This window comes from Streptomyces sp. Ag109_G2-15 (assembly GCF_900215565.1).
In the GTDB taxonomy this organism is placed as follows: domain Bacteria; phylum Actinomycetota; class Actinomycetes; order Streptomycetales; family Streptomycetaceae; genus Streptomyces; species Streptomyces diastatochromogenes.
This window is the reverse complement of the sequence record NZ_OCNI01000001.1, coordinates 115,344-172,441: the sequence shown is the minus strand read 5'-3', so window position 1 is coordinate 172,441 and position 57,098 is coordinate 115,344. Positions and strand designations below refer to the sequence as shown.

50 protein-coding genes (2 of these 50 cut by a window edge) are annotated in these 57,098 nt (G+C 72.1%); 42 read left to right on the top strand and 8 right to left on the bottom strand.

Annotation, left to right across the window (positions count from 1 at the left end; genetic code table 11):
• From CRP49_RS00695 to CRP49_RS00660, 8 genes are all read left to right on the top strand, one after another.
• Positions 1-178: the final stretch of a pyridoxamine 5'-phosphate oxidase family protein gene (locus tag CRP49_RS00695; protein WP_097251657.1), read on the top strand. 497 nt of this gene lie to the left of the window's left edge; the window shows 178 of its 675 coding nt (coding positions 498-675); the start codon falls outside the window, past its left edge; its stop codon occupies positions 176-178.
• A gap of 57 nt (positions 179-235) precedes the next feature.
• On the top strand, positions 236-1,555 hold the full coding sequence (locus CRP49_RS00690) for a radical SAM protein (protein WP_094219912.1): 1,320 nt from the start codon (positions 236-238) through the stop codon (positions 1,553-1,555).
• 235 nt (positions 1,556-1,790) lie between these two features.
• On the top strand, positions 1,791-3,290 hold the full coding sequence (locus tag CRP49_RS00685) for a cellulose-binding domain-containing protein (protein ID WP_097251656.1): 1,500 nt from the start codon (positions 1,791-1,793) through the stop codon (positions 3,288-3,290).
• Between the two features lie 255 nt (positions 3,291-3,545).
• Positions 3,546-4,640, top strand: a complete 1,095-nt coding sequence (gene rsgA / locus CRP49_RS00680; RefSeq protein ID WP_097251655.1) for a ribosome small subunit-dependent GTPase A — start codon at positions 3,546-3,548, stop codon at positions 4,638-4,640.
• A gap of 132 nt (positions 4,641-4,772) precedes the next feature.
• A complete protein-coding gene (locus tag CRP49_RS00675; protein ID WP_097251654.1) occupies positions 4,773-7,475 on the top strand; it encodes a SpoIIE family protein phosphatase/ATP-binding protein in 2,703 nt (900 codons plus the stop codon).
• Positions 7,476-7,551: 76 nt separating this feature from the next.
• Entirely contained in the window at positions 7,552-8,946 is a 1,395-nt protein-coding gene (locus CRP49_RS00670) for a DNA-3-methyladenine glycosylase 2 family protein (protein ID WP_179851455.1), read from the top strand.
• Complete coding sequence (locus CRP49_RS00665) at positions 8,946-9,437, top strand: methylated-DNA--[protein]-cysteine S-methyltransferase (protein ID WP_097251652.1); 492 nt, start codon at positions 8,946-8,948, stop codon at positions 9,435-9,437. Before CRP49_RS00670 ends, CRP49_RS00665 begins: the two co-directional genes overlap by 1 nt.
• A 104-nt stretch (positions 9,438-9,541) precedes the next feature.
• Positions 9,542-10,726, top strand: a complete 1,185-nt coding sequence (locus tag CRP49_RS00660; protein ID WP_097251651.1) for a GDSL-type esterase/lipase family protein — start codon at positions 9,542-9,544, stop codon at positions 10,724-10,726.
• Positions 10,727-10,730: 4 nt separating this feature from the next.
• On the opposite strand, the gene CRP49_RS00655 is transcribed toward CRP49_RS00660, so the two are convergent.
• Both CRP49_RS00655 and CRP49_RS00650 read right to left on the bottom strand, forming a co-directional pair.
• Positions 10,731-11,213: a DUF456 domain-containing protein gene (locus CRP49_RS00655; RefSeq protein WP_097251650.1), complete on the bottom strand. Its 483-nt coding sequence runs from the start codon at positions 11,211-11,213 to the stop codon at positions 10,731-10,733.
• 36 nt (positions 11,214-11,249) lie between these two features.
• Positions 11,250-12,239: a LuxR family transcriptional regulator gene (locus CRP49_RS00650; RefSeq protein ID WP_097251649.1), complete on the bottom strand. Its 990-nt coding sequence runs from the start codon at positions 12,237-12,239 to the stop codon at positions 11,250-11,252.
• Positions 12,240-12,701: 462 nt separating this feature from the next.
• Here CRP49_RS00650 and CRP49_RS00645 point away from each other — a divergent pair, with 462 nt between their 5' ends.
• The 3 genes from CRP49_RS00645 (at position 12,702) to CRP49_RS00635 (ending at position 16,994) form a co-directional block, all read left to right on the top strand.
• Positions 12,702-14,405, top strand: a complete 1,704-nt coding sequence (locus tag CRP49_RS00645) for a protein phosphatase 2C domain-containing protein (protein ID WP_097251648.1) — start codon at positions 12,702-12,704, stop codon at positions 14,403-14,405.
• A gap of 69 nt (positions 14,406-14,474) precedes the next feature.
• On the top strand, positions 14,475-16,217 hold the full coding sequence (locus CRP49_RS00640) for a pyruvate dehydrogenase (RefSeq protein WP_094219902.1): 1,743 nt from the start codon (positions 14,475-14,477) through the stop codon (positions 16,215-16,217).
• Between the two features lie 327 nt (positions 16,218-16,544).
• Positions 16,545-16,994: an ATP-binding protein gene (locus CRP49_RS00635; protein ID WP_097251647.1), complete on the top strand. Its 450-nt coding sequence runs from the start codon at positions 16,545-16,547 to the stop codon at positions 16,992-16,994.
• An 82-nt stretch (positions 16,995-17,076) separates the two neighbouring features.
• Here CRP49_RS00635 and CRP49_RS00630 read toward each other — a convergent pair whose 3' ends face one another.
• Positions 17,077-18,120 carry a DUF2637 domain-containing protein gene (locus tag CRP49_RS00630; protein ID WP_097251646.1) on the bottom strand — a complete coding sequence of 348 codons (1,044 nt, stop codon included), beginning with the start codon at positions 18,118-18,120 and terminating at the stop codon, positions 17,077-17,079.
• Between the two features lie 430 nt (positions 18,121-18,550).
• On the opposite strand from CRP49_RS00630, the gene CRP49_RS00625 reads away from it, so the two are divergent.
• Positions 18,551-19,321: a GntR family transcriptional regulator gene (locus CRP49_RS00625; RefSeq protein WP_097251645.1), complete on the top strand. Its 771-nt coding sequence runs from the start codon at positions 18,551-18,553 to the stop codon at positions 19,319-19,321.
• Between the two features lie 173 nt (positions 19,322-19,494).
• On the opposite strand, the gene CRP49_RS00620 is transcribed toward CRP49_RS00625, so the two are convergent.
• The gene (locus CRP49_RS00620; RefSeq protein WP_179851453.1) at positions 19,495-20,262 is read right to left on the bottom strand and encodes a hypothetical protein; all 768 of its coding nucleotides are present in this window, start codon (positions 20,260-20,262) and stop codon (positions 19,495-19,497) included.
• 166 nt (positions 20,263-20,428) lie between these two features.
• Positions 20,429-22,102, bottom strand: coding sequence for a PucR family transcriptional regulator ligand-binding domain-containing protein (locus CRP49_RS00615; RefSeq protein ID WP_094219898.1), 1,674 nt, complete (start codon positions 22,100-22,102; stop codon positions 20,429-20,431).
• A gap of 345 nt (positions 22,103-22,447) precedes the next feature.
• Between CRP49_RS00615 and CRP49_RS00605 the strand changes: the two genes are divergently transcribed.
• The 6 genes from CRP49_RS00605 to CRP49_RS00580 all read left to right on the top strand — a co-directional run bounded on the left by CRP49_RS00605 (position 22,448) and on the right by CRP49_RS00580 (position 29,776).
• Complete coding sequence (locus CRP49_RS00605) at positions 22,448-23,341, top strand: xanthine dehydrogenase family protein subunit M (protein WP_097251643.1); 894 nt, start codon at positions 22,448-22,450, stop codon at positions 23,339-23,341.
• Positions 23,341-23,922, top strand: a complete 582-nt coding sequence (locus CRP49_RS00600) for a (2Fe-2S)-binding protein (protein WP_097251642.1) — start codon at positions 23,341-23,343, stop codon at positions 23,920-23,922. The genes CRP49_RS00605 and CRP49_RS00600 overlap by 1 nt, the downstream gene beginning before the upstream one ends.
• Position 23,923: 1 nt before the next feature.
• Entirely contained in the window at positions 23,924-26,308 is a 2,385-nt protein-coding gene (locus tag CRP49_RS00595; RefSeq protein WP_097251641.1) for a xanthine dehydrogenase family protein molybdopterin-binding subunit, read from the top strand.
• A gap of 208 nt (positions 26,309-26,516) precedes the next feature.
• Positions 26,517-27,974: an NCS2 family permease gene (locus CRP49_RS00590; protein ID WP_097251640.1), complete on the top strand. Its 1,458-nt coding sequence runs from the start codon at positions 26,517-26,519 to the stop codon at positions 27,972-27,974.
• A gap of 50 nt (positions 27,975-28,024) precedes the next feature.
• Complete coding sequence (locus tag CRP49_RS00585) at positions 28,025-29,176, top strand: XdhC family protein (protein ID WP_097251639.1); 1,152 nt, start codon at positions 28,025-28,027, stop codon at positions 29,174-29,176.
• Between the two features lie 42 nt (positions 29,177-29,218).
• Complete coding sequence (locus CRP49_RS00580; RefSeq protein ID WP_097251638.1) at positions 29,219-29,776, top strand: GNAT family N-acetyltransferase; 558 nt, start codon at positions 29,219-29,221, stop codon at positions 29,774-29,776.
• 30 nt (positions 29,777-29,806) lie between these two features.
• On the opposite strand, the gene CRP49_RS00575 is transcribed toward CRP49_RS00580, so the two are convergent.
• Positions 29,807-30,247, bottom strand: coding sequence for an SRPBCC family protein (locus CRP49_RS00575; RefSeq protein ID WP_097251637.1), 441 nt, complete (start codon positions 30,245-30,247; stop codon positions 29,807-29,809).
• Positions 30,248-30,440: 193 nt separating this feature from the next.
• Here CRP49_RS00575 and CRP49_RS00570 point away from each other — a divergent pair, with 193 nt between their 5' ends.
• Complete coding sequence (locus CRP49_RS00570; protein WP_097251636.1) at positions 30,441-31,454, top strand: DUF2278 family protein; 1,014 nt, start codon at positions 30,441-30,443, stop codon at positions 31,452-31,454.
• 23 nt (positions 31,455-31,477) lie between these two features.
• Here CRP49_RS00570 and CRP49_RS00565 read toward each other — a convergent pair whose 3' ends face one another.
• Entirely contained in the window at positions 31,478-32,245 is a 768-nt protein-coding gene (locus CRP49_RS00565) for a polysaccharide deacetylase family protein (RefSeq protein WP_373560384.1), read from the bottom strand.
• Positions 32,246-32,428: 183 nt separating this feature from the next.
• Here CRP49_RS00565 and CRP49_RS00560 point away from each other — a divergent pair, with 183 nt between their 5' ends.
• From CRP49_RS00560 to CRP49_RS00530, 7 genes are all read left to right on the top strand, one after another.
• Entirely contained in the window at positions 32,429-33,079 is a 651-nt protein-coding gene (locus CRP49_RS00560) for a phosphoribosyltransferase (protein WP_097251634.1), read from the top strand.
• 16 nt (positions 33,080-33,095) lie between these two features.
• Entirely contained in the window at positions 33,096-33,554 is a 459-nt protein-coding gene (locus CRP49_RS00555; RefSeq protein ID WP_097251633.1) for a TIGR03668 family PPOX class F420-dependent oxidoreductase, read from the top strand.
• Between the two features lie 163 nt (positions 33,555-33,717).
• On the top strand, positions 33,718-35,364 hold the full coding sequence (locus CRP49_RS00550; protein ID WP_257033288.1) for a serine protease: 1,647 nt from the start codon (positions 33,718-33,720) through the stop codon (positions 35,362-35,364).
• Positions 35,361-37,646, top strand: coding sequence for a serine/threonine-protein kinase (locus CRP49_RS00545; RefSeq protein ID WP_097251631.1), 2,286 nt, complete (start codon positions 35,361-35,363; stop codon positions 37,644-37,646). Before CRP49_RS00550 ends, CRP49_RS00545 begins: the two co-directional genes overlap by 4 nt.
• 47 nt (positions 37,647-37,693) lie before the next feature.
• Complete coding sequence (locus CRP49_RS00540) at positions 37,694-39,226, top strand: VWA domain-containing protein (protein ID WP_097251630.1); 1,533 nt, start codon at positions 37,694-37,696, stop codon at positions 39,224-39,226.
• Positions 39,226-40,260: a hypothetical protein gene (locus tag CRP49_RS00535; protein ID WP_143669939.1), complete on the top strand. Its 1,035-nt coding sequence runs from the start codon at positions 39,226-39,228 to the stop codon at positions 40,258-40,260. Before CRP49_RS00540 ends, CRP49_RS00535 begins: the two co-directional genes overlap by 1 nt.
• Complete coding sequence (locus CRP49_RS00530) at positions 40,257-41,543, top strand: ABC transporter substrate-binding protein (protein ID WP_097251628.1); 1,287 nt, start codon at positions 40,257-40,259, stop codon at positions 41,541-41,543. Before CRP49_RS00535 ends, CRP49_RS00530 begins: the two co-directional genes overlap by 4 nt.
• Positions 41,544-41,569: 26 nt before the next feature.
• Here CRP49_RS00530 and CRP49_RS00525 read toward each other — a convergent pair whose 3' ends face one another.
• The gene (locus CRP49_RS00525) at positions 41,570-42,439 is read right to left on the bottom strand and encodes a LysR family transcriptional regulator (protein ID WP_097251627.1); all 870 of its coding nucleotides are present in this window, start codon (positions 42,437-42,439) and stop codon (positions 41,570-41,572) included.
• A gap of 499 nt (positions 42,440-42,938) precedes the next feature.
• Between CRP49_RS00525 and CRP49_RS00520 the strand changes: the two genes are divergently transcribed.
• From CRP49_RS00520 to CRP49_RS00445, 16 genes are all read left to right on the top strand, one after another.
• Positions 42,939-44,075 (top strand): fatty acid desaturase family protein, encoded by a 1,137-nt coding sequence (locus CRP49_RS00520; RefSeq protein ID WP_218892948.1) that lies wholly within the window; start codon positions 42,939-42,941, stop codon positions 44,073-44,075.
• A gap of 37 nt (positions 44,076-44,112) precedes the next feature.
• Complete coding sequence (locus CRP49_RS00515) at positions 44,113-45,114, top strand: proline dehydrogenase family protein (RefSeq protein ID WP_097251626.1); 1,002 nt, start codon at positions 44,113-44,115, stop codon at positions 45,112-45,114.
• 99 nt (positions 45,115-45,213) lie between these two features.
• Positions 45,214-46,461 carry an ATP-grasp domain-containing protein gene (locus CRP49_RS00510; protein WP_097251625.1) on the top strand — a complete coding sequence of 416 codons (1,248 nt, stop codon included), beginning with the start codon at positions 45,214-45,216 and terminating at the stop codon, positions 46,459-46,461.
• A complete protein-coding gene (locus tag CRP49_RS00505) occupies positions 46,461-47,684 on the top strand; it encodes an MFS transporter (protein ID WP_097251624.1) in 1,224 nt (407 codons plus the stop codon). The genes CRP49_RS00510 and CRP49_RS00505 overlap by 1 nt, the downstream gene beginning before the upstream one ends.
• A gap of 17 nt (positions 47,685-47,701) precedes the next feature.
• Entirely contained in the window at positions 47,702-48,826 is a 1,125-nt protein-coding gene (locus tag CRP49_RS00500) for an aminotransferase class V-fold PLP-dependent enzyme (RefSeq protein WP_097251623.1), read from the top strand.
• Between the two features lie 124 nt (positions 48,827-48,950).
• Positions 48,951-49,220 (top strand): phosphopantetheine-binding protein, encoded by a 270-nt coding sequence (locus tag CRP49_RS00495; RefSeq protein ID WP_179851452.1) that lies wholly within the window; start codon positions 48,951-48,953, stop codon positions 49,218-49,220.
• Positions 49,217-49,477, top strand: a complete 261-nt coding sequence (locus CRP49_RS00490) for a hypothetical protein (RefSeq protein WP_097251621.1) — start codon at positions 49,217-49,219, stop codon at positions 49,475-49,477. Before CRP49_RS00495 ends, CRP49_RS00490 begins: the two co-directional genes overlap by 4 nt.
• A complete protein-coding gene (locus CRP49_RS00485) occupies positions 49,474-50,679 on the top strand; it encodes a beta-ketoacyl synthase (protein WP_097251620.1) in 1,206 nt (401 codons plus the stop codon). Before CRP49_RS00490 ends, CRP49_RS00485 begins: the two co-directional genes overlap by 4 nt.
• On the top strand, positions 50,676-51,473 hold the full coding sequence (locus CRP49_RS00480; RefSeq protein WP_097251619.1) for a ketosynthase: 798 nt from the start codon (positions 50,676-50,678) through the stop codon (positions 51,471-51,473). Before CRP49_RS00485 ends, CRP49_RS00480 begins: the two co-directional genes overlap by 4 nt.
• Complete coding sequence (locus tag CRP49_RS00475; RefSeq protein WP_097251618.1) at positions 51,470-53,044, top strand: amino acid adenylation domain-containing protein; 1,575 nt, start codon at positions 51,470-51,472, stop codon at positions 53,042-53,044. Before CRP49_RS00480 ends, CRP49_RS00475 begins: the two co-directional genes overlap by 4 nt.
• Positions 53,041-54,228 (top strand): acyl-CoA dehydrogenase family protein, encoded by a 1,188-nt coding sequence (locus CRP49_RS00470; protein ID WP_097251617.1) that lies wholly within the window; start codon positions 53,041-53,043, stop codon positions 54,226-54,228. Before CRP49_RS00475 ends, CRP49_RS00470 begins: the two co-directional genes overlap by 4 nt.
• Positions 54,229-54,250: 22 nt before the next feature.
• Positions 54,251-54,679 carry a thioesterase family protein gene (locus CRP49_RS00465; protein ID WP_097251616.1) on the top strand — a complete coding sequence of 143 codons (429 nt, stop codon included), beginning with the start codon at positions 54,251-54,253 and terminating at the stop codon, positions 54,677-54,679.
• A 25-nt stretch (positions 54,680-54,704) separates the two neighbouring features.
• The gene (gene fabG, locus CRP49_RS00460; protein WP_097251615.1) at positions 54,705-55,409 is read left to right on the top strand and encodes a 3-oxoacyl-ACP reductase FabG; all 705 of its coding nucleotides are present in this window, start codon (positions 54,705-54,707) and stop codon (positions 55,407-55,409) included.
• Positions 55,410-55,424: 15 nt separating this feature from the next.
• A complete protein-coding gene (fabI, locus tag CRP49_RS00455) occupies positions 55,425-56,201 on the top strand; it encodes an enoyl-ACP reductase FabI (RefSeq protein ID WP_094219869.1) in 777 nt (258 codons plus the stop codon).
• Between the two features lie 76 nt (positions 56,202-56,277).
• Positions 56,278-56,520, top strand: coding sequence for an acyl carrier protein (locus CRP49_RS00450; protein WP_094219868.1), 243 nt, complete (start codon positions 56,278-56,280; stop codon positions 56,518-56,520).
• Positions 56,517-57,098 carry the 5' portion of a beta-ketoacyl synthase gene (locus CRP49_RS00445; RefSeq protein ID WP_097251614.1) on the top strand. Its footprint extends 645 nt past the window's final position, so the window shows 582 of its 1,227 coding nt (coding positions 1-582); it begins with the start codon at positions 56,517-56,519; its stop codon lies beyond the right edge, outside the window. Before CRP49_RS00450 ends, CRP49_RS00445 begins: the two co-directional genes overlap by 4 nt.

Here is a 57,098-nt window from a genome sequence, read left to right as displayed (position 1 = left end):
CAAGATCCGTACCGGCGCTCCCGACGACGGCGAGAGCCCCGACGCGGAACTCGGCCTGTGGGCCGGGGTCCTGCCGCTGACCTCCGTCTGGGGCGAGCCCGTCGCGGACCCGGCGCTGCCGTCCGACACCGCCGTACCGGGGCACATCGCGCGGCGTGCGGGGACCCGGCACGGCTGACCCGGGGGCAGGGGCATACGGTGAGAGGCGAACGCCTGAGCCGGGAGGAGATTACGGATGGGCAGTCGCACCGCGCTGGTCGAGGATCTGATGGAGCGTTTCCCGCATGTGCCGCGGGAGGCCGTCTTCAAGGAGGACCTGCTTCGCGGCGGCGTCGCCTTCGACCCGTCGGCCCTCAGTGACAACGAGAGCGGCGAGGTCAAGCCGAAGTCGTACTTCATCTTCTCCTTCGACCACGGCACCCTGCCCGAGCTGGGCGAGGCCGCGCTGCGCCGGCCGCCGGAGGAGATCATCCTCACCGGCGGCCCGTACGACCTGCGGCGGACCGTGGTGTCGGTCCGCGTGAACCCCGCCTCGCCGTACCGTGTGGCGGCCGACGAGGAGGGGCTGCTCGGGCTCTACCTCGACGGGAAGCGGATCGCCGACGTGGGCGTGCCGCCGATGCCCGAGTACTACCGGCACACCCTCTCCAACGGGAAGTCCGTGATGGAGGTGGCCCCCACCATCCAGTGGGGCTACCTGATCTACCTCACCGTCTTCCGGGTCTGCCAGTACTTCGGCGCCAAGGAGGAGTGCCAGTACTGCGACATCAACCACAACTGGCGCCAGCACAAGGCGGCCGGGCGGCCGTACACCGGGGTCAAGGACGTCGAGGAGGTCCTGGAGGCCCTGGAGATCATCGACCGGTACGACACCCAGAAGGCGTCCACCGCCTACACCCTCACCGGCGGTGCGATCACCAAGACGGTCGCCGGGCGCGACGAGGCCGACTTCTACGGGCACTACGCCAAGGCCATCGAGGAGCGCTTCCCGGGGCGGTGGATCGGCAAGGTCGTCGCCCAGGCGCTGCCGCGCGACGACGTGCAGCGGTTCAAGGACTACGGCGTGCAGATCTACCACCCCAACTTCGAGGTGTGGGACCGCCGGCTGTTCGAGCTGTACTGTCCCGGCAAGGAGCGGTACGTCGGCCGCGACGAGTGGCACAAGCGGATCCTGGACTCGGCGGAGATCTTCGGCGCGCGCAACGTGATCCCCAACTTCGTGGCGGGCGTGGAGATGGCCGAGCCGTTCGGTTTCACCACCGTCGACGAGGCCATCGCCTCCACCACCGAGGGCCTGCGCTTCTTCATGTCGCAGGGCATCACGCCCCGCTTCACCACCTGGTGCCCGGAGCCCACCACCCCGCTCGGCAAGGCCAACCCGCAGGGCGCGCCGCTGGAGTACCACATCCGGCTCCTGGAGGCCTACCGGGCCACCATGGACGAGTTCGGCCTCTCCTCGCCCCCCGGCTACGGCCCGCCCGGACCCGGCCGCGCGGTGTTCTCCGTCAGCTCCTTCATGGACAGCCTGCCGGCCGCGGAGCCGGCGGAGGTGTGATCCGCACGAGTTTTCCGACGGGACGGTGAGTCGCACGGCGCCCGCATCCGTATCAGAGACCGGAATTGTGGTCCTGGGCGGATGCGGTCACGTCGCGCGACCTCGTGGTCACCGGATTTGAATACGGCGCTTGTCAGTTGTGGCGATGACGTGAAAGGCTCCTGCCGCCGCGAGGTTCCCCCCAACTCCATTTCCTCTATGGTGAGTTGACCTCGCTCGTGGATGCAGGAGTCCCATGCCCGACCTGCCGACCCCCCAGGACGCCACCGAGGCCGCGCTGTTCTCGGAGTGCTGGGACGCGGTGCTCTCGTACGCCGACCTGTGCACCTCCGGCTCGCTGACGGCACATCAGCTGGCGACCGAGGCGTTCACCCTCGGCATGCGCGAGGTGCGCGCCGCCGGGACCGTGCCCGCGCGCGGCCCCGGCCGACGCGCCGCCCGGCTGCCGATGATCCCGGAGCTGCTGACCGCCGTACGCAACACGGCCGCCGGCTGGGAGGCCGACGGCGCCGGGCACAAGCTGGATCCCGACCTGAGGCTGTGGCTCAACTCCGGCCAGGCCGCCCGCTACACCGGCCCGCCGCTGCAGCGCCCGGTCGCGCTGCGCGGCCTCAGGGACATGCAGGACGCGGACGCCTCGCTGCTGTGGCTCGCCGAGGTGGAGGCGCTGCCGCTGCCGACCGTGGCCCGTCGGCTCGGTCTCGACCCGGCCGCCATCGCCGAGGAACTCGACCAGGTCCGCGGCCTGTTCCGGGACCGCTGCCACCGCGCGCACGTCGACACCCCGATGGACGCGCAGTGCCGCAGCTACGCCCGCCTGCTGGACGCGGTCACCCGCTCGCCGGCCGCCGACACGCCGGGCGACCTCTCCCGGCACCTCGCCACCTGCGTCCAGTGCGCCGAGGCCGCCGCCTGTCTGCGGCTGCACGGGGGCGGGCTGCCCGCCGCGCTGGCCGGCGGGGTCGTCGGCTGGGGCGGCCTCGCCTATCTGGAGCGCCGGCGCCGTGCCGCCGAGGTCCGGCTCGGCGTGGGCCGACCGGGCGCGGCCGAGGCCGACGGCGGCGACCCGAAGGAGAAGGAGGGCCGCAGCCGCGTCCTGCGCAACGGCCTGCTGGCCGCCGCCGTCCTGCTGTCGGTGCTGGCCCTCGGCGTGTCGATGATGCCGTTCGGCGACTCGGGCGGCTCCGCCGACTCCGGCGACGACAAGGCGGTCGCCGCCAGCGACGACCGTCAGCCGGTCGTCGACCCCGCCGCCTCCGGCACCGCCGCCGACCCGACCCCCTCCCGCACGCCCTCCACCACCCCTTCCCCGACCGCCTCCAAGGGCAAGTCCGACCGGAAGAACCCCGACCCCGAACCCCAGGGCACCTCCGCCGCCACCACCGGCAGCGGCGGTCCGAGCCGTACGACCGGCCCCGCGCCCACCTGCCGGGTCGACTACAACCTGGACAGCCAGTGGCCCGACGGCTTCCAGGCCACCGTCACCGTCACCACCGACAAGGCCCTCAGCGGCTGGCAGGTCGCCTGGAGCTTCCGCGACGGCCAGCAGGTCGGCCAGATGTGGGACGCGACGGTCCACCAGAACGGCTCCCGCGTCACCGCCGGCGCCGCCGACTACAACAAGTCCGTGGCCGCGCACGGGACGTTGACGTTCGGCTTCCTGGCGTCCTGGCAGGACAAGAACCGGGTGCCGTACGCCTTCACGCTCAACGGGGCGGCCTGCGCGACGAGCTGACGGCGGGTGCCGAGGCGTCCGCGACCGGTGCCGTGAAAATGCGTTGACGCGAGGCGCCGGAGGCGGGCTACAGTGATCACGCACGCCGAGGTGGCGTGGGTACGTACGAGCTGAGCGAGGAGGTGTCGACCGATGGCTGTCACTGTGCTGGGCGCTGCCCTCATCCAGGAACTCCTCAAGTCCACCTCCGTGGCCGCCGGCTGACCGACCTGCGCTGTACGCGCCCGCCGGGGCCACCCTTGTGAAGGGTCTCCCTTGACTTCCAGCTCCGCTGTTTTCACCGCGCTGGCTCCCTACGGCTGGGACGACGCCTGGGCCGACGCGTTCACCTCGTACGAGTCCGAGGGGCTGCTGCCCGGACGGGTGGTCCGGGTCGACCGCGGTCAGTGCGACGTGGTCACCCCGGGCGGTGTGCTGCGTGCCGACACCGCCTTCGTCACCCCGCACGACCCCCTGCGGGTCGTGTGCACCGGCGACTGGGTCGCCGTCGAACCCGGCGGCAACCCCCGCTATGTGCGCGCGTATCTGCCGCGCCGCACCGCCTTCGTGCGCTCCACCTCCTCCAAGCGGTCCGAGGGGCAGATCCTCGCGGCCAACGTCGACCACGCCGTCGTCGCCGTGTCCCTCGCCCTCGAACTCGACCTCGGGCGCGTCGAACGGTTCCTGGCCCTGGCGTGGGAGTCCGGCGCACAGCCCGTGGTCGTGCTCACCAAGGCCGACCTCGTGCCGGACCCGGTGACGCTCGCCCACCTCGTCCAGGACGTCGAGACGACCGCGCCCGGTGTGCCCGTGCTCACCGTCAGCGCCCTGCACGGCGACGGCCTCGACGTGCTCGTCTCCCTCGTCGGGTCGGGCACCTCCGTGCTGCTCGGGCAGTCCGGCGCGGGCAAGTCCACCCTCGCCAACGCCCTCGTCGGTGAGGACGTCATGGACGTCCAGGCCGCGCGTGACGTCGACGGCAAGGGCCGGCACACCACGACCACCCGCAACCTGCTGCCCCTGCCCTCCGGGGGCGTGCTCATCGACACCCCCGGGCTGCGGGGTGTCGGCCTGTTCGACGCCGAGACCGGGGTCGGGCAGGTGTTCTCCGAGATCGAGGAACTGGCCGGGCAGTGCCGCTTCCACGACTGCGCGCACGAGACCGAGCCCGGCTGCGCGGTCCGCTCCGCCGTGGACAGCGGTACCCTCCCGGCCCGCCGCCTGGAGAGCTACCGCAAGCTCATGCGGGAGAACCAGTGGATCGTCGCCAAGACGGACGCCCGGCTCCGCTCCGAGATCCGCAAGGACTGGAAGCGCAAGGGGGCCGAGGGCAAGGCGGCGATGGAGGCCAAGCGGGGGCGGTGGATGTAGCGGCCCCGGGGTGAGGGTGAGTTCCTGGCGGGCGGCTTCGGCGCCCGCCAGGAGCCGTAGTGCTGCGCCGCGAGCGATACACCTGTTTTCTATCGTTGATGATGATTACCGTCATTGATGTAGAAATAGACCATGAAGAGGCGTTTCGGCCTGTTCGAACGCAGTGTCGCGGGACAGGTGCTCGTCCTGCAGCTCGTCATCCTGCTGCTGTTCGGCGCGGCGGCCGTGACGGCCCTGGTGCTGCAGGCCCAGCAGGCGAGCCTGGCCGAGGCGCGGGAACGCTCGCTCGCCGGTGCCGAGACCTTCGCGAACGCCCCGGGCACGCTCGACGCGATGCGCTCCGCCCACCCCAGCGCGCTGCTGCAGCCCCGGGCCGAGGCGGCCCGCAAGGGGTCCGGCGTCGACTACATCGTGGCGTTCAGCCCGGCCGGATACCGCTGGACCCATCCCGACCCGCGCCTGATCGGGAAGCACGTGACCGGCACGTACGGCGAAGCGCTCGCCGGGCATCCGCACACCTCGACGTTCGAGACACCCGTGGGCCAGGCGGTGGACTCCACCGTCCCGGTCCTCGACAGCCGCGGCAAGGTCGTCGGGCTGGTGGCCGTCGGCATCACGGTCCGCAGCGTGCACGCGCGCGTGGCGCAGCACCTGCCGCTCATGTTCGGCGCCGCCGGCGGCGCGCTGCTGCTGGCGACCGCCGGGTCCGCGCTGGTGAGCCACCGGCTGCGGCGGCAGACCCGGGGCCTGGAGCCGGCCGAGCTGCGCCGCATGTACGACCACCACGACGCCGTACTGCACGCCGCCCGCGAGGGCGTGCTCATCGTCGACGAGGACGGCTGGCTGGTGCTCGTCAACGACGAGGCGCGGCGCCTGCTCGGCCTGCCCGAGGACGTGCGCGGTCGCCGCGTCACCGACCTGGGCCTGGAACCGGGCCTCGCCGCCCTGCTGGCCGACGGGCGGCAGGCCACCGACGAGGTGCGCGAGGCCGGCGAGCGGATGCTCGCGGTGAGCGTACGGCCGACCGCACCCTACGGCGGTCCGCCCGGCAGCGTCGTGACGCTGCGGGACACCACCGAGCTGCGGGCCGTGACCGGCAAGGCCGCCGTGGCGGAGCGGCGGCTGAGACTGCTGTACGACGCCATGACCGGGATCGGCACCACCCTCGACGTGGAGCGGACCGCGGAGGAACTCACCCGGTTCACCGTCCCCCGGTTCTCCGACTACGCCAGCGTCGACCTGGTCGACTCGATCCTGCGGGGCGGCCACGAGCCGGAGGGCACGATGATGCGTCGTACGGCCCTCACCGGCATCCACGAGAACCATCCGCTGTACCCGGTCGGCAAGCTCATCGACTTCGGCTCCGCGACCCCGCAGGCGATCGGTTTCGGCACCGGTGAGCCCGTCCTGGAGGCGCACCTGCCCGACCTCACCGGATGGCAGGAACAGGATCCCGTCAACGCGCGCCTGATCCTCGAACACGGCATCCACTCGATGATGGTGATCCCGCTGCGGGCCCGCGGCATCCTCATGGGCGTGGCCAGCTTCTGGCGCTCCGAGCGGCCCGAACCCTTCGAGGAGCAGGACGTGGCGGTCGCCGAGGAACTGGTGGCCCGGGCCGCCCTCGCCATCGACAACGCCCGCCGCTACACCCGCGAGCACACCACCGCGGTCACCCTGCAGCGCAGCCTGCTGCCGCGCGGCGTCCCCGAGCAGTCCGCGCTCGACGTGGCCTACCGCTATCTGCCCGCGCAGGCCGGGGTGGGCGGCGACTGGTTCGACGTCATCCCGCTGCCGGGCGCGCGCGTGGCGCTGGTCGTCGGCGACGTGGTCGGGCACGGGCTGCACGCGGCGGCCACCATGGGCCGGCTGCGCACCGCCGTGCACAACTTCTCCGCCCTCGACCAGAGCCCGGACGAACTGCTGGCCCACCTGGACGAGCTGGTCAGCCGTATCGACAGCGACGAGACGGGCGACCAGAACGGTGGCTCGGCCATCACCGGCGCCACCTGCCTCTACGCCCTCTACGACCCCGTCGCGGGGCGGGTCACGGTCGCCCGGGCCGGCCACCCCGGGCCCGCCCTCGTGCTGCCCGACGGCACCGCCGCCTACCCCGACGTGCCCGTCTCCCCGCCCCTGGGCCTGGGCTTCGGCATGCCCGTGGAGGCGCGCGAGCTGGCCCTGCCCGAAGGATCGCGGCTGGTGCTGTACACCGACGGGCTGGTGGAGGACCGCGACCGGGACCTCGACACGGGCCTGGAGCAGCTGCGCGCCACACTGGCCGGGAGGCCGGGCCGTACCCCGGAGGAGACCTGCGCGGACATCCTCGGCGCGGTGCTGCCGGCCCGGCCGAGCGACGACGTGGCCCTGCTGGTGGCCCGCACCCGGCTGCTGGACCGCGACCGCATCGCCGACTGGGAGGTGCGCGCCGACCCGGCGGCCGTGGCCCCGGTCCGCGCCGCGTGCGCCCGCACCCTGGACGGCTGGGGGCTCACGGACATCGGATACACCACCGAGCTGATCCTCAGCGAGCTGATCACCAACGCGATCCGGTACGGCTCCCCGCCCATCCGGGTCCGGCTGCTGTACGACCGCAGCCTGGTCTGCGAGGTCTCCGACGGCAGCAGCACCGCCCCGCACCTGCGCCGGGCGGCGGTCACCGACGAGGGCGGCCGCGGCCTGTTCCTGGTCGCCCGGCTCGCCGCCCGCTGGGGCACCCGCTACACGGCCCGCGGCAAAGTGATCTGGGCGGAGCAGTCCCTGCGGGCGGACCGGCACGAGCCCACGCAGACGGCCGACGACCTCCTGGACCAGTGGGACGACTCCGCCCCCTGAGGGCGTGTCTGTGACCAGCTGCACGTCCGATTTCCGCCAGCCCGCCCCGCCGCCGCGTCCCACACTGGAACACGTGATGGACGAGGACACCAGGTACGAAGCGGTGCGCAGCCGGGACGGGCGGTTCGACGGGGCGTTCTTCTTCGCCGTCGAGACGACCGGGATCTACTGCCGGCCCAGCTGCCCGGCGGTCACCCCGAAGCGGCGCAACGTGCGGTTCTTCCCGACGGCCGCCGCCGCGCAGGGCTCCGGCTTCCGGGCCTGCCGGCGGTGCCGGCCGGACGCCGTGCCCGGGTCCGCCGAGTGGAACGTCCGCGCGGACGCGGTCGGCCGGGCCATGCGCCTGATCGCCGACGGGGTCGTCGACCGCGAGGGCGTCGCGGGCCTCGCCACCCGGCTCGGCTACAGCGCCCGGCAGGTGCAGCGGCAGCTCACCACCGAACTCGGCGCCGGACCCGTGGCGCTCGCCCGCGCCCAGCGCGCGCACACCGCCCGGGTCCTGCTGCAGACCACCGACCTGCCGATCACCGAGATCGCGTTCGCGTCCGGGTTCGCCAGCGTGCGGCAGTTCAACGACACCGTCCGCGAGGTGTACGCCTCCACGCCCACCGAGGTACGGGCCGCCGCACCCCGGGGCAGGGGCGCCCGCCGGGCCACCCCGAGCGCGGGCATCCCCCTCCGGCTCGCCTACCGCGGCCCCTACCAGGCCGCCGCCGTCTTCGACCAGCTGGCCCGGGAGGCCGTACCCGGCGTCGAGGAGGTGAGCGGCACTCCCGGCGGCCGTACCTACCGGCGCACCCTGCGGCTGCCGTACGGCACCGCGCTCGTCGCCGTCGAGGAGCGCACCCGGGGGCCGAAGGCGGGCGGCGGCACGCATCCGGGCGGCTGGCTCGACGCGCGCCTGCACCTGACCGACCCACGGGACCTGACCACCGCCGTGCAGCGGCTCCGGCGGCTGTTCGACCTCGACGCCGACCCGTACGCGGTGGACGAACGGCTCGGCGCCGACCCGCGGCTCGCCCCGCTGGTCGCCGCCCGGCCCGGATTGCGCTCACCCGGCTCCGTCGACCCGCTGGAGCCCGCCGTACGGGCGCTGGTGGGGGTGGCCGGAGCGGAGGACCTGGTCCGCCGGTACGGCAAGGCGATCGACGCCCCCTGCGGCAGCCTGACCCACCTCTTCCCGGAGCCCGCCGCCCTAGCCGAGGCCGACCTCGGCGGACCGCTGGGCGCGCTGGCCGCCGCCCTCGCCGACGGCACCCTGCGCCTGGACCCCGGCGCCGACCGCGACGACGCCCAGCAGGCCCTGCTCGCCCTGCCCGGCCTGGCCCCGTCCGTCGTCGCCACCCTGCGCGCCCGCGCCCTCGGCGACCCCGACGTGGCCCCGCCCGGGGCGGACGTACCCGACACCTGGCGGCCCTGGCGTTCCTACGCCGCCCACCATCTGCGCATCACGGGAGAGTTGAGCCACTGATGGAAGCGACCTACTGGACCGACCTCGACACCCCGCTCGGCCGGCTCCTGCTCACCGCCGACCCGGACGGCGCACTCACCTCCCTGTCCATGCCGGGCCAGAAGGGCGGACGTACCGTCCAGGACGGCTGGCGACACGACCCCGGTCCCTTCCGCGCGGCCCAGGAACAGCTCACCGCCTACCTCGCGGGCGAACTCAAGGAGTTCCACCTGCCGTTGCGCACCCACGGCACCGAGTTCCGCGAGCGGGTGTGGGCCGCGCTCGACGCCGTGCCGTACGGCGGCACCACCAGCTACGGCGAGATCGCCGCCCGCATCGGCGCCCCGCGCGCCGCCGTCCGCGCCGTCGGCGGAGCCATCGGCGCCAACCCCCTGCTCATCGTGCGCCCTTGCCACCGGGTCATCGGCGCGGACGGCTCGATGACGGGGTACGCGGGCGGACTTGAGCGCAAGGTGTGGCTGCTGACGCTGGAGGGGGCACTGCCGGCCTGACACCCCCTAGGCCGACCGGGTGGACCGGTGCGGATCTTCCGGTGCCGTGTGGCGGGTGTGTGGGACGGTCGCCTGCGACGGGCACGGGAAGGGCGGGCGCAGGCATGGGCAAGGTCGGACGGGTCGTCGTAGCGCTTCTGCTCGCGGTGCTGCCGGGTCCGACGGCGACGGCCGCCGCCCGGCCCGCGACGCCGGTGTGGACCGGCAGTTGGGAGACGGCCCCCTCCGGCACCGCCCCCGCGCTGCCCGGTGCCGCCGTCCGCAACGTCGTCCACCTCAGCGTCGGCGGCACGGCCGTGCGGGTCCGGCTCAGCAACCGGCTCGGCACCGCGCCCCTGCGGCTCGGCGCGGTCACGGTCGCGCTGCGCCGGGGCGCCGGGCCGGACGCGGTGCTCGGCACGCTGCGCACCGCCACCTTCGGCGGCGCCCCGACGGCCGTCGTCCCGGCGGGACGGGATGTGGTCACCGACCCGGTCCGGCTGCCCGTACCGGTCGCCGCCGACCTGCTGGTCACCGTCCTCACCCCGGTCGACTCCGGTCCGGCCACCTATCACCGCACCGCCCTGCAGACCAGCTACCTCGCCCGCGCCGGCGCCGGTCACACGGCCGACGTGGACGGCTCCGCCTACACCACGGCCATCAGTTACTGGTACTACGTCACCGGCGTCGACGTCCTCGGCACCGGCGCGGGCAGCGTCGTCGCCTTCGGTGACTCCCTGACCGACGGCAACGGCTCCACCGCCGACACCAACCACCGCTGGCCCGACCGGCTCGCCCACCGCCTGAGCGGCCACCGGCTCGGCGTCCTCAACGCCGGCGTCGCCGGAAACCGCCTGCTGCGCGACGGCGTCGGACCGAGCGCCCTGGCCCGCCTGGACGCCGACGCCCTGGACCGGGCCGGGGTGCGGGCCCTGATCGTGTTCGAAGGCATCAACGACATCAAGGGCAGCCCCGAGGCGAACGACCCCGCCGCCTTCGCCGCCGCCTACCGCACCCTCGTCGCCCGCGCCCACGCCCGTGGCATCCGGGTCGTCGGCGTCACCCTCACCCCCTACGGGGGCTACCCCGCCTACACCCCGGCCCGCGAGACGGTACGGCAGCGGGTCAACGCGTTCATCCGCACCGGCGGTGCCTTCGACGCGGTCGCCGACGCCGACGCCGCCGTACGCGACCCGGCCGCGCCCCAGCGCATCCTGCCCGGCTACGACCCCGGCGACCACCTGCACTTCAACGACGCGGGCATGAACAGGGTGGCCAAGATCGTGGCCCGTGCCCTGGGGCCCGGCTGACCGGTCAGCCCCACAGCACCGCCCCAAGCCACGCCCCCGCGATCAGCAGGCACGCGAACAGTTCGGCCAGGACGCTGGAGCCGCCCGACCGCATCGTCGTGCGCAGCGCGGCCATCGCCTCGCCGTGCCGGCCCAGCCGCAGGCGCTCATGCAGGTAGATCCCGGCCATGAAGCCCGGCAGCGCGCCCACCACCGGGATCAGCAGGAAGCCCAGGAACGCGCCGACCCCGGCGTACACCGCCATGCGAGGGGTGGCGCCGCTCGCCCGCAGCCGGCGCGGCGGCAGCGCCCAGCGCACCACCAGCGACAGCAGCAGCACCCCGGTGGCCCCCACCAGCACGCCCCAGGCCACCGGCTGCGGATCCTGCAGCGCCCACCACAGCACCGCGGCCCACACCAGCCACGACCCCGGCACCCCGGGCACCAGCACTCCGCACAGGCCGAGCACCAGCACCACGCCGACCAGCAGGAGTTCCCACGCTCCCATCTGCCCAGAGTGCCGGAGGACGGAAGAACCCGCAGGTCACCCGGAGCCTTCGCGGGACACCCAGCCCCGCTCGTAGGCCTGCCAGCCCAACTGCAGCCGGGTCGTCACCCCGGTCAGCTCCATCAGCCGCTTCACCCGGCGCTGTACGGTCCGCAGGCCCAGGTCGAGCTGCTTGGCCACGCTCGCGTCGGTCAGCCCCGCCAGCAGCAGCGACAGCACCTCCAGGTCGGTGGTGTCCGGCCCGTCCGGCTGCTGCTCGATCACCCCGGACGCGCCCAGCCGCAGCGGCAGCGCCTCGCGCCACACCGACTCGAACAGCCCGGCCAGCAGCTCCAGCAGACCGCTCGCGTGCACCACCAGCGCGGCCGGCTCGGCCGTCCGTGAGGACAGCGGCACCATCGCGAGGGAACGGTCGGCGATCACCAGCTTGGTCGGCACCCGGTCCACCACCCGTACCCGCTCGTCCCGGCCGAGCGCTGCCGTCAGCTCGGTGAGCCCGTTCGGCAGGTCCAGCACCGCGCGCTCCACCACCACCCGGTAGCGGACCCCGCGCCCGGCAGCCTGCTCCTCCGCGTCGTTCTCCGTCCCGGAGACCACCACCGGGTTGCCGGTGACCAGCGCGCACACCTCCTCGGCGGCGCCCAGCTGGAGCTGCAGGAAGCGCTGGGCGACCGCCGAGGCGCCGGTCACCACCTCCACCAGGTCGTGCACCTCCGGCTCGGCCGCCGCCGCCCGGTACTCCTCGGCCAGCAGCGCCGCCGCCAGCTCCGCCTTCTCCAGCTCGTGCCGCTGCTGGGTGAGCAGCGCCCCCAGTGCCACCCCGGGCGGGGCCGCCACCCAGCGGCCCGGCCGCGCCGGGGACTGGGCCGCCAGGCCCTGCCGCTCCAGCCGGCGCAGCGCACGCTCGGTGTCCGGCTCGGCCAGCGACAGGCGCCGCGCCAGATCGGCCACCTCGGCGGCGCCCACGGACACCAGTGCCCGGTACGCCGACTCGTGCGTCTCGTCCAGGCCTATCGCTGCCAGCATCGGCCCACGTCCCTCCCCTGAGAACCAGCCGTCCACGCCGTACGGCCTGGCGGAAACCGGCCACGGCACAAACCCGCCGCCGCCCATCATCGCCGTACCGCGGGTGACTCTGCCAAGGTGGGGGCATCGAAGGACGTTGGCCGTGCGCCCAATTCACAGCCGCGTCCCAGGAAACCAAGCCACAATCACGCCATTCGACCGGCGCCCTCGGCGACCCGGTCGCGTGAGACGGTGACCCGGGCCCGCACGTGCGCGAGCGCACGAGGGGATGCGGGGCCGGGTCACTCACGATGTCGCCGGGCGGCCCTCCCGTGGGGGGTGGGGTCGCCCGGCGGCCATCAACCGCCGTTCCTCGTACGACTGTTCGCTCCGTCCCTCGATGCGCCGTTCGAGTCGGCCACGTGCGCCGGATTTTCCTGATGCCCCGTTTTCATCCGGCCCGTGCGGTGGACAATTAGGGGCATGAGCCAGCAGGGGGGTAGGCCCGCCCGTCACGAGGACGACTGGTGGGGGCAGCTGTACGACGACTCCACCGAGGACACGGGCCCCACGGCCGCACCCGACTCCCTGGACGACCGCTTCGCCTCGGCGAAGAACACGGTTGCGGGGCAGGGCGGGACGGCGGGGCACACCGGGGGCACGGCGCCGGGCACACCGCGCCAGGAGCCACCTCGGGAGCCCGCGGTACCACCACAGCGCGCCGCGCCACCGCCGCCCAGTCCGAGCGCGTCGACTCCGCCCAGCCGGCGCGCCCCCTGGGAACCCCCACCTGCCGACGCCGAGGTGCCCGGGGCTTGGCCGCCTGTGTCGCGCAGGGCCGACGGGCGGGCGGAGGAGGCGTCTGCATCGGCCGCGAGCGCCGAATCCGAGGCGGCTGGGGCCTGGCCGCCTGTGCCGGGCCGAGCGGACGGGCGGGCGGAGGAGGAGGCGCCCGCACCGGCCCGGAGCGCGGAAGCCGAGGTGCCCCGGGCCTGGCCGCCCGTGTCGGGCAGCGCAGAAGGGCAGGTGGAGAAGGCACCCGCGCCCGCATCCGCGCCCGCCGACCGGTCCGCCGTACCGCCCGAGGCTGACCCGACCCCCGAGGCATCCGAGCGTCCCGAGGTCTCCCGGCCCCGGGTCGCCGGCTTCGCGAGCGCGCCTCCCGTGGCCACTCAGCTCGATCTCCCCGCCACCTCCGCTCCACCCCCACCCCCCTCCTCCCTCGACTACCTCGGCTCCGGACCCCCCACCTACGACCCCGAGCCCACCGCGCTCCCCGTCGCCGATCCCGATGAACTCGGTGATCTGGTCGCCGACACCGTGCTGGACGGTGCCCGGTACGGGTCCTGGACGTTGCGGGCCGTGTCGCTGCGCGGGGACTCGGCCCGGTACCGGGGGGAGCCGCGCCGGGACGCGCTGCTCACCGCGCGGTTCGGGACGGGGGAGCAGGCGCTGGTGCTCGTCGCGATGGCGACCGGTGCGCGGGCCACGCCGGGTGCTCACCTGGCGGCGGCCGAGGCGTGCTGGCTGATCGGGCGGGCCGTGGGCCGTAGCCATCAGCGGCTGGTGGCGGACATCCGGGCCGCCCGGCGCGGCGACCTGAAGTCGGGGCTGCACCGGCTGACCGACCGCAGTCTCGGCAAGCTGCGCGCCAGCGCCGTCGAGCAGGACCTGGACCCCGAGGACTACTCGGCGAGCCTGCGCTGTCTGCTGCTGCCCGCCGACCCCGACTGCCGTACCCGGGTCTTCTTCGGTGTCGGGGAAGGGGGCCTGTTCCGGCTGCGGGACGGCGAGTGGCAGGACATCGAGCCGCGGGTGTCACCCGCCGACACCACCGGCGAACCCGTCCTGGGCTTCGGCTCCCCGCCGGCCGAGACCCCCGAGGGCGACCGCCTCACCATGGACCTCGGCATCCCGACCCCGCCGAGCCCCTACGAACCGGCCCCCGAGCCGCCCCGCGAACCCTTCCGGTTCCGTGCCTCGGTAGCCCGCCCGGGTGATGTGCTGGTGATGGGCACCGGCGGCCTCGCCGACCCGCTGCGCGGCGAGCCCGCCCTCTGCGCCTACCTGGCCCGCCGCTGGTCCGGCCGCACCCCGCCCGGCCTCGCCGCGTTCCTCGCGGACACCCAGGTGCGGGTGAAGGGCTACTCGGACGACCGTACGGCGGCGGCCGTTTGGGAGGCGTAACCGCGGCCCTTGTGGATTGATGGAACGGGAGGGGCGGATCCCGGGACATCGAAGGGGCTGACGCGAGCCATGGCCAAGCAGAACGTCGCCGAGCAGTTCGTCGACATCCTCGTCCGCGCCGGCGTACGCCGCCTCTACGGCGTCGTCGGCGACAGCCTCAACCCGGTCGTCGACGCCGTCCGCCGCAACTCCGCCATCGACTGGATCCACGTACGCCACGAGGAGACCGCCGCCTTCGCGGCCGGCGCCGAGGCCCAGATCACCGGCAAGCTGGCCGCCTGCGCGGGCTCCTGCGGCCCGGGCAACCTGCACCTCATCAACGGTCTGTACGACGCCCACCGCTCCATGGCCCCCGTGCTCGCCCTCGCCTCGCACATCCCCTCCAGCGAGATCGGCCTCGGCTACTTCCAGGAGACCCACCCGGACCGGCTCTTCCAGGAGTGCAGCCACTACAGCGAGCTGATCTCCAGCCCGCAGCAGATGCCCCGGCTGCTGCAGACCGCCATCCAGCACGCGGTGGGACAGAGCGGCGTGAGCGTGGTCTCCCTGCCCGGCGACATCGCCGACCAACCCGCCCCGGACAAGTCCCCCGAGAGCGCCCTCGTCACGTCCCGGCCCACCGTCCGGCCCGGCGACGCCGAGATCGACAGACTCGTGGAGATGATCGACGCGGCCGGCAAGGTCACCCTCTTCTGCGGCAGCGGCACGGCCGGCGCGCACACCGAGGTCATGCGGTTCGCGGAGCGCGTCAAGTCGCCCGTGGGGCACGCCCTGCGCGGCAAGGAGTGGATCCAGTACGACAACCCGTACGACGTCGGCATGAGCGGTCTGCTCGGCTACGGCGCCGCCTACGAGGCGACCCACGAGTGCGACCTGCTGATCCTGCTCGGCACCGACTTCCCGTACAACGCCTTCCTGCCGGACGACGTGCGGATCGCACAGGTCGACGTGCGGCCCGAGGTCCTCGGCCGCCGCTCCCGGCTCGACCTCGCCGTGTGGGGCGATGTCCGCGAGACCCTGCGCTGTCTGATCCCGCGGGTGCGGGAGAAGACCGACCGGCGCTTCCTCGACAAGATGCTGAAGAAGCACGCCGACGCGCTGGAGGGTGTCGTCAAGGCGTACACCCGGAAGGTCGAGAAGCACGTCCCGATCCATCCGGAGTACGTGGCCTCCGTGCTCGACGAACTCGCCGACGACGACGCCGTGTTCACGGTCGACACCGGTATGTGCAATGTCTGGGCGGCTCGTTACATCTCTCCCAACGGCCGCCGCCGGGTCATCGGTTCCTTCTCGCACGGCTCCATGGCGAACGCGCTGCCGATGGCGATCGGGGCGCAGTTCACCGACCGCCGGCGCCAGGTCGTGTCGATGTCCGGGGACGGCGGGTTCACCATGCTGATGGGCGACTTCCTGACCCTGGTGCAGTACGACCTGCCGGTGAAGGTCGTCCTGTTCAACAACTCCTCCCTGAGCATGGTCGAGTTGGAGATGCTGGTCGCGGGACTGCCCTCGTACGGCACCACGAACACCAACCCCGACTTCGCCGCCGTGGCCCGCGCCTGCGGTGCCTTCGGCATCCGGGTCGAGAAGCCCAAGCAGCTCGCCGGCGCCCTCAAGGACGCCTTCCGGCACAAGGGCCCGGCCCTGGTGGACATCGTCACCGACCCCAACGCCCTGTCCATCCCGCCGAAGATCAGCGCCGAGATGGTCACCGGATTCGCGCTCTCCGCCTCGAAGATGGTGCTCGACGGCGGCGTCGGCCGCATGCTCCAGATGGCCCGCTCCAACCTGCGCAACGTCCCGAGGCCCTGAAAGCCCGACCGGAGCGATGGTTTCCGGCCAGTTTCGGGCCGGGTGGCAGCCCGTCGGTCTCCGGTGCCGGACGGTCGCGCGCTGTCGCGATGGGGCGCCCGTGACGTCGTACGGCGGGCTTGGCGGGCCCGGCACGGGTGCGGGGGTGCCGCGGGGCCGGGCGGGGGGCCGTACGGGTGTGGCCGAACAGACGGCCGTCGGCGGATCGCCATGCGTGCCCACAGGACCGTTGGGCATGGATCCCCGTGTACGTGTTCGATCAGGAGGGGCAGGTACGGCGACGTGCGGGCGGGGGCCATGAAGAGGCAAGCGCGAGGGGGCGGTCCCGTGGCCATAGGGGCCTCCTCGGCGAAGGCGGGGGAAGAGACCGACACCATCACGGATCGGGCGCACGGGCCTCAGGTCAGGCGCAGACTGGGGCGGGCGGACCTCAGGGCGGTGCCCGAGGCCCGCCGGGAGGTGCGCGAACTGCTGCGGCACTGGGGCAGGCCCGGCCGCTCGGAGATAGCGGAGCTGCTCACCAGCGAACTCGTCACCAACGCGCTCGTGCACACCGACGACGACGCCGTCCTGACCGCCGTCGTCTCACCGCGCGGACTGCGCGTGGAGGTACGGGACTTCGTGGCCCGCAGGCCGCACCTGCGCGCGCCGGACACCGGCGACGGCACCCACGGCAGGGGGCTGGTCCTGGTGCAGTCCCTCGCGGACGCCTGGGGCGTACGGTCGCACGGCGTGGGCAAGTCGGTGTGGTTCGAACTCGGCGCCGAGGCCGCGTGAGCGAGACCGCGTGAGAGAGACGGGAACGGGACGGGGGCGTGACCCGTGCGGTCACGCCCCCGTCCCGTGATGAGCCGAAGTCCTAGCCGAACTGCTGCTCAAGGTCCTTCAGCTTGCGCTCGAGCGAGTCCAGGCGGGGCAGAGCCATTGTGTCGTCCTCCGCCGTGAGGTCGACCGTGAGCGGCTCACCGGCCTTGCGGACCGGCTGAAGGGACGGCCGAGAGCGTACGGGCAGTTGCTCCGGCGACGATATGGCAGGCTCCGCGGTCGCCGGCGCGGGGTCGCGCTCCAGCGCCTGGATCTCGACCTGGCGGCCGCCGGTGCGGCCGACGAAGCCGCGGTGGCCCCGGCTGATCGCCTTCAGCTGGGCGCGCTCCACGCGCTGCTGGTCGCGCCGGCGCTGCCGCGCCTGCTCCTTCTGCTTGGTGTCCTCGCGGACCTCCTCGACGGCCTCGTCCAGGCTCCGCACACCCTCCAGGAGCATCAGCGACCAGGCCTTGTAGGTCTCGCGGGGGGCCCGCAGCCAGCGGACGATGCGGATCTGCGGCAGCGGACGCGGCACCAGACCCTGCTCGCGCAGCGCGGCCCGGCGGGTCTGCTTCAGCGCGCGGTCGAACAGGACGGCCGCGGACAGCGACATGCCGGAGAAGAACTGCGGCGCGCCGTCGTGCCCCGCGCCCCTCGGCGCGTGCACCCAGTTGAACCAGGCCGCGGCCGCGGCGAACAACCACACCAGTATCCGGGAGCCGAGCGCCGCGTCACCGTGGCTGGCCTCGCGCACCGCGAGGACGGAGCAGAACATCGCCGCGCCGTCCAGGCCGAACGGCACCAGGTACTGCCAGCCGCCGGTCAGCCCGAGGTTCTGCTCGCCGAAGCCGACCAGGCCGTGGAAAGAGAGTGCGGCCGCGACCGCCGCACAGCAGAACAGAAGAACATAGGAGGCCGTGCCGTAGATGGCCTCCTTGCGCCTGCGGCGCTCCTCGCTGCGCTCCCACGAGTCGTCGGCGCTCGCGTTCTCCCCGGAGGAGCGCTTGCCGCGCGCGAGCACCGCCACCGCCGCCAGCATGCCCAGGAGCAGTACGGCGCCGGGAAGCAGCCAGTTCAGCGATATGTCGGTCAGTCTCATCAGGGGTCCCTTGCATTGGGATAGGGCGTAACGCCCGCCATAGTGGCCCACACCCGACGGCCCTCAGGGGGTTTCGGGGCAAGAGGCCGCCAAGGAAGTGCAAGGGGATGCCCAGGGCGGCGTTCTGCTCGAACTGCCGCTTGAGGGGCGGGAGTTGAGTTCGAATAAGACTACCCGTACGGATGGTTCCTCGGAAAGTTCCCGGGACACGTGAGGAAGTTGTGAATTACCTGTCCGGAGGTGGGCGGTCCGATTCCGATGATCTTAGTGGACCCGAGGGGTTGCTCCGGACCAGGCTAGATAGGCAAGGCTAGCCTTATCTAGCCCTCCGGGGAGTTTGAAGTGTCGCCTTGTGCGCCTAAGGTGCTTGACGGACAAGTAACAACCCGCCGTTAATGACCCAAGTGCCGAGCAGCCGGAGGAGGACCCCGTGAAGCAGGGCTTGCAGGGCTACCCCCGGGTGCCCGCGCAGCAGCGCGCGGTGGACGTCGACGCGGCCCGGGAACGGGACGTCGCCCTGCCGGGCGCGCGCGGTGAGCACACGCACTGTGAGCGGCCGATTCCCGAGCCCCGGGCCGTCGTGCAGCGCTCCTCGGTGCGTGGGCAGATCCTGGACGCGCTGCGTACGGCGCTGGTGGCGGGTGAGCTGAAGCCCGGCGAGGTGTACTCGGCGCCGGTCCTCGGCGAACGCTTCGGGGTGTCGGCGACACCGGTGCGGGAGGCCATGCAGCAGCTCGCACTGGAGGGTGCCGTCGAGGTCGTGCCCAATCGTGGCTTCCGGGTCGTCGAACGGGGTGCGCGCGAGCTGGCCGAGCTGGCCGAGGTCCGGGCGCTGATCGAGGTGCCCGTGATGCTGCGGCTGGCCCGCGCCGTCCCGGCCGAGCGGTGGGCCGAACTCCGGCCGCTCGCGGAGGCGACGGTACGCGCGGCGTCCTCCGGCTGCGTGGCGACGTACGCGGAGTCCGACCGGGCTTTTCACCGGGCGGTGCTGTCCCTGTCGGGCAACGAGCAGCTGGTCCGGCTCGCGGATGATCTCCACCGGCGGTCGCAGTGGCCGCTGGTCGGGGGACCGGTACGGCACGGCCGGGCGGAGCTGGTGGCGGACGCGGCGGAACACACGGCGCTGCTGGACGCGTTGATCTCGCGGGATCTTGAGGTCGTACGGGCGCTGGTCGGGGAGCACTTCGCCGGCGCGAGCTGAACAGTCGCCTCGTGCCGCAGCTGGCCCGGGGGTGGGTTTCGCTCGCCCGCGCTGGCGGGGTGCCGCTGCGCCCACCCGTGCCGCCTGGGGGTCCCCCCAGGCCCTTAAGGCACTGGGGGAGGCACGACTGCCCGCAGCTAGGGCGGCTTCACGGCCGACGGGACCGCACCCCCCTACGCCGTAGCCGCCCCCGGAGCCGGCGGAGCCAACTGGCGGGCCAGCCAGGTGGGGACGCCCCCGAGCAACCGGAACAGTCGCCGAGCCTCCTCCCGTAGCCGTGAAGCCTCCGGCTCGGACTCCGCGTCGGCCAAGGAGGCCAGCGCGGGCGCTGTACCCACCAAGTAGCCCAACTCCTCGCGGATGCGGAGGGATTCGGCGAAGCCGTGCCGGGCCTCCGCCAACTCGCCGTCCCGTAGGGCGAGTCCGGCCAGGTGCCGCCAGGTGAAGGACAGGAGCAGCGGGTCGGCGTGCGCCGTCGCGCCCGCGTGGGCCCGGCGGTACGCGGCGCGAGCCGCCTGCGGGGAGCGGGCGAGGTTCTCGGCCAGCAGGCCCCGGCGGAAGTCCAGCAGGGCCCGACCCGCGGCCCCCGGGGGGATCAGCGCGGCCGCCCGCCCCAGCGCGGCCCGCGCCTCGTCGGCCCGGTCCCGCACCCCGTGCAGCGTGGCCGCGTAGGCGAGCTGGCCGCGTTCGCAGGCGGCCGCCCCCCGCTCCTCGTCGGTGTGCGCCAGCGCCTCGGCCGTGCGCAGGGCGTCCTCCGCCTCCTCCCAGCCCCGCTCGGTGTACAGACACCGCTCGACCTGCAGCGCGGCCCGCTGCAGGGTCGTGGCCGGGGTGTCCGCCGGGAGCAGCGCCGCCGCGTCGGCCCAGCAGGCCCGCGAGCGCAACCGCCATACCGCGGTCTGGAGAGGATCGTCACCGGCGGTCGTTCCGTTACCAGACATGGCGGAATGCGCCACGTTGCCCTCCCCGAGCACGCCGTCGAGCTGTTGAGTGGTGGCGGCATTCCAGCACCAATGACGGCGCCGGGCCAAGAGGGTGGGTGAAAGATTTCACAAAGTGGCGGGGCATTGGCGTGAGTTGGTTTGATCATCCCACGCCCGCCTGAGCTCAGCTCATCCGCAGCGCCAGGAAGAAGTCCAGCTTGTCCTCCAGGCGCGACAGGTCCCGTCCCGTCAACTGCTCGATGCGGCCCACCCGGTAGCGCAGCGTGTTGACGTGCAGGTGGAGGCGGGTGGCGCAGCGGGTCCAGGAGCCGTCGCACTCCAGGAACGCCTCCAGGGTCGGGATCAGTTCGGCGCGGTGGCGTTGGTCGTAGTCCTTCAGCGGGTCGAGCAGGCGGGCCGTGAAGGCGCGGCGGACGTCGTCCGGGACGAAGGGGAGCAGCAGGACGTGGGAGGCCAGTTCCTGGTGGCCGGCCGCGCAGACCCGGCCGGGGCGGGCCGCGGCGACCCGGCGGGCGTGCCGGGCCTCCTCCAGGGCGCCCCGCAGCCCCTCCGCCGAGTGCACGGCGGCGCTGACGCCGAGGGTGAGGCGCCCGTCGTCGTTCAGGCCCGCCGACAGCGGCTCGCGGACCGTCTGGAGCAGCGCGTCGGCGAGCAGGCCGGACTCCGAGCCGTCGTGCTCGGTGGAGACCGCCGGGAGGGGGACCAGCGCGATGGCCTCGTCGCCCGTGTGCGCGACGGCGATGCGGTCCGAGGGCTCCGGGCCCGTGGCCAGCGGGTCGACCAGGACCTCCTCCAGCAGCGACTGGGCGACCGGGCCGCCCTCGACCGCGCCGCCCTCCCACTCCACGCGGGCCACCACGACCTGCCAGTGCGGGGCCGCCCCGAGGCCGGGCAGCAGCACCGGCGCGGCGACCCTCAGGCGCGCGGCGATCTCGGCGGGCGCCGCGCCCGTCTGCACCAGCTCCAGCACCTCCTGTGCGAGCCGGCGCCGTACCGTGCGCGCCGCGTCCCGGCGGTCCCGTTCGACGGCGATCAGCTGGGTGACGCCCTGGAGCAGGTCGAGGCGCTCTTCGGGCCAGTCGCCCGCGTCCGCCTCGACGGCCAGCAGCCAGTCCGACAGGACCGTCTCGCGGACGTCGCGGGCGGCCTGCGGGGAGCGCCCGGAGGAGCGGATCGGGAAGAGCGAGTACCGGGAGCCGCCCAGCACCATCCGGTGCGGTCCGCGGCGGCCGGTGCGGGCGGCCGCCAGGTGCTCGGCGGCGAGCTTGGCGCAGGTCTCCGGCGGCAGCTCCGGGCCCGTCACCTTCGAGCCCGCGATCAGCCGGCCGGCCGGGGAGAGCACCCAGGCGCGCAGGTCCAGATCGGAGCCGAGCAGGTCGAGGACCACGTCCGGGCCGCCGCCGGCCGGGCCCGAGGTCATCATCCGGCGGTGCCGGTCGACCACGGCGGCCAGGTCCCCGGCCCGCTCGCCGGAGACCTGCCGTACGACGTGCTCGGTGATCGTCGCGAACGCCACCGACTCGTGCACCGCGAACAGCGGCAGCCGGTGCCGGGCGCAGGCCAGCACCAGGTCCTCGGGCACATCGCCCAGCTCGGCCTCACCGGCCGCGAGGGCCGCCACCCCGGCCTGCGCCAGGATGCGCACGAAAGGTTCGGAGTCGTCGGCGTCCCGACGCCAGGCCAGGCCCGTCAGCACCAGCTCGCCGCCGGAGAGGTAGCGGCTCGGGTCGCGCAGGTCGGTGGTCATGACCCCGCGGACCGAGCGGTCCAGCTCGTCCTCGCCGCCGAGCAGCCGCAGGCCCAGCGCATCGGTGTCCAGCAGTGCGCGCAGCCGCATCTCGTCGCCGCCGTTCTTTGTCTCGAAACCTACGATGAATCTTGATGGGTGACGGGGGAGTGACCCGACGCGGGGTGCGCAGGCCGTTCTCCGGGGTCGTCGGGCTGTTTCCAGCGTTTCCCGAGGAAAACGGAGGGGTTGCCGATGACCTCCGTTCATACGAATCTACAAGACGATCGCCGTGGCCAGCCAACTCCTTCATGGTTTCGGTGACTGACCGCGTCGGAGTACGGGGCGGTGTACTGAGTCCACGCCGCGTTAACAGGACATGAACAAGCCGGGCCCGCCGCTCACGGATTGGCTCAATACGTACGACCCACGAGACGAAGCAGAAGAGAGCCGGTCATGGACTTCATTCGCCCCGCCAGCTGGGAGGAGGCGCTCGCCGCGAAGGCCGAGCACCCCACCGCTGTGCCGATTGCGGGTGGCACCGATGTGATGGTCGAGATCAACTTCGACCACCGCCGGCCCGAGTACCTGCTCGACCTGAACCGCATCGGCGACCTCGCCGAGTGGGAGGTCGGCGAGGACACCGTACGGCTGGGTGCCTCCGTCTCGTACACCAAGATCATGGAGAATCTCCGTGCCGAGCTGCCCGGCCTGGCGCTCGCCTCGCACACGGTCGCCTCCCCGCAGATCCGCAACCGCGGCGGCGTCGGCGGCAACCTCGGCACGGCCTCGCCCGCCGGTGACGCCCACCCCGCCCTCCTCTCGGCCGGCGCCGAGGTCGAGGCGGAGTCGGCGGCCCGCGGCACCCGCCTGATCCCGATCGACGAGTTCTACACCGGCGTCAAGCGCAACGCGCTCCAGCCCGACGAACTGATCCGCGCCGTCCACATCAAGAAGGCGGACGGCCCGCAGCAGTACTCCAAGGTCGGCACCCGCAACGCCATGGTCATCGCGGTGTGCGCCTTCGGTCTCGCCCTGCACCCGGAGACCCGCACGGTCCGGACCGGCATCGGCTCCGCCGCCCCGACCCCCGTGCGTGCGAAGACCGCGGAGGACTTCCTGAACGCGGCCCTGGAAGAGGGCGGCTTCTGGGACAACGGAAAGATCATCACCCCGTCGGTCGCCAAGCAGTTCGCGGACCTGTGCTCCGCCGCCTGCAACCCGATCGACGACGTCCGGGGCACCGCGAGCTACCGGCGCCACGCGGTCGGCGTCATGGCCCGCCGGACGCTCACCTGGACCTGGGAGTCGTACCGCGACGCCCGCCTCGCCTCGGAGGGAGCTGCGTAATGCGCGTCAACTTCACCGTCAACGGACGTCCGCAGGAAGCAGACGACGTCTGGGAGGGCGAGTCCCTGCTGTACGTCCTGCGCGAGCGCCTGGGCCTGCCGGGCTCCAAGAACGCCTGCGAGCAGGGCGAGTGCGGCTCCTGCACCGTGCGCCTGGACGGCGTCCCGGTCTGTTCCTGCCTGGTCGCGGCCGGCCAGGTCGAGGGCCGCGAGGTCGTCACCGTCGAGGGCCTCGCGGACTACGCCAAGCAGCGCGCCGAGGGCGGCTGCGCGAGCGGCGCCTGCGGTACGACCCTGCAGGACGCCCAGCAGTGGGCCGCCAAGGGGCAGGACTCCCAGACCGGCGAGGGCACCGAACTCAGCCCCATCCAGCAGGCGTTCATCGACGCCGGCGCCGTCCAGTGCGGCTTCTGCACCCCGGGTCTGCTCGTCGCCGCCGACGAGATGCTGGAGAGCAACCCCGACCCGACCGACGCGGACATCCGCGAGGCGCTGTCGGGCAACCTGTGCCGCTGCACGGGCTACGAGAAGATCATGGACGCGGTCCGTCTGGCGGCCGCCCGCCAGTCCGAGGGGGGCTGACATGCCGACCAACGGCGCTCCTACGAAGATCACGCAGGGCTCCCGGACCAAGGGCGGCATCGGCGAGTCCACGCTCCGCCCGGACGGCACCCTCAAGGTCACCGGCGAGTTCGCGTACTCGTCCGACATGTGGCACGAGGACATGCTGTGGGGCCAGATCCTGCGCTCCACCGTCGCCCACGCCGAGATCGTCTCGATCGACACGGGCGAGGCCCTCGCCACGCCGGGCGTCTACGCGGTCCTGACCTACGACGACCTGCCCACCGAGGTGAAGAACTACGGCCTGGAGATCCAGGACACCCCGGTTCTCGCCCACGGCAAGGTACGTCACCACGGTGAGCCGGTCGCGCTCGTCGCCGCCGACCACCCGGAGACGGCCCGCCGCGCCGCCGCCAAGATCAAGGTGGAGTACAAGGAGCTGCCCGTCATCACCGACGAGGCCTCCGCCACCGCGCCGGACGCCATCCTCGTCCACGAGGGCCGCGACGACCACCACTCCGGCCACGTCCCGCACCCGAACATCGTGCACCGCCAGCCGATCATCCGCGGCAACGTGGAGGAGGCCCGCAAGCGGGCCGACGTGATCGTCGAGGGCGAGTACACCTTCGGCATGCAGGACCAGGCCTTCCTCGGCCCCGAGTCCGGCCTCGCCGTGCCGGAGGAGGACGGCGGCGTCCACCTCTACATCGCCACCCAGTGGCTGCACTCGGACCTGCGCCAGATCGCACCCGTCCTCGGCCTGCCCGAGGAGAAGGTGCGCATGACGCTGGCCGGCGTCGGCGGCGCGTTCGGCGGCCGCGAGGACCTGTCGATGCAGATCCACGCCTGCCTGCTGGCGCTGCGCACCGGCAAGCCCGTCAAGATCGTCTACAACCGGTTCGAGTCCTTCTTCGGGCACGTCCACCGGCACCCGGCGAAGCTCTACTACGAGCACGGCGCCACCAAGGACGGCAAGCTCACGCACATGAAGTGCAAGATCGTCCTGGACGGCGGCGCCTACGCCTCCGCCTCCCCGGCGGTCGTCGGCAACGCCTCCTCGCTGAGCGTCGGCCCGTACGTCATCGACGACGTCGACATCGAGGCCATCGCCCTCTACACCAACAACCCGCCCTGCGGCGCCATGCGCGGCTTCGGCGCGGTCCAGGCGTGCTTCGCCTACGAGGCGCAGATGGACAAGCTGGCGAAGAAGCTGGGCATGGACCCGGTGGAGTTCCGGCAGCTGAACGCGATGGAGCAGGGGACCCTCATGCCGACCGGGCAGCCGGTCGACTCCCCGGCCCCGGTCGCCGAACTGCTGCGCCGCATCAAGGCGATGCCGATGCCGCCCGAGCGCCAGTGGGAGTCCAGCGAGGGCGCCGACGTACGGCAGCTGCCCGGCGGCCTGTCCAACACCACGCACGGCGAAGGCGTCGTACGCGGGATCGGCTACGCGGTCGGCATCAAGAACGTCGGCTTCTCCGAGGGCTTCGACGACTACTCCACCGCCAAGGTGCGCATGGAGGTCGTCAACGGCGAGCCGGTCGCGACCGTGCACACCGCGATGGCGGAGGTCGGCCAGGGCGGTGTCACCGTCCACGCGCAGATCGCCCGCACCGAGCTGGGCGTCACCCAGGTGACGATCCACCCGGCCGACACCCGGGTGGGCAGCGCCGGTTCGACCTCGGCCTCCCGGCAGACGTACGTCACCGGCGGCGCGGTCAAGCACACCAGCGAACTCGTCCGCGAGAAGGTGCTGGAGCTGGGCCGCCGCAAGTTCGGCACCTACCACCCTGCGTGGGCCACCGCCGAACTCCTGCTGGAGGGCGGCAAGGTCGTCACCGAAGGCGGCGAGGTCCTCGGCGACCTGGTCGACGTCCTCGGCGACGAGGCCGTCGAGATCGAGGCGGAGTGGCGGCACCGGCCGACCGAGGCCTTCGACCTGCACACCGGCCAGGGCAACGGACACGTCCAGTACTCCTTCGCCGCGCACCGCGCGGTGGTCGAGGTCGACACCGAACTCGGCCTGGTCAAGGTCATCGAGCTGGCCTGCGCCCAGGACGTCGGCAAGGCCCTCAACCCGCTCTCCGCCGTCGGCCAGATCCAGGGTGGCACCATCCAGGGCCTGGGCGTGGCGGTGATGGAGGAGATCATCGTCGACCCGAAGACCGCGAAGGTCAGGAACCCCTCCTTCACGGACTACCTCATCCCCACGATTCTCGACACGCCGACCATCCCGGTCGACGTGCTCGAACTCGCCGACGACCACGCCCCGTACGGGCTGCGCGGCATCGGCGAAGCCCCGACCCTGTCGTCCACTCCGGCCGTCCTCGCGGCGATCCGGAACGCGACCGGGCTGGAGCTCAACCGCACTCCGGTACGGCCCGAGCACCTGACGGGGACCGCGTAACACCCAAGCTCTCCGGGCGGCGTGAGGGAACGTCACACACTCCGCCGCGCCGCCCGGAGGAACCTCTTTGAGTTCCGCACCGCTCGCGGTCCTTGAAGTACCAGGAAATTCGTTCGTCTCGGGCCGTCCCCCGGGTCGTCCATTCCCCAAATCCCGTGACCGTCAGGACGGTTGCACGGGTGCCCCTTTGAACCTTGGGAGATGGCCCATGACCCAGCAGTCAGTGGAGCCCAGGACCGCAGCCGACGACGCGGGCGATGGCAGCCGCGTTTCGGCCGGGCGTGCCTGGCTCGACAGGTACTTCCACATATCCAAGAGAGGGTCCACGGTCTCGCGAGAGGTCCGCGGCGGCATCACCACCTTCATGGCGATGGCCTACATCCTCCTGCTCAACCCGCTCATCCTGTCCGGCAAGGACGTGGGCGGGGACACGCTCGGCCAGAAGGCCGTCATCACCGCGACCGCGTTCGCGGCGGCCTTCACCACGCTGCTGATGGGCTTCGTCGGCAAGGTGCCGCTCGCGCTCGCCGCCGGCCTCTCCGTCTCCGGCGTCCTGTCCTCACAGGTCGCCCCCAACATGACCTGGCCGCAGGCCATGGGCATGTGCGTGATGTACGGCGTCGTCATCATGCTGCTGGTCGTCACCGGCCTGCGTGAGATGATCATGAACGCGATTCCGCTCGCGCTCAAGCACGGCATCACGATGGGCATCGGCCTCTTCATCGCCCTCATCGGCTTCTACAAGGCCGGCTTCGTGCACCAGGGCGAGCACACCCCCGTCAGCCTCGGCCCGGCGGGCGAACTGGCCGGCTGGCCGGTGCTGCTCTTCGCCGGCACGCTCCTGCTGATCTTCATGCTCCAGGCCCGGAACATCCCCGGCGCCATCCTCATCGGCATCGTCTCCGGCACGATCGTCGCCGCCGTCCTCAACGGGCTCGGCGTCATCGACCCCAAGCAGTGGGCGAACGGCGCCCCCGAACTGCGCGGCAGCGCGGTCTCGATGCCCGACTTCTCGCTCTTCGGGCACGTCGAGTTCGGCGGCTGGGGCAAGGTCGGCGCCATGACCGTCGGCATGATCGTCTTCACGCTCGTGCTCGCCGGGTTCTTCGACGCGATGGCCACCATCATCGGCGTCGGCACCGAGGCCAACCTGGCCGACGACAAGGGCCGTATGCCGGGCCTGTCCAAGGCGCTGTTCATCGACGGCGCCGGCGGTGCGATCGGCGGTGTGGCGGGCGGCTCCGGCCAGACGGTCTTCATCGAGTCGGCCACCGGCGTCGGCGAAGGCGCCCGCACGGGCCTGGCCTCCGTGGTCACCGGCCTGTTCTTCGCGGCCTGTCTCTTCTTCACCCCGCTCACCGCGATCGTCCCGCAGGAGGTCGCCTCCGCCGCCCTGGTCGTCATCGGCGCCATGATGCTGATGAACGCCCGGCACGTGGACTGGGCCGACCGCGCCACCGCGATCCCGGTCTTCCTGACCGTCGTCCTGATGCCGTTCACGTACACCATCACCACCGGTGTCGCCGCGGGCGTCATCTCCTACGTGGCCATCAAGACCGCCCAGGGCAAGGCCCGCGAGATCGGCGCCTTCATGTGGGGTCTGACCGTCATCTTCCTGATCTACTTCGCTCTGCACCCCATCGAGGGTTGGCTCGGCGTGCACTAGTCGCCCGGCCCAACGCTCCTTCCACGCAACCCCGTTAAGGAGACCGAGAGATGCTGGACATCGCCGAGGAGCTGAACCGGTGGGTCGAGCAGGGGCGTGACTTCGCCGTCGCCACCGTGGTGGCCGTCGGCGGCAGCGCCCCGCGCCGGCCCGGCGCCGCCCTCGCGGTGGACGCCGACGGCACGGCCATCGGCTCGGTCTCCGGCGGGTGCGTGGAGGGCGCCGTGTACGAGCTGTGCCAACAGGCGCTCGAAGACGGGGAAACCGTCCTCGAACGCTTCGGGTACAGCGACGAGGACGCGTTCGCCGTCGGCCTGACCTGTGGCGGCATCATCGACATCCTCGTCACACCGGTCCGGGCGGACGGTCCCGCCCGGCCGGTGCTCGCGGCCGCGCTGGCCGCCGCCGCCCGTGGGGAGGCGGCGGCGGTCGCGCGTGTCGTCTCCGGACCGGCCGAACTGCTGGGCCGCGCCCTCCTCGTGCGCACCGACGGCTCCCACGACGGCGGCTTCGGCGCCCACCCCGAACTGGACCGCACGGTCGCCGCCGAGGCCGGCGCCTTCCTGGACGCGGGCCGCACCGGCACCCTGGAGATCGGCGAACAGGGCTCCCGCTGCGGCGCCCCGCTCACGCTCCTGGTCGAGTCGTCGGTCCCCGCCCCCCGCATGATCGTCTTCGGCGCCATCGACTTCGCCTCCGCCCTGGTCCGCGTCGGCAAGTTCCTGGGCTACCACGTCACGGTGTGCGACGCCCGCCCGGTGTTCGCCACCCGCACCCGCTTCCCGGAGGCCGACGAGATCGTCGTCGAGTGGCCCCACAAGTACCTGGAGCGCACCGAGGTCGACGGCCGTACCGTCCTGTGCGTCCTCACCCACGACGCCAAGTTCGACGTACCGCTCCTCGCACTGGCCCTGCGCCTGCCGGTCGCCTACGTCGGCGCGATGGGCTCCCGCCGCACCCACCTCGACCGCAACGAGCGCCTGCGCGAAGTCGGTGTCACCGAGCTGGAGTTGGCCCGCCTGCGCTCCCCGATCGGCCTCGACCTCGGCGCCCGTACGCCCGAGGAGACGGCACTCTCCATCGCCGCGGAGATCGTCGCCAACCGGCGCGGCGGCAGCGGGACGTCCCTGACCGGCGCCCACACCCCGATCCACCACGACCCGACGGCCCTGCCGACACAGCGGATCGGGTCGGTGGCCTGACGGCTCTTTCCGAGCGGCTGCGCCCGGTTCTACGATCTTGACATGAGAGACGGGAGCACGACAGCCGAGGAGCTGCTGACCGCCCGGCTGTCGCTACGACGGCCGGGCGAAGCCGACATCGACGCGATCCTCGCCGTCCACAGCGATCCCGAGACATGCACCCACAACCCCTCCGACGCGCTCGCCCGGTTCGAGGAGGCGGAAGCGCTCTACCTGCGCTGGGACGGCCAGTGGGAGCGGCACGGATACGGGTACTGGGTCGTCCGGCGTCACGGCTCTGCCCGGCAGCTCGGGTTCTGCGGAGTCAAGTCCATGGAACTGCACGGGGAGCGGGTCCTGAACCTCTTCTACCGCTTCGCCAGCGAGGCCTGGGGCCAGGGCTTCGCCGGTGAGGCCGCCGCAGCGGTCACCACCTGGGCGTCCCGGCACGTGCCCGACCTCCCGCTGATCGCGCGTATCCGGCCGGCGAACGTCGCCTCCCAGCGCGTGGCCGTGCGCGCCGGACTCAGCCGGGCGCAGCATCTCGACACCGAGGGATACGACGGCTTCGACTGGATCTACGTCGCACAGCCGGAGCACTGGGCCGCGAAGGGCCGCTGAGAGCGGGGGAGCGGCGGGAGCGGCGCCCTCTCACGCCCGTCTGAGGAGTCTGTTCACCGCCCGTCCGAACACCGCACGTGACGCTCGCTCCAGCACGCCGTCGAAGAAGCGGGGGAGGAGCCGGACCCGCAGTTCCTCCCGCCACACCACCCGGGCGCGGCCCCCGGGCCCGGGGCGGACCTCGATCTCCGCCCAGCCCTGGACGACCCGCCCGCGCTTGTCGAGCCGGCACAGCCCGGGCTCGTCGTCCACCGGCGGATGCCAGACCGTGACTTCCATGGGATCGTTGAAGGAGAGGGGGCCGAGGCCCGAACGGGCCACGAAGCGCGTGCCCTCCCGGGTCGGCGTGGGCGTGACCACGGTGATCCGGGTCAGCGGAACCACATCACCGTGGCGGGGCCACTCCGTGAGCCGTCGCCACGCCTCGTCGAGGGGGAGAGGCACGGTGCGTTCGAAAGAGAAGAAGGGCACGGCACGATCGTAGGGAATCGTCGCCGGTCACCCGCACCTTCGCCCCCGGCTCCGCCGCTCGGCGCAGCCGGGTGTCCGTGAGGAGTCGTATCCGCGAACAGTCGGTGCGAGGGACAGAGCGACGGCCGCCACCCGCTTACGCTTCCTGCCATGGGCCGGGCAACCTGCCCGCCCGCAGGGGGAGTTGATCCACATGCCGCTGAAGACCTACGGCGTCCTCAACGCCCGCGCCGTCGACATCCGACGCGAGGGCGCGAGGGAGACTCCGCACTACCAGATCCATCTCACCGACGACCAGGGGACGCACTACCGCGCCGCGGTCAACGTGCTCTCCCAGCAGAAGCCGGCCGACCTGCTCTACCTGGTCGCCGACGACTTCAAGCACCCGGTGACCGCCCGCCTGGAAGGCCTGTCCGGCGGCTGGAACCCGCTGCCGCCCGGCCCCGGCGGCCCGAACCTGGACTTCGTGCGCGGCAACCTCTTCGACCCGGCCGGACTGCGCACGCTGCCACCGGACGTCGCGGGCCCCGACAACGATCTCGCGGACCTCCTCGACCACTACGTGCAGCGCGCGATCGACGACGCTCAGGCGCGCCTGTATCTCTTCGGCGCCCGCTTCGGGCCCGAACCGGCCGTCAAGGACAAGGTGTTCGGCTTCCTGCCCGGCAACGGCGTCCACGACATCCATATGAACCAGGGCAACAGCGGCCGCTTCAGCGGCGACGACGGTGTCTGGCAGGACGGCGGACTGCTCCTGCACTTCCCCGGCCAGTCCCGCTGGGTCGGCATCTTCCTCGCCTTCCAGAGCCAGTCCTGGCACACCGACGACACCACCGGCCACACCCTCCGCAAGGTCGACGGCAGCCGGCCCGAGCCCGGCACCCGGCCCGTGCGGATCGTGGCGGCGCTCGTCAACCCGAAGGGCCCCGCCCCCGAGGCGGAGACCGTGACCCTCCTCAACGCCTCGCCCGAACCGGTCGACCTGACCGGCTGGAGCCTCGTCGCCCGCGTGGGCCAGGGCACGCCGGTGTCCGCCACGGCCCCCCTCGCGCCGGGCGCCAGCCTCGCCGTCCCGATCACCGACGGCACCCGACTCACCGACCACGGCGGCGAGATCACCCTCCTGGACGCGGCGGGCCTGAAGGTCCACGGTGTCTCGTACACCGCCGAACAGGCCGCTCGCGAAGGCTGGTCCGTGGTGTTCTGACCGGCGATGCCCGATCCGGGGCGCTAGGGTCGGTACACCTTCCCCGGCTCGGCCTTGCCGGGCGCCAGGAGCTGAGGGACCGTCACGAAGACGTAGCCGCGCGCCTTCAGGGCGTCGATGATGCCGGGCACGGCGGGCACGGTGCCCTTGTAGATGTCGTGCAGCAGGATGATCCCGTCCCGGGAGGCCTGGGCGAGGACCCGCTTGGTGATGAGCGCGGAGTCGTTGGTCGTGTAGTCCTTCGCGGTGACGCTCCACAGCACCTCGGCGAGGCCCTCTTCCTTCGCGATCTTGTGCACGTTGGCGTCCGTGCGCCCCTGCGGCGGGCGCATCAGCGTGGGCTTGTGCCCGGTGAGCCGCTCTATCGCGTCGTCGGGCCGCTTCAGCTCCTCGCGTATCTGGGCGTCCGAGATCCGGGTGAGGATCTTGTGGTCCCAGGTGTGGCTCGCCACCTCGTGGCCCTCGGCCGCCATCCGCTTGACCAGCTCGGGGTACTTCTCGATGTGCCGTGCGCCGAGCAGGAAGAAGGTCGCCGGGACCTTCTTCTCCTTGAGGATGTCCAGCAGCCGCGCGGAGTTCTCGCTGGGCCCGGCGTCGAAGGTGAGCGCGATGCACCTGGCCTCGCGGCAGTCGACGGACCCGAAGCGGGCCGGTGCCCCGTGCGCCGCATCGGCCCGCGCCGCGCTCGGCGCGGTCGTGTCGACCTCCGCGCAGCCGGACAGCGTCAGCGCCAGGCAGGCGGCGGCCGAGGCGAGCGCGGACAGACGCAACCTTCGGCGCCCCGTGCGCATCTTCATGTGCGCGTGCTGTGGGGCGGGGTTCATCTCGGTCGAAGTCGAAAGAGGCATGCCGGGACTATATACTCTGTGTATAGCTCATGTGTTCGATTTTTCGTGAGGTGTTCCGACCGCGGGCCCGGCCGCCGTAGCACCATGGAGGTGCGGGGGAGAGAACCCCGGCGAGAGGACGGGCCCATGCACTACCGGGACCGCGCCGAGGCCGGACGGAAACTCGCCGGCCTGCTGAGCGACCTGCGCGACAAGGGCGAGCTTCCCGACCCCGTCGTCCTGGCCCTGCCCCGCGGCGGGATCGCCGTCGCCGCGCCCGTCGCCCGCGCCCTCGACGCCCCGCTCGACGTGCTCGTCGTACGCAAGATCGGCGCCCCGCACCACGCGGAGTTCGCCGTCGGCGCACTCGCGGCCGACGACCCGCCCCTCTTCGACTCGGACACCCTCGACCGCCTGGGCCTGACCGAGGAACGGCTCCGCCCGACCGTGGAGCGGGAACGGGCCGAGCTGGCCCGGCGCGAGCACCGCTACCGCGGCGACCGCCCGCCCCCGGAGCTGAAGGGCCGTACGGTGATCGTCGTCGACGACGGCCTGGCCACCGGCGCCACCGCCCGCGCCGCCCTGCGCCACGTATGGCGCCGGGGTCCGTCCCGGGTCGTGCTGGCCGTCCCGGTCGGCGCCCCGGACTCCCTCGACCAGCTCGCGAACGAGGCCGACGTCATCGTGTGCCCGCACCGCCCGGCCGGGTTCAGCGCCGTCGGCCAGTGGTACGCCGACTTCGGCCAGCTGACCGACGCGGAGGTGCTCGACGTGCTCGACGCACTGCACGCGCGCTGAACGCCGAGGAGCGAGGATGCCCGCACTGGACGCGGCGGAGGCGCGGCGCCGGTTCGGTGCCGCGCGGGTGGCCCGGCTGGCCACGGTGGACGCGGCGGGGCGCCCGCACCTGGTGCCGGTGGTCTTCGCCGGACACGCCGTCGACGGCACCGACCGGCTCGTGACCGCCGTCGACCACAAACCCAAGACCACCGCCCGCCTCAAGCGGCTGGGCAACATCGCCGCACACCCGTCGGTGTGCCTGCTCGCGGACGCCTACGACGAGAACTGGGACCAGCTGTGGTGGGTCCGCGCCGACGGTGAGGCCCGCGTCCTGCCGCCCGACGCGGCCGACCCGGCCGTACGCCACGCCCACGAGACCGCCGTACGGCTGCTGTGCGCGAAGTACCCGCAGTACCGGGACCACCCGCCGGACGGCCCGGTGATCGCCGTCACCGTGCGGAGATGGACCGGGTGGGAGGCCCGCGCGCGGTGACGCCTGACTCGGCGAGGGGTCCGGTACGGACGCCCCCATCCCGCCCGTCCGCGACAATCCCGTGCACACCAGTGGTCCCGGGAGGGCACGCGGAGTAACCTCTCGTGACATGACGCGCACGGGGGAGCGAGCCGTCAAGTCGCGCTTACGGACGCCACCTTGGGTGGCTCGCATCGAAGAACAGGACGGGCGGGTGCTCGGCGCGGGGGTGCTCCTCGCCCCTGACCGGGTGCTCACGGCGGCCCATGTCGTCCGGCCCGGCCGGCCCTACGTCGTCCATTTCGTCGGCGTGCCGGGCGTACCCGGCGTGGCCGCCACGGTCCGGGCGGACGAGCACGTGCCGCAGCGGAAGGACGCCTTCGGCGACCGCAGTGGCGACCTGGCCCTGCTGCGGCTGGCGGACCCGCTGCCCGCCGAACACACCACCCGCCTCTACCGGCTCGCCTCGCCGCACGGACCGGTGAGCATGTACGGCTTCCCGGACGGCGGCGACGACGACGGCGGCCGCTGGCACGGCGCCACCCTGGTCGCCGCCCGCGGCCGGGACCACCAGGTGCAGCTGCGCCCGCAGACCCTGGGCGAGCTGGCCGCGCCGGGCTTCAGCGGCGGGGGAGTGGTCGACCACGAGACCGACGAGGTCATCGGGATCGTCCTCCGCGTCGACGAGGGCCCGGGCTCCGTCTTCACCTACATGAGCCCCACCGAGACCATCCTGAGCCATCTGCCACAGGCCGCCGCCTGGAGCGACGGTGCCGAAGCCGTCGACCCGGCGCTGCGCCCCGGTGCCACGGGCGCCACCGCCCGGCTCGACGTCCCGTTCGCCACCGAACTCGCCTCCTGGTTCCGGGGCGAGGGCTGGCCGGTGCTCGTCACCGTCGTCCCCGCCCGCAGCCCGCGCGCCTGGACCCTCACCCGCGCCGTCACCCTGGCCGACCGGGAGCTGCGCACCCAGCAGAACACCAGCGCCTTCAGCCACGACCCGCCCGAGACCGTACCCCCGGCCGGCGGCCACGATCTCGCCCTGGACGTCAAGGGTATGACGGTCAGTCAGATCATGGACCGGATCGCCGAGCGGCTCGGCATCCGCGGCGACCCCCGGCCCGAACGGCTCGGCGCCCTGCGCGTCCCGCTCGCCGCCGTCCTGGTCGGCGTCGACCAGGCCGCCGAACCCGACGCCCTGCTCGCCCTGTTGGACCGGCTCGCCCGGCAGGGAGCCCGGCTGCTCCTGGTCCTCCGCCGCCGCGGCGGCCGCGCGGCCCAGGCCGCCGAGTCCTTCGTCCGGCGTCCGCTGCGCACCCGCTGGGCCCGGCTGCACCGCGAACTCGACCACATCGTCGACGAGTTGGGGCCCGCGCTCGACGAACGCCGGGACCGCGTGGCGGTGGACCCCGGCACCCGGCAGCTGCTGGACCAGGCCGAGGCCGGCGTGCGGCGCACCCGGATGCTGCTCGCCTGGATCGCCCACACTCCCGAGCGGGAGCGGGAACCCCGCCACGCCGACCTGCTGTTCACCTTCGAGGACGCCGCCGAGCGCCGCCGCCAGCGCCTGGAACAGGCGATCTCGGTCCTCGACGACCGGCTGCGCCGCCGCGAGGAACTCCTCGGCCGGGTCTCCGCCGAGTGGCCGCTGTGCCGGGAACGGGCCGCGGCCCAGGGCGGCGACCGGGTCATGGAGGCCCACCGGCTCTACGAACGCGCCCTGTCGCTGCTGAGGCAGAGCCCCTGCGACGTGGACGAGGCGGAGACCGCCGCCCGGCGGTTCGTCGGCTTCTGCTCTGGCACGGCAACCGGAAGGGACGGCACCCCATGACCTCGTGCATCCGGCCCGGCTGCGCGGGCCACATCATGGGCACCGGCTTCTGCGACACCTGCGGACACCGGCACCTGGAGCCACGGACCGAGCCGCAGTCCGAGCGGCAGTCCGAGCCACGGACCGAGCCCGCGCCCCCGCCGACCGGCCCCGGCGCCGAGGAGCCGCCCGGCCCGCAGCCCACCCACGCCGTCGCCGGAGTCGGCGAACTCGACCAGCACGGACTGGTCCGGCTGCCCGACGTCCCCGACCCCGAGGGCGGACTCGTCGAGGACCCCCGGCCGCCCACCGGCGGCCGCCGCTGCGGCGCGAACGGCTGCACCATGACCATCGGCATCGGCTACGGCGGCCAGCCCGCCCGTGCCACCGGCCGATGTCCCCGCTGCGGCACCCCCTACTCCTTCCTGCCCCAACTCGACAAGGGCGACCTGGTCGCCGGCCACTACCGGATCCTCGGCTGCCTCGCCCGCGGCGGCCTCGGCTGGATCCACCTCGCCGAGGACACCCGCGCCGACGGCTACCGCGTCGTCCTCAAAGGGCTGATCAACGTCCACGACGCGCTCGCCCGCCGCAACGCCGTCGAGGAGCGCCGCTCGCTCACCGATCTGCACCACCCGGACATCGTCCGCATCATCACCTACGTCGAACACCAGGCACCCGGCCGCTCGCCCACCGGCTACCTGGTGATGGACTACATCGGCGGCCGCTCCCTGCAGCAGCTCTTCGACGCCGACGACGCCGAGCGGATCTTCCAGGGCCGCCCCCGCCTCGACCACGTCCTCAGCTACGGCTGCAAGATCCTCGGCGCCCTGCAGTACATGCACGAACGCGGGCTGCTCTACTGCGACATGAAGCCCGCCAACGTCATCCACTTCGGACGGGCGATCAAGGTCATCGACCTCGGCGCGGTCCGCGCGATCGGCGACCGCGGCTCGGCCTACGTCTACACCGCGAGCTTCGCCCCGCCCAAGGAGGAGATCGACAGCCGCGGCTGGCACGTCGACAGCGACCTCTACACCGTGGGCATGACCCTGCAGGCCCTGGCCCGGGGCACCGAAGCCGCCCGCGGCCTCGCCCCCGACTCCTTCCGCCGTCTCATCGACCGCGCCACCCACGCCGAACCCCGCGCCCGGTTCCGCTCGGCCGCCGAGATGTCCCGCCAACTCTGGGAGGTCCTGCGGGAGTTCCGCTCGCTGCAGTTCGGCGAGCAACTGCCCGAGAGCTCCACCCGGTTCCGCGCCACCGAAGCCAGCCTCGACGCCGGACTCGGCGCGATCCCCGCCCTGGAGCACTGGACCGGCCGGCCCGGTGAGCACCCCGCCGATCTCGACGTCTCCCCGCCCTCGGCCGCCGAGGTCGCCGGCGCCCTGCCGGAACCGGTCCCCGACCCCGACGACGGCGCCGCCCTGCTGCTCGGCACCTTCCCGCCCGACGCCCCCGACCGGGTCGCCCGGCAGTGGCCCCGCGAATCCCGCCTCGGCACCCCTGAGACCGCGCTGTGGCTGTGCCGCGCCTACCTCAGACAGGGCGCGCAGAGCGAGGCCGAGAGCTGGCTGGCCGAGGCCGAGACCCTGCTCGGCGAGCGCGCCGCCGCATACGACTGGCGCATCGCCTGGCACCGCGGCGTGCTCCACCTGAGCGAGGCCGAGGTACGGCACGCCGGCAGCTGCTTCGAGGCCGTCTACCGGGCGCTGCCCGGCGAGTACGTGCCCAAACTGGCCCTCGGGTACTGCGCCGAACACGGCGGCGAGCAGCGTACGGCCCGGGCGATGCGGTTCTACGAGGCCGTGTGGGCCCGGGACTTCGCCCACACCGCCGCGGCGTTCGGCCTGGCCCGCGGCCACCTGGCCACGGGCGACCGGGACGCGGCCGTACGCGTCCTCGACGACGTCCCCGCCACCTCCCGGCACTACGACGCCGCCCGCGTCGCGGCCGTCCGCATCCGCGCCGGTGTCCTGCACGGCCACGCTCCGTCCGTGGCCGACCTGCGCGACGCGGACCGCCGTCTGCCCGAGCTGCACCTGGACGGCGGCGCCGCCGCCGGCGAGTCGCGGGCCCGGCTGGTCGCCGAGGTCCGGGAGAACGCCCTGCACGGCCGCCCGGAGTCCGGCTGGGGGCCGGAGTTCCCCGCCGGCGACCTGCTCGGAGCCGGTGCCGAGGACACCCTGCGCACCCTGTTGGAGCAGTCCTTCCGGCAACTGGCCGCACAGGCGCGCACCGCGGGCGAACACGGCCGGCTGCTCGACCTGGCCCATGCCGTACGGCCGATGAGCAGGTTCTGACGCGTGGACGACACGGGCGACACCGGGGAAGCGAGGGGGACGCGACCATGAGCGTGAGCGGGAGAGGCGAGCACACCGAGGACGTCACGGTGACCCTCGCGGTCGGCCAGGAGAAGGAACTGCCCGTCGTGCCGACCGCGGCCGGGCGGTCCCGCGACCGGGAGATGCACGCCATCCTGGAGATCGAGGTCCGGAACAACGGCGCCCAGGGCCTCGTCACCGGGGGCGTCCGCGGGTCCGGGCCCGCCCTCGCCGAGGTGCTGATCGTCGACACCTCCCGCTCCATGCTCCACCCGGACGCCAAACTGCGCGCCGCCAAGGACGCCACGGTCGCCGCCCTGAGGCTGCTGCCGGAGGGCACCGCGTTCGCCGTGCTCTCCGGCCGGTTCGACGCCACGGTGGTGCACCCCGGCCCCGACCACGAGGTCATGGCCGTCGCCGGGCCCGCCGAGCGGGCGGCCGCCGAACGCGCCGTACGACTCCTGGACGCGAACGGCGGCACCGCCATCGGCCACTGGCTCGACCTGGCCCGGCGGCTGCTGAGCAAGCAGTCCGCGCCCGTCAAACACGTCCTGCTGCTCACCGACGGGCGCAACGAACACGATCACCGCGCCGCCATGCGCCTGGACACCGCCCTGGAGGCCTGCGACGGCCGGTTCGTCTGCGACGCCTGGGGCATCGGCGACGACTGGGACGCCGACCTCCTGCTGGGCATCACCCGGCGGCTGCACGGCCGGGCCGGAGCGGTCCGCCGCGAGTCGGAACTCCCGGCCGCCTACGAGGAGTTGATGAACGGACTGCTCGGTACCGCCGTCCCCGAGCTGCGCATCAAGATCACCCCGACGCCCGGCACGGTGATCCGCCAGGTCAAGCAGGTCGTACCGAACGAGCAGGAACTCCTCGCCACCGGCGCCGAGTTGGGCGCCCGCGGCACCGAGTACGTCACCCGGGCCTGGGGCGAGGAGACCCGGCACTTCCAGGTCGTGCTGACCGCCGACCCGACCGGCCGCGAGATCGGCGAGGACCTCCAGCTCGCCGCCGTGGACGTGGTCGTACCCGACTTCGGGCGCACCGTGCGGCTGCCCGCTCCGCAGCCCGTCCTGGTGCGCTGGACCGACAACCCGCTCGACGCGTCTCGGCAGCATCCCGGGGTCCGCCGCCACGAGGTGTACCAGCAGGCGAGCGCCGCCGTGGCCCGGGCCTACCGGGCCTGGCTGCGCCGCGCCGAGGGCAGGGCGGAGGCGGACCGGGAACTCGCCCGGGCGCTGGCGCTGGCCGAGGACCTGGGCGACGCCCAACTGCTGGGCGCCCTGCGCCGGATCGAGGCCGAGCCGGGCACGGGCCGGGTCCGCGACGGCCTCAAGGACGTCGACTGGCAGCACCTGATCCTCTCCAGCGCCATGACCACCCCGCCGGAGCAGCCCGCCGCGGGTCCGCCCGCCGCCGGTCCACCGGCCATCGGCGTTGAGGCCCCGCCTGGCGCCGACGACCTCGTCGAGTGCCCGGACTGCGGCTGGCTCGGCCCGGCGGACTCGGTGTACTGCGGGGGCAAGTGCGGCCGCCTGCTGAGGGGGGCCTGATGAGCGTCGACGCCAGAAGCAGGCCGGGCAGAGCCGTGCGCCCCGGCACGGGCCCCCGCGACCGGACCCCGCTGCCCCGCTTCCTCGGCCGCCTCCTCGGCGCCGGGCGACGACCGCCGGAGCCGGGCAGCACGACCGCGTACGAACTCGGTCTGCGCCGGCGTCTGCTGCTGGCCCTCACGGCCCTGCTGACCCTGTCCCTGTTCCTGTCCTACGAGGGGGTGCACGCGGACGCCAACCCGCTGCGCACCTCCAGCGCTCCCGCCGTCGTCGCCATCGACACCGCGCTGTACGCGCTCGACGAGGCACAGGCGGACGCGACCGGCGGGACCCCGTCGACCAGCGAGTTCCAGAAGCAGATCTCGGTGGCCGCGCAGAGCCTCGCCCTGGCCGCCGCCGACGACGTGGGCGGCCCGGGCGGACGGCAGGCCCTGCAGACGGTCGCCGGACTGATCACCGGGTACACGGGGATGGTCCAGAAGGCCCAACTGGAGCCCCAGGGAAGCGTGTTGCAGGACGCCTACCTGAGCTACGCGACCAGCATGCTGAAGACCGCGAAGACCGGCATCGAGGACCGGCTCAGACAGCTGCAGGACGAACATCGCACCGTGGTCGGCCGGCAGACCTCCTTCGGGTGGGCGCTGTGGCTCGGCTGGAGCGTGACCGCGCTGCTCGTCCTCGCCCTGGGCGCGGCCCTGGTGGAGACCCAGTTCTTCCTGCGCCGCCGCTTCCGGCGCAGGTTCAACCGTCAACTCGTCGCCGCGTGCGGTCTGCTGGCCGCAGGGTTCGCGACCCTCGTGCTGTTCACGGTGTGGACGCGCCAGGGCATGACGGACACCCGCGGTCTGCTCGACCGGCTGGTGACCGGGCAGGCCGTCACGGACGCGGGGCAGCACACCGCCGCGTACCTGGCGCACACCGGTTTCCGCGCGGCGGCCTCGGCGTGGATCGTGATGGGAGGCATCGTGCTCATGGCGCTGACCGAGACGGGTCTGCGGCAGCACATCAACGACTACCGGTTCAGGCCCCGGTGAGCGCCCCCGCGGCCACCCCGCGTACCCGGCGCCGCCTGGCGCGCACGGTCACCGTGCTGGCGAGCTGCCTGGCCGTGCTCGCGGCGGCCGTCGTACTGGGCGCACGCGCCCTCGGGCGGGAACCGACCGTCACCCTGCTCGCCAACTGGACGGGCGCGGACGAGCAGTACTTCCGGAAGGCGGTCATCGGCCCCTTCGAGCGCAAGTACCACGTCCACGTCGACTACCAGGGCAGCTCCGCGCAGAGCCAGGTGCTCAGCGCCGACGTCGAGGCCGGCACACCGCCCGACGTGGTGGTGCTCACCGGCCCCGGCGAACTCGCCGCCTACGCGGACCAGGGGCAGCTGCGGCCGCTCGAGAAGCTCATCCCACAGGGCGACTTCAGCAAGTCCTGGGTAACCCCGAGGAAAGGGCACGTGTACTGGTTCCCGCTCAAGGCCGACCTCAAGAGCATGGTCTGGTACCCGCCGGGAGTCAGCGCGCAGCAGCGCCAGAACGCCGCGAAGCGGCCGGGCCAGTGGTGCCTCGGCATGGGCTCGGGCGCCACCAGCGGCTGGCCCGGCACCGACTGGATCGAGGACATCCTGCTGCAGCAGTACGGCCCCGGCACCTACGAGCGCTGGGCGCGGGGCCTGCTGCCCTGGCAGTCCAAGGAGGTGAAGGGGGCCTGGACCACCTGGGGGACCATGGTCGGCGCCGGAGGATCCAGGGATCTGGTCCTGCGCGCACTGCGGACCGAGTACCAAGAGGCGTCCGAGCTGGTTAGGATGCATCCGCCCCAGTGCACCCTGGAGCACCAGGCCTCCTTCATCCGCAACCTGGATCCGTGGAAGGAGGCGCGCGGCCGCTACGAGCACTCGGCCCGCCTCGTTCCCGGCGCCACCACGGACGACGCCTGGGAGGTCTCCGGCGACCTGGTCGCCCTGCTGCACGCCACCCCGCAGGCGCAGGACCTGATCCGGCACCTCGCCTCCGCCGAGACCCAGCGGGCGTGGAGCACCAAGGAAGCCGGCCTCTCCGTCAGCGCCCACGCGCAGCCGACGGCCGGTGACTCCACCCCCGACTGGCGCCGCTCCCTGGCCCGGACCCTCCTCGACCCCAAGGCGGTCCACTGCTTCGACGCCTCCGACGCCATGCCACCCCCGGTGCGCGACGCCTTCGCCCAGGCGACCATCGACTTCCTCGCCGATCCGCGCCAGCTGGACGACCTGCTGAAGAACCTGGACAGCCTGGGCAGCGCGGAGAACCTGAGCTGGGTGACATCCGTATGCGACCGCACGTAGACGAGGAGACGATCGATGGAGGACCCTCAGGGCTCGGTCGCGTCGAGCGCCGCCTCGGCGACCCGTCGTACCACGGCCCTCCGGTCGGCGCTGCGCCAGGCGAGCGCGGTCGAGCAGTGGATGTTCCCGGACAGGGGCACGATGACCACGTTGGCCCGGGCGTAGTGCTCGTCGGTGCTCTCCGAGACCAGCGCGACGCCGCGGCCGACGGAGACGAGTTCGAGGGTCTCCTCGATGGACCGCGACATGACCATGTCGCGCAGGTCGGTGATGCCCACGGCCTGCGGGGTGCGGAACTCGGCCCAGGCCCGGTCCTCGGAGAGGGGAACGACCCAGGTGCGCCCGGCCAGTTCGGACGGTTCGACGCGGTCACGGCCGGCCAGGGGATCGTCCAGGGGGAGGGCGACGGCCCGACGGTCACTGGCCACCGTCAGGCTCCGGATCGTGGGGTCGTCCAGCGGCGGCCACACGATGGCGAGGTCGGACTGACCGGACGTCAGACCGCAGCTCGGGTCGGCGTAGTCGTAGCGGCGCAGGGTGATGTCGGCATTGGTCTCGTCCCGGACGAGCTTCATCAGCCACGAGGTGCGGCGGCCGGCCGCCTCCCCCATGAAGCCGATCGTGAGACTCGGCCTGCGGTCCGCGAGCAGCGCGTCGACCTGGTCGGCCGCGTCCACGGCCGCGAGGGCGTCGGCGAGCAACTGCCGCCCGAAGTCGGTGAGATGCACGCCGTCGCGGGTGCGGCTGAAGAGCGGCCGGCCGGCCTCGGACTCCAGGCGGCGGATCGCGTCGCTCACCGCCGGCTGCCGCACCTTGAGGGAGTCGGCCGCCCGCTGGAACGAACCCGTACGGGCGACGGCGGCGAAGGCGCGCAGCATGGCAAGCGTCGTGGGCATCACCGGAGCATAACCCCCGCCCCGGCATCGCTTATGGCCATCGACTCTGCTTATGGGGGCGGACGGTGCGTGAGGGATGACCATCGAGGTCGTGCGGCGCCACGGGGCTGCAACACCCACCCCTAAAGGAAGGATTGCGCCATCGTCGCGCCCGCGCTCGGCTTGTTTTGTGTCATTTAAAGAGCATATATTCCACTGACCGAGAATGGGTTTGAGTCAGTATCCGGCCGCAGGCTGCCGAGGTTCGAAGTTTCGCCCTTGTAACCGGCCTGTCGAGCGTGTTTGACTCAAGCGAAGGCGCCACCAACGGGGGTTGTTAGTGTCAAGGATTTCTTTTCCCAGGGTTCACCTGTGGTCCCCTTGCAGACCGCCCCTGTCTGACGCATCCCGGATGCAGTCCGGTGGTATGGCCTGTCAGGCCTGAACGGGCTTCCTTTTCATGTCCAGCGCATAGACCTGCGCTGCGGCATGTCCATTTCTTTGTCTGGGGGACGTGACCTTGCCTGCTCAAAGCGCAGCAAACGCGAGTGGTGAAGAACTGGAAAGTGCAGAAGATCTGAGCCTGGACTTCAGCAGGCTCGACCGAGGAGTTCGCAAGCGCCTCAAACAGCTCTGCGAGCTGGACAACCACCACGCGCCGCTGGCCATCCTGTGCGACTACCTGCTGGTCGCCGCCTCGGTCTACCTGTGCGTCGGAGTGTCGTACTGGTTCTACCCGATCGCCGCCATTCTCATCGGGTCGACCCAGCGGGCGTTCGTCAATCTCCTGCATGAGTCTTCACACAAGGTTCTCACCAAGAATCAGCGCCTCAACGTGACACTGGGCACCGTCTTCTCGGGGTACCTGGTGCTGCATCTGTACAACCCGTACCGGAATTCCCACATAGGTTTCCATCACCGTTACCTGGGTGATCCGGAGAAGGACCCCGACTACAACTTCCACGTGGGCGTCGGAATCTACGACCACCGCATCTCCGACAAGAAGTTCTTCCTCAAGAACATCGCGCTGGCCGTGTTCGGCATGCGGACCCTCGAATACGCGGGCTACGTCATTCGGGACCGTATTTTCTTCAGCCCGAAGGACGTCGCGGTCTCCATGCCCATCCGGCTCTCCACGGAGCGCGTCCTCCTGCTGGTGCAGTGGGCCGGCATCATCGGCCTGTGCGCCTGGCAGGGCTGGCTGATCGAGCTGCTGCTGTTCTGGTTCGTCCCGCTCTTCACCACCGCTATCGCGGTCGGCTGGCTCTCGGAACTGGCCGAGCACTACCCGCTGCCGGAGAGCGAGAACAAGCAGATCCTCATGACCCGCAACCGCCACGGCTGGGCCATCGAGCGCTTCCTGCTGGGACGCCACCACGACAACTACCACCTGGTGCACCACCTCAACACCGGCGTGCCGTTCTGGAACATGAAGCGGGCCCACCAGGTCCTCCTGGAGGACACCGCCTACGCCCGCTGGGACGGCCTGTGGGCCGGCGTCCTGACCCGTTCCCGGGGCCGCGAGAACCAGGAGACCCTCATCAGCTACGCCTCGAAGTACCGCGACTGGCGGCGCAACGGAGGCGACCCCACCGAGATCGACGGCGGCACGTTCGCCGAGGCGGCCGCCCTCGCCCGGGTCGTCACCGCCGCCTGACCCAGCCCCGTCGCTTCTTCCGAGAGGACACCCCCACATGAGTCACGTCGTGGACGCCCAGGCGGCCGCCGCTCTGGACCCCGAACTGCTGCGCCTGGCCACCAACGGCCTCAAGAAGCTGGCCGCGGACACCCGTTGCCGTAGCGCCTTCGTGGACAACCCGCTGATGGCCGCGCTGCTCGCACCGGCCGCCAACCGCTACATAGTCGCCGCCGACCAGGACGGTCTCTTCGAGCGGCTGCCGGTCCTGGAGGCCAAGGGCTACCGGACCGGCGTCGAGTTCGTCGGCGAGGAGGCCCGCAACGCCGACGAGGTGCGCGATGTCGTCGACGAGTACCTCAAGCTGATCGAGCGTCACCAGAGCGCCGGCCTCGCCACCCCCACCCAGCTCGGCTTCGACCTGTCGAACGTCGGCTCCCTCATCTCGCCCCAGACCGGCGCGGACAACACGGCCGCCCTGCTCAAGGCCGCCGCCCCGCAGGGCATCGGCATCCTCATCAGCATGGAGCGCTCGTCCTTCGTGGACGACATCCTCACGGTCTTCAAGGGCCTCGCCGAGGACCACGAGAACGTCGCGCTGACCCTCCAGGCCCATCTGCACCGCACCGAGGACGACCTCGCCACCGTCCTGCCGCTCGGCCGCAAGATCCGCCTGGTGAAGGGCGTGTACAACGAGGCCCCGGACGTCGCGCTGCCCCGCGGCCCCGAGCTGAACGACCGCTACGCCCGGATCCTGGAGCGCATCCTCGACCACGGCAACCCCGTGGCCGTGGCCACCCACGACGCCACGCTTCTCGAACTGCTCGACAGCCGTGGGCTGTTGGAGCGCGTCGAGGAGCTGGAGATGCTGCACGGCTGCCGCCCGCCCCTGCTCAAGGCACACAAGGACCGCGGCATCCCGTGCCGTGTGGCCACGGTGTACGGGCAGAACTGGTGGCTGCACTTCCTGCACCGCCTCGCCGAGTACCCGCCGGTCGCCCTGACCGCTCTGGCCGACCTGTACGAACCGGAGCGGGTCCGCTTCGGCTCCGAGTACTGATCAGCGCGTACTCATCCGCGAGTACTGACCCTCGCGTACCGACCCGCGAGGTTCCCACCCGCGAGCACGACCTGCTCCAACCCGAAAGAAGGTAGTCCGTTGTCCTCCACTCCGCCTGTTGCCGCCATCGTCGACGGTTACTCCACAGGAAACTTCCTTCCTGCGGCCTTCACCCGTCTGGGTGCCCAAGTCGTCCATGTCCGCAGCACGCCGGAGTGGATGACTTCGATGCTGCTGCCCAACACGGCCGACTACATCGCCGACCTCGTCTTCGAGGACGAGGAGCAGATCGTCAAGGAGCTGCGTTCGCACGGCGTCAGCGCCGTGCTCGCCGGGCAGGAGCCCGGAGTGCCGCTCTCCGACCGGCTCAGCGAGCTGATGGGCACGGCCAGCAACGGCTCGCGCCTGTCGGCCGCCCGCCGGGACAAGTACCAGATGATCGAGGTCCTGCGGGCCGCGGGCCTGCACTGCGCGGACCAGTTCAAGAGCGACGACCCGCAGGCCCTCGTCGACTGGGCCGAGGCGCACGGCACCTACCCCGTGGTCATCAAGCCGCTCAGCTCCGCCTCCACCGACGGAGTGTTCATCTGCAACACCGCGGACGAGGTGCGCGAGGCCGCCCAGCAGGTGCTGGCCGCGCGGGACATCTTCGACCTGCCCAACCGCGAGGTGCTCATCCAGTCCTACCTGGACGGCGAGGAGTACATCGTCGACACCGTCAGCCACGACGGCCACCGCTTCGTCTGCGGTGTCTGGAAGTACGAGAAGACGCTCGTCAACGGCAAGAACATCTACGACAAGGATGTGCTGCTGCCGGCCGACGAGTTCCCCGTGCCCGAGCTGATCGCCTACGTGGACCAGGTCCTCGAGGCCATGAACATCCGCTTCGGGCCCACCCACACCGAGGTCAAGATGACCTCCAACGGCCCGGCGCTGGTGGAGATCGGCGCCCGGCTCAACGGCGACATGAACCCGGACTTCCACCAGGTCTGCCTCGGCCACAACCAGGCCGACCTGATCGCCCTGTCCTACATGCGGCCCCAGGAGTTCCTGGAGCGCTACGGCGACCGCGTCTACACCCGGCGCCAGCCGGCCGTCGTCTACAACGCGCCCAGCGCACAGGAGGGCGAGGTCAAGGCGATCGACGAGGCCGTCGTCCGGGAGATCGCCGCCCTGCCCACCGTGTTCCTGCCGAGCGTGAAGGTGCCGGTGGGCGGCCGGGTCCGCCGTACCGTCGACCTCCTCACCAGCCCCCTCCGCATCTTCATGACGGGGGTCACCCAGGAAGCCGTCCTCGACGACTACAAGCGCCTCCAGGAACTGAAGGACAAGGTGTACCTCGTCTGATGCTGCGCAGCACTCTGCACGCGGTCCGCGGGCTCGCGCCCGAACTGCGTACCCTGTTCATCACCACCCTCCTCTTCCGGTCCGGAACCATGGCGTTCCCGTTCCTGTCCGCCTATCTGGTGGCACAGAACGACTACTCCGCGGGGCAGGTGGGCTCGATCGTCGGCGCCTATGGTGTCGGCGCGCTGGCCGCCGACATCGCGGCCGGGCCGGTCCTGCGGTTCGTTTCCGCGCGGACCGTGATGATCAGCGGGTTGGTGGGCAACGCGGCGCTGGTGCTGGTCCTTCCGCTGGCGGAAAGCGCCGCGCTGCTCACGGTGGGCACCCTCGTCTGGGGCTTCTTCTACGAGGCGTTCACACCGGCCGCGTACGCGGAGACTGTGCGGTACTCGCGGGAGAGCGACCGCAAGGTCGCCTTCTCCTGCAACCGGCTCGCCATCAACGTCGGCATGGGCCTCGGACCGGCGCTGGGCGGACTCGTGTTCGCCTGGCGGCCGGCCGGCCTGTTCCTCATCAACGCCTGTGTCGTCCTCGCGACCGCCGTGTTCCTCACCCTGCGGACCTCCAAGGGGGCCGTGGCGGCGGGGGAGAAGCAGGTCCGGGGGCGCATGGTGGCGCCGACCCTCAAGGGCGAGACCCGGTTCTGGACGATCTTCCTGCTGGCTCTCCCGATCCATCTCGCGTACGCGCTGCCGCCGACCTTCCTCAGCGCCTACGTGATCCACGAGCGCGGCCTCGACAGCTTCTGGGCCGGCATCATCTTCTTCGTCAACGCCGGCGCCATCGTGCTCTTCGAGGTGCCGCTGAACACGGCGATGCGGAACGTGAGCCACTACGCCTCGCTGCTGGTCGGCTATCTGCTGGCCGGCGCGGGCTTCGCGCTGATGGGCCTGTCCGGTTCGGGCCCCGCGCTGGTGGGCGCGACGCTGCTGTGGACCGCGGCCGAGATGATCGTCTTCCCGGCGCTCCTGCACTACGTCAGCGAGGTCTCCGACCCGTCCGTCACCGGCCGCAACATGGGGCTCTACTCGGCGGGCGTCAACGTGGGCCTGATCGCCGTGCCCCAGCTGAGCCTGATGCTCACGGCAGGCGGCCACGCGGCGACCCCGTGGTACGTGGTCGGTGCCGCCGTCGGCATCGCGCTCGTCCTGATCGTCACCGTCCGGCGCAGTTCCTACCTCTGGCTGACCGAGCCCGAGCCGGAACCCGCTCCTGTCTCCTGACCCAACGGAGTTGGCGCATGCCCATCCACTTCAACAACGCGGGCGCGGGCCTCATGCCCGAGACCGTGACCCAGGCCATGACCGGCTACCTGGCCGAAGAGGCGCGGGGCGGCGCCTACGAGGCCGAGCAGCGCCACGCGGACACCCTCGAACACGGGGTGTACGAGACGCTCGCCCGCGCACTGGACGCCCCCGCCGACGACATCGCCCTCTTCGACAGCGCCACCCGCGCCTGGTCGTCGGTGGTGTCCCACCTCCCGTTCACCTCCGGCGACCGGATTTGGGTGACGCCGTACGAGTACGCCGGCAACCTCATCCTGTGGACCGAGCTGCGCCGCCGCTTCGGCCTCACCATCGAGGTCGTACCGCTGGTGGCCGACGGCGACCTGGACCTGGAGTGGATGAGCGCGCACATCGGTGACGACGTCGCCTTCGTCGCCGTGCCCCATGTGCCGTCCGGGTGCGGGATCGTCACACCGGTCGAGGAGATCGGGAAGATCCTCGCGCCCTGGCGGTGCTTCTACGGCATCGACGCCTGCCAGTCGGTGGGACAGCTGCCGGTCTCCGTCGCGTCCATCGGCTGCGACCTGCTCACCGGCGCGGGACGCAAGTTCCTGCGCGGGCCGCGCGGCACCGGATTCGCCGCGATCGGGCCCCGGTTGCGCGCCCGGGTCTCGCTGCCCTTCCACGACCTGCACATCGCCGACATGGTCGCGGACGACGACTACGAGGTGAACACCAGCAGCGCCCGCCGGTTCGAGTACGCCGAGCGCGGCAGCGCGGGCGTCATGGGCCTCGACGCGGCGGTCCGCCACCATCTCGCCCGCACCGACAGCGGCCCCGGCCCGCTGCGCGACGCCGTACGTGCGGTGATCGAGGAGCTGCCCGGGACGCGGCTGGTGGACCCCGGCTCCCGGCATGCCGCCATCGTCACGTTCACCCACGACCGGGTGTCGCCCGAGCGAATCCGGGCCGAGCTGCGAGCGCGCGGGGTCAACGTGTGGATCGCGCAGGGCAGTCACACACCCCTGTACATGCGCACCGCGGGCGTCGAATTCGCGGTGCGCGTATCCCCGCATTACTACAACTCCATGGCCGACGTGGAGACGTTCGCCGACGCGCTGCGCGACGTCCTGCGCTGACCCAGCGGTTTTCACACCCGCGTTTTCACACCCGCCTTTTTCACACCCGTCTCATCGAGTCGAAGGAGGGGCAGAGATGCCCATAGAAAGCCAGGAAGCGGAGAGGCAAGAAATACTCGCACTCGTGACCCACATCATGGAAGACACCGTCGGCCTGGAACTGGACGACGATGTCGACCTGAACACCTCGATCGGCCCGGAGGGTCTCGGACTCGAGTCGATCGGCATTCTCGAGGTGACGGTTCACCTCGAGCGGGAGTACAACATCGAGTTCTCCGACGAGGCGTTGGAGCTGCTGATCAACGGAACGCTCGGGGAGTTCATCGACGAGGTCGTCAGGCAGCGTTCGGCAGTGGCCGCCGGCGCGAGCGCGGAGAACAGTGGTTCCCGGTGATCACATCCAACGACATCCGGAGGATCCTCGTCGACGGCAAGACGCTGGCCGGCGTGGAGGACATCGAGGACGACTCGGAAATCCTGGTCGACTCCTTCTCGCTCGCCTGGCTGGACCACAGTCTGCGCACCGATTTCGGCGTCGAACTCGACCTCAGGGAAGTCCGGGCCGAGGATTTCTCCAGCATCAACCGGATCGCCGAGTATGTCAACGCGCTGACCGAAGGAGCCGTCGCGGCGTCAGGAGACGGCCGATGACGGAATCCCAGCGCGTCGTCGTCACGGGTTTCGGTGTCTTCACCGCTTTCGGTTTCGGTGAGAAGGCACTGCTCGACGGGGTGTTCTCGGGCCGTCCGGCATTCCGCGAGGTGGACCGGTTCGACATTTCGCCGTTCCGGTGCAAGTCGGCGGCCGTATACGACGGCAGCGGCCCGGAGATCCCGGAGGTGAGCTTCGCGGGCGATCCGCCGCCGCGTCAGCACGACGCCCTGGTGGCCTGCTCTCGGGCCGCGATCGACATGGCGGGCATCGCCGAGTCGAAGATCTCCGGCGTGCTCGTCGGCAGCCAGGGCGACTACCGGCCGATCACCCGGTACTGGGGCTCGCTGGCCGACGGTGCGGACACGCCCGACACGGCGTTCCTGAAGGACAGCGTGCCCGGCCAGCTCTCCCACGGTGTGGGGGACGCGCTCGGCGTCGGACCGCTGCGCATGACCTTCCTCAACGCCTGTGTGGCCTCCGCCGACAGCATCATCCACGCCAGCCGCCTCATCAGCCGGGGACGGGCCGACGCGCTGCTCGCCGGCGGGTCCTACCTGGTCGAGCGGGAGCTGTTCGCCAAGTTCGACTCGGCACGCGCCTTCGCCAAGGACGGCCACGTCCGCCCCTTCTCCAAGGACCGCACCGGGCTGCTGCTCGGCGACGGAGTGGCGTGCCTGATGCTGGAGTCCGAGGCCAGTGCGGCCGCGCGGGGCGCGAACGTGCTCGCCCGGATCGCGGGCTGGGGCATCTCCTCCGACGCCTACCACGCCAGCCGGCCGCACCCCGAAGGCCGCGGCACCGCGACGGCGATGGAGTCCGCGCTCCGCGTCGCGGGACTCGGCCCCGACGCCGTGGACTACGTCAATGTGCACGGCACGGGCACCGCCTCCAACGACACCTCCGAAACCGCCGCGCTGCGCCGGGTGTTCGGGGACCGGGCCGCGCACCTGCCCGTCAGTTCGACCAAGAGCACGACGGGACACACCCTGGAGGGCGCCGGAGCCGTGGAGGCCGTGATCACCCTGCTGGCCCTCACCCACGGAATCGTCCCGCCCACGGCCAACTTCACCACGCCCGATCCCGCGCTCGACCTGGACTACGTGACCGACGGCCCCCGTCGGCAGGGTCTGCGGCGCGCGATCTCGACCAACTCCGCCTTCGGCGGGGCCAACACGGCGCTGCTCCTGGAGCGAGCATGATCGACACGCGTACCGAACGACTCCTGGTCTCCGAGGCGCTCGTCGTGCCGTCCGGCATCGCGGCCGGCGCCCTCACGGTCGAGCCCGTCGAACCGGGCCGGGTGCCCGGCTTCGTGGAGTCGGCCTTCAGCCCGCTGATCAAGTCCGTCATCGACCGCTGCCTGGCCGGTGTCACGGGCGGCGAGGCCTTCGGCGACGAGGGAGCGCGCACCGGCCTGGTGCTGGCGACGCTCTACGGCGACACGGTCACCGCCGATCTCGGCAGCAAGCTGCTGACGTCCGGGCGGGTGGCCAACCCGCTGCTGTTCTACCAATCGGTGCCGACGACGATCCTCGGCGTGGTCGCCCGCGACTACGCCATCACCGGACCGACCACCTGCGTCGCCCTCCGCGGCGATCTGCGCGGCGAAGCCCTCGACCTCGTCGACACGATCCTCGACGACGGCATGGACCAGGTGCTGCTGCTCGGCGTCGACCTGGCGACCGAGACCCGGCCGCTCGACGCCCACGCACAGCTGCAGGACGGCGGGCCGCAGGCCGGTGCGGCACGGGTCGACGCCGCCGTCGCCTTCCTGATCCGCCGAGCCGACCCCACACCCGGGACGGCCCGGGCCGCCGTGACCCCCGACGCCGACGAACACCTGTCGGACTTCGGGAGCCTGGCCGGTCTCGTCCAGCTCTACCTCACCGTGCGCGCCGAGCGTGCGGCGGCCGCGGCGGGGGCGGTCGCCGTGAACGTGGGTTCCGCACTGGGCGAGCGTGAGCTGCGGCTGCTGCTGAGGGAGCCCTCATGACCGCGACAGCCGAGCCCACGACACAGCACACGGAAGAACGGCTGGACGGGCTGCTCGCCCGCGCCGCCCGGACGTACCCGGACCGGCCGGCCCTCGTGGACGGCGACCGCGTCTGGACGTACGCCGAACTCGACGACGCCGTCGGCCGCCTCGCCGCACGGCTCGCCGGACAGGGAGTGCGGCCCGGCGACCGGATCGGGGTCTTCATCCCCAAGTCGGCCGAGGCCGTCATCGCGATCCACGCGGGACTGCGCGCCCGAGCGGTCGTGGCACCCCTGGACGTCCGCAACCCGGTCGTCCGCACCGGCCGCATGCTGCGTCAGGGCGGTTTGACCCGGCTGCTGACCGTCGCCTCGTCCGAGAACATCGCCCGCAAGGCGGTGGGCGGCGACGAGGTTCCCGAGGTCCATGACCTCGACGGCGGCATCGGCCTGCTGCGCACGCGGGAGCAGGCGCCGGTGGAGCCGCTTCCCGAGCCCGCGCGCGACGGCGGCTATGTGCTGTTCACCTCGGGCAGCACGGGTGTGCCGAAGGGCGTGCTGCTGTCGCACGCCAACGTCGCGCACTTCGCCGTCTGGGCCGCCGCCGAAACGGGCCTCGGTCCCACCGACCGCATCGGGTCGCAGGCCGCCCTGACCTTCGACCTGAGCACGTACGACCTGTTCTCCGCCGCCGCGGCCGGCGCGTGCACCGTACTGATGCCGGAACGGCTGAAGGCGTTCCCCGCCGATGTCGTCAACTGGCTCACCGAACACCGGATCAGCGTCCTGTACGCGGTGCCGTCCCTCTACGTCAACATGCTCGAACGGGGTGGCATCGCCGACGCCTTCCCGTCCGACCTGCGGACGCTGGTGTACGCGGGCGAGCCCTTCCCGCCGCGCCCACTGGAGACGCTTCTGCGCCTCGCCGGCGACCGGCCCGTCCACAACTTCTACGGGCCCACGGAGACGAACGTCTGCACCTTCCTGCGGGTCCCGCCGACGTGGACGGCGGAGCAGGAGGCCACGATCGGTTCGGCCGTTCCCGGCGATGTCGTGGACGTCTTCGACGAGACCGGTGAGCCCACGGCCGACCGGGGCGAGATCCATGTAGCGGGCGCGACCGTCTTCCTGGGCTACCTGGTGGACGGGGCACTGCACGACCCGACCCGGCAGGTCCGCTTCGCCGACGGCGTCGTCCGCCGCGCCTATCCGACCGGAGACCTCGGCAGGCGCACGAGCGGCAGCGAGATCGTGCTGTTCGGCCGGAAGGACTCCCAGATCAAACGGCACGGCTACCGCATCGACATCGGAGAGATCGAGAGCGTGCTGCTCGACGCTCCAGGGATCCGGGCCGCCGCCGTCGTCGCCAAGACCGGCGAGCACGAGGGCGAGGTCTGGGCGTACACGCAGGGCACGGTGTCCGAACGGGACGTCCTCGGGCTGCTGCGCACCCAGCTCCCGCTGTACATGGTCCCCGACCGGGCCGTCGTGCTCTCCGCGTTCCCGCTCAACGCCCGCGGAAAGACCGACCGTCTGACGCTCGCGGCCGAGGCGCCGCCGGAGCCCTCGCCGCCGAAGGAGACACGATGACGCTTCCCGACGACTTCGACAAGATCCTTGAGGCCGCCCACCAGGTCGGACAGAAGCTGGCGCCGCTGGCGGCCGGCGTGGACGCCCGCACCGGCGACCTCCGGGAGCCCTACGACCTCCTCGCCGAGGCCGGTTTCCTGACCCTGCTGGTGCCGCGCCGGGCGGGCGGCGCCGGGCTCGGCTTCGCCGACTACTGGCGGGTGCTGTCCGCCGTCGGTTTCCACAACGGCGCGGCGGCACTCGGGCTGAACATGCACAACGCCGTCATCGGACCGCTGTGCGAGTCGGCGGACACGCCCTTGCCGCCGATGGCCGAGGAGTTCCGCACCTGGCTCTTCGACGAGGTGGTGGGCGGCCGCAAGATCTTCGCGTCCGCCGCGTCCGAACCCGCCGGCGGAGCGAAGCTGCGCGGACTGCAGACCCGTTACCGGCGGACCGACGACGGCGAGGGGTTCGTGATCACGGGCGAGAAGTCGTTCGTGTCGCTGGCCGGCATCGCGGACTACTACGCGGTCCCCGCCCGGCCCGAGGACTCCGACGACCCGGGACGCATCTCGCACTTCCTGGTGAGCAAGGACGACCCCGGGGTCCGGTTCGGGGAGATCCACAACCTGACGGCGATGTACGGGACCAGCACCGCCAACATGACCCTGGACGCCGTCACCGTGCCCCGGTTCCGGCTGTTCCTCGGCATCGAGGGCCTGTCGCTGCCCAAGGTGATCCGCGAACCGCACTGGATGGTCGCCGGCTACACCGGCGCCTACCTGGGCATCGCCGAGGCCGTGCAGCAGGCCGTCGTCGACCATGTGACCGCCGCGCCCAAGAAGGCGGAATCGGCCGTCGTCCAGCGCACCGTGGGACTGAACGCCGCCCGCCTGCACGCGGCCCGCGCCCTGGTCGAACGCGCCGGTGAGGCCGTCGACCTCGGCCGCGGCGGCGCCACGGCCAACACCCTGGTCCACGCCGCCAAGTACGCCGTGGCCGACCTCGGCCCGGAGCTGGCCCGGGCCGCCGTCTCGCTGTGCGGTTCGGCGGCCGTGAGCCGCGCCAAGCCGATCGAGCGGCTGCTGCGCGAACTCCAGTACGGGGCGGTGATGCCGGCCAAGCCGGAAGAGTGCCTGGAATACCTCGGCAAGGGCGCGCTGGGCGTCGACCTCCGCGACGAGAAGGCGTTCTCCTGGTGAACCGAACGATTGGAGAGACCTCATGACCGAGGACGGCGCGGTGTTCGAGCACTCAGTCGTGCCCCGCTTCTTCGAGATCGACCGCCAGGGCGTCATGTTCAACATGTGGTACCTGGCCCACGTCGACGAGGCGGTGGACGGCTTCTTCCTCGCACGTGACCTGCCGTACGACACCTGGTCCGAGCTGGGCGTCGACGTGCACGTCGCCCATGTCGAGATCGACTGGAAGGCGGCCATCACCCTCGCCGACCGGCCCAAGGTGCGGATGAGCACGGCACGGATCGGCAAGAAGAGCTTCACCCTGGACTTCGCCTTCACCCGCGACGACGCGATCACCGCCACCGGCTGCATCGTCTACGTCGCGGTGGCCACCGACGGATCGGGCAGCACGCTGCTGCCCCCGCGGCTGGTCGAGGCGCTGGGCGAGGTCGCGCCGCTGCGGACCGCATGACAACCATCGTGATTCGGGGGCATTGATGACGAGATCGGTATTGGTGACCGGCGGAAACCGGGGGATAGGCCTGGCCATCGCCCGGGAGCTGGCCGCCGCCGGCGACGCCGTGGCCGTGACCTATCGGTCGGGCGAGGCGCCGGACGGACTGTTCGGCGTGAAGTGTGACGTGACGAGCGCCGAGGACGTGGACAGCGCCTTCGCCAAGGTCGAGGCGGAGCAGGGACCCGTCGAGGTCCTGGTGTCCAACGCCGGGATCACCCGGGACAAGATCCTGGCGGTGATGCGCGAAGAGGACTTCGACGCGGTGCTCGACGCCAACCTGACGGGCGCGTACCGGGTCGCGAAGCGTGCGGTGAAGAACATGATCCGCGCCCGCTCCGGCAGGCTCGTCTTCGTCTCCTCGGTGGTCGCGTTCAACGGCCAGAGCGGTCAGTCGAACTACGCCGCTTCGAAGGCGGGACTGGTCGGATTCGCCCGCTCGCTCGCCCGGGAACTCGGCCGGCGGAACATCACCGCGAACGTGGTCGCGCCCGGGTTCGTCGACACCGACATGACCGCGGGACTCAGCGACCAGATCAAGGCGGCCGCCGTGGACCGCATCCCGCTCGGCCGCACCGCCTCCCCCGAGGAGGTCGCCAAGGTCGTGCGCTTCCTGGCCGGCGCGGACGCCGGTTACGTCACCGGAGCCGTCGTCCCGGTCGACGGCGGCCTGGCCATGGGACTCTGAGGGAGGAAGCCGTTCATGGGAATCCTTGAGGGGAAGAACATCCTGGTCACCGGGGTGCTCACCCAGGACTCCATCGCATTCCACGTCGCGAAGATCGCGCAGGAACAAGGGGCGCAGGTCCTCCTCACCGCCTATCCCCGCCGCGGGCTGACCGAACGGATCGCCAGGCGGCTGCCCTCCGGCCCGGACGCCGCGCCGCCCGTCATCGAACTCGACGTGACGAACGCGACGCAGCTGGCGGAACTGCCGGACCGGATCAGCGAACACGTACCCACGCTCGACGGCGTGGTGCACGCGATCGGCGCCGCTCCGCAGACGGCACTCGGCGGCAACTTCCTCCACACCTCCTGGGACGACGTGGGTGCGGCGATGCACGCCTCGACCTACTCCCTGAAGTCCCTGACCGTGGCCTGCCTCCCGCTGATGAAGGGCGGCGGATCGGTCGTCGGCCTGGACTTCGACGCCTCCCAGGCCTGGCCGCTCTACGACTGGATGGGCGTCGCCAAGGCGGGACTCGAAGCGTGCTCCCGCTACCTGGCGCGGTACGTCGGACCGCAGGGCGTACGCGTCAACCTGGTGGCGGCCGGGCCGCTGGACACCCCGGCCGCCAAGGGCATCCCCGGGTTCCAGGAGGTGGCCGGCGTCTGGGGCGACCGGGCCCCGCTGGGCTGGAACACCGCCGACCCGGTCCCGGCGGCCAAGGCCTGTGTGGCGCTGCTGTCGGACTGGTTCCCCTCGACCACCGGGGAGATCGTGCACGTCGACGGCGGAGTCAACATCATCGGCGCCTGACCGACCGTCACGCCCCACGGACAGCGCTCAACGGACAGCGCCCCACGACAACTGCTCTACGGACAAGGAGATCGACATGGCAGAGATCACCGACGACATTCGGGAACGCGTGAAGAAGATCGTCTGCGACATCCTGGAGGTCGAGCCCGCCGAACTGACGGAAACGACCGTGTACACCGAGGAGTTCGGCGCCGACTCGCTGGCGGTCATCGAGATCCTGACGGCCCTCGAGGACACGCTCGACGTCAGCATCGACCAGGCCGAGGCCCCGCGCATGGTGAGCCTGGCCGGCATCTACGACGTGCTGGCCGAGGCATGACCGGTACGCCGGAGCGGGTCGTCCTCACGGGCCGTGGCGTGGTGTCGAGCATCGGCTTCGGCGTGGCGGAGTTCGCCGAGGGGCTGCGGGCCGGCCGCAACGAGGTCGCGCCCCTCACCGCGTTCGACACCACGGGATTCGCCTACGCCAACGGATCCGAGGTCACCGGGTTCGATCCGGCCGACTGGATCACCCGGACCCCGGTGGACCAGCTCGGCCGGGCGAGCGCCTTCGCCGTGGCCGCGACCCGAATGGCCCTGGCCGAGGCCGGACTTGCCGCTGAGGAGCTGCGGGACCGTCCGGGTCACATCTCGGTCGGCACCGCCGACGGCGAGGCGCAGGATCTCGACGCGCTGGCCGCCGACACGGTCGCGCGGGGAGCCGACGCGGTGGACCCGGCGCTCGTCGAGCGCGCCGGGACCCACCGGCTGGCCGCCTCCATCGCCTGGGAGTTCGGGCTCGAGGACGTCACCCCGATGACGTTCCCGACCGCCTGCTCGGCGGGCAACTACGCGATCGGGGACGGGCTGGACGCCATCCGGGTCGGCGACGCCGACTACGCCCTGGTGGGCGGCGTC

What these genes read in the sequence shown, in the direction of transcription:
- CRP49_RS00690 (WP_094219912.1), top strand. Translation starts at nt 236, where the DNA reads ATGGGCAGTCGCACCGCGCTGGTCGAGGATCTGATGGAGCGTTTCCCG.
- CRP49_RS00685 (WP_097251656.1), top strand. Translation starts at nt 1,791, where the DNA reads ATGCCCGACCTGCCGACCCCCCAGGACGCCACCGAGGCCGCGCTGTTC.
- CRP49_RS00675 (WP_097251654.1), top strand. Translation starts at nt 4,773, where the DNA reads ATGAAGAGGCGTTTCGGCCTGTTCGAACGCAGTGTCGCGGGACAGGTG.
- CRP49_RS00670 (WP_179851455.1), top strand. Translation starts at nt 7,552, where the DNA reads ATGGACGAGGACACCAGGTACGAAGCGGTGCGCAGCCGGGACGGGCGG.
- CRP49_RS00665 (WP_097251652.1), top strand. Translation starts at nt 8,946, where the DNA reads ATGGAAGCGACCTACTGGACCGACCTCGACACCCCGCTCGGCCGGCTC.
- CRP49_RS00660 (WP_097251651.1), top strand. Translation starts at nt 9,542, where the DNA reads ATGGGCAAGGTCGGACGGGTCGTCGTAGCGCTTCTGCTCGCGGTGCTG.
- CRP49_RS00655 (WP_097251650.1), bottom strand. Translation starts at nt 11,213, where the DNA reads ATGGGAGCGTGGGAACTCCTGCTGGTCGGCGTGGTGCTGGTGCTCGGC.
- CRP49_RS00650 (WP_097251649.1), bottom strand. Translation starts at nt 12,239, where the DNA reads ATGCTGGCAGCGATAGGCCTGGACGAGACGCACGAGTCGGCGTACCGG.
- CRP49_RS00645 (WP_097251648.1), top strand. Translation starts at nt 12,702, where the DNA reads ATGAGCCAGCAGGGGGGTAGGCCCGCCCGTCACGAGGACGACTGGTGG.
- CRP49_RS00640 (WP_094219902.1), top strand. Translation starts at nt 14,475, where the DNA reads ATGGCCAAGCAGAACGTCGCCGAGCAGTTCGTCGACATCCTCGTCCGC.
- CRP49_RS00630 (WP_097251646.1), bottom strand. Translation starts at nt 18,120, where the DNA reads ATGAGACTGACCGACATATCGCTGAACTGGCTGCTTCCCGGCGCCGTA.
- CRP49_RS00620 (WP_179851453.1), bottom strand. Translation starts at nt 20,262, where the DNA reads ATGTCTGGTAACGGAACGACCGCCGGTGACGATCCTCTCCAGACCGCG.
- CRP49_RS00615 (WP_094219898.1), bottom strand. Translation starts at nt 22,102, where the DNA reads ATGCGGCTGCGCGCACTGCTGGACACCGATGCGCTGGGCCTGCGGCTG.
- CRP49_RS00605 (WP_097251643.1), top strand. Translation starts at nt 22,448, where the DNA reads ATGGACTTCATTCGCCCCGCCAGCTGGGAGGAGGCGCTCGCCGCGAAG.
- CRP49_RS00600 (WP_097251642.1), top strand. Translation starts at nt 23,341, where the DNA reads ATGCGCGTCAACTTCACCGTCAACGGACGTCCGCAGGAAGCAGACGAC.
- CRP49_RS00595 (WP_097251641.1), top strand. Translation starts at nt 23,924, where the DNA reads ATGCCGACCAACGGCGCTCCTACGAAGATCACGCAGGGCTCCCGGACC.
- CRP49_RS00590 (WP_097251640.1), top strand. Translation starts at nt 26,517, where the DNA reads ATGACCCAGCAGTCAGTGGAGCCCAGGACCGCAGCCGACGACGCGGGC.
- CRP49_RS00585 (WP_097251639.1), top strand. Translation starts at nt 28,025, where the DNA reads ATGCTGGACATCGCCGAGGAGCTGAACCGGTGGGTCGAGCAGGGGCGT.
- CRP49_RS00580 (WP_097251638.1), top strand. Translation starts at nt 29,219, where the DNA reads ATGAGAGACGGGAGCACGACAGCCGAGGAGCTGCTGACCGCCCGGCTG.
- CRP49_RS00570 (WP_097251636.1), top strand. Translation starts at nt 30,441, where the DNA reads ATGCCGCTGAAGACCTACGGCGTCCTCAACGCCCGCGCCGTCGACATC.
- CRP49_RS00565 (WP_373560384.1), bottom strand. Translation starts at nt 32,245, where the DNA reads ATGCGCACGGGGCGCCGAAGGTTGCGTCTGTCCGCGCTCGCCTCGGCC.
- CRP49_RS00560 (WP_097251634.1), top strand. Translation starts at nt 32,429, where the DNA reads ATGCACTACCGGGACCGCGCCGAGGCCGGACGGAAACTCGCCGGCCTG.
- CRP49_RS00555 (WP_097251633.1), top strand. Translation starts at nt 33,096, where the DNA reads ATGCCCGCACTGGACGCGGCGGAGGCGCGGCGCCGGTTCGGTGCCGCG.
- CRP49_RS00545 (WP_097251631.1), top strand. Translation starts at nt 35,361, where the DNA reads ATGACCTCGTGCATCCGGCCCGGCTGCGCGGGCCACATCATGGGCACC.
- CRP49_RS00540 (WP_097251630.1), top strand. Translation starts at nt 37,694, where the DNA reads ATGAGCGTGAGCGGGAGAGGCGAGCACACCGAGGACGTCACGGTGACC.
- CRP49_RS00535 (WP_143669939.1), top strand. Translation starts at nt 39,226, where the DNA reads ATGAGCGTCGACGCCAGAAGCAGGCCGGGCAGAGCCGTGCGCCCCGGC.
- CRP49_RS00525 (WP_097251627.1), bottom strand. Translation starts at nt 42,439, where the DNA reads ATGCCCACGACGCTTGCCATGCTGCGCGCCTTCGCCGCCGTCGCCCGT.
- CRP49_RS00515 (WP_097251626.1), top strand. Translation starts at nt 44,113, where the DNA reads ATGAGTCACGTCGTGGACGCCCAGGCGGCCGCCGCTCTGGACCCCGAA.
- CRP49_RS00505 (WP_097251624.1), top strand. Translation starts at nt 46,461, where the DNA reads ATGCTGCGCAGCACTCTGCACGCGGTCCGCGGGCTCGCGCCCGAACTG.
- CRP49_RS00500 (WP_097251623.1), top strand. Translation starts at nt 47,702, where the DNA reads ATGCCCATCCACTTCAACAACGCGGGCGCGGGCCTCATGCCCGAGACC.
- CRP49_RS00485 (WP_097251620.1), top strand. Translation starts at nt 49,474, where the DNA reads ATGACGGAATCCCAGCGCGTCGTCGTCACGGGTTTCGGTGTCTTCACC.
- CRP49_RS00480 (WP_097251619.1), top strand. Translation starts at nt 50,676, where the DNA reads ATGATCGACACGCGTACCGAACGACTCCTGGTCTCCGAGGCGCTCGTC.
- CRP49_RS00475 (WP_097251618.1), top strand. Translation starts at nt 51,470, where the DNA reads ATGACCGCGACAGCCGAGCCCACGACACAGCACACGGAAGAACGGCTG.
- CRP49_RS00470 (WP_097251617.1), top strand. Translation starts at nt 53,041, where the DNA reads ATGACGCTTCCCGACGACTTCGACAAGATCCTTGAGGCCGCCCACCAG.
- CRP49_RS00465 (WP_097251616.1), top strand. Translation starts at nt 54,251, where the DNA reads ATGACCGAGGACGGCGCGGTGTTCGAGCACTCAGTCGTGCCCCGCTTC.
- fabG (WP_097251615.1), top strand. Translation starts at nt 54,705, where the DNA reads ATGACGAGATCGGTATTGGTGACCGGCGGAAACCGGGGGATAGGCCTG.
- fabI (WP_094219869.1), top strand. Translation starts at nt 55,425, where the DNA reads ATGGGAATCCTTGAGGGGAAGAACATCCTGGTCACCGGGGTGCTCACC.
- CRP49_RS00450 (WP_094219868.1), top strand. Translation starts at nt 56,278, where the DNA reads ATGGCAGAGATCACCGACGACATTCGGGAACGCGTGAAGAAGATCGTC.